Genomic DNA, 55,905 nt, shown 5'->3' on the forward strand with positions numbered 1-55,905 from the left:
GGAGGAGATCCCCATGATGTGGATGGCGAAGACGAACAGGGCCGTGCTGTTGCCACTGTATTGGGTGGACAGGGGGGCATAGAAGGTCCAGCCCGAGCTGGGTCCACCTCCCTCCATGAACAGACTCGACAGCAGGATCAGAAACGCAAACGGCAGGATCCAGAAACTCCAGTTGTTCATCCGGGGCAACGCCATGTCAGGCGCCCCGATCATGATGGGGATCAGCCAGTTGGCGAGGCCCGTGAAGGCGGGCATGACGGCACCAAAGACCATGATGAGGCCGTGCACCGTGGTCATCTGATTGAAGAACAGGGGCTCGACCAGTTGCAGACCGGGGTGAAACAGTTCGGCCCGGATCACCATGGCCATGGCGCCGCCGGTAAAGAACATGGTCAGGGCGAAGAGCAGATAGAGGGTGCCGATGTCTTTGTGGTTGGTGGTGTAGAGCCAGCGCCTCAGGCCCGATGCCGGTTGGTGGGCATGCTCGCTGTGCAGGGTATCCGTGATTCCATCGCTCATGCCGGCGCCTCACTTGTCCTTGATGGGTTCGACTGGGTTCAGAAGGGACTGCACCTCGGCAGCCTGGATGAGATCACCGGTCTTGTTGTCCCAGGCATTGCGTTCATAGGTGATGACGGCGGCAAGCTCCTGTGCCGTCAGTTGCTTGCCGAAGGGTTGCATCGCCGTGCCGCTCTTGCCGTGCAGGACGATGTCCAGATGCTGGGCCCGATTCTCCGCCAGCGTGGTCACCTTGCTGCCCTTGAGCGCTGGGAAGATGCCGGGCAGTCCGGTTCCGGCGGGTTGGTGGCAGGCAGCACAATGCCCCAGATAGATCTTCTCCCCCATCTCCATGGCCTGCGGCAGCGTCATGGTCTCTGCTGCCTGCGCCTGTTGCTCCGCCTGGGCGGCCGCCTGATCTGCCGCCGTCTTGGCGATCCACTCGTCGAACTCCCCGGCAGGTTTGGCCAGCACGACGATGGGCATGAAACCGTGGTCTTTGCCGCACAGCTCGGCACACTGCCCCCGATAGGTCCCGGCCTTGTCGATCCGGGTCCAGGATTCGTTGATGAACCCGGGGTTGGCGTCTTTCTTCACGGCAAAGGCGGGCACCCACCAGGAGTGGATGACGTCGTCCGAGGTCATCAGGAACCGGATCTTCTTGCCGACCGGCAACACCAGCGGTTTATCCACTTCCAGCAGATAGGTGTCGCTCTTGGGCGCTTCCCCAGAGATCTGCTGCTTGCTGGTCGCCAGCAGGGAGTAAAACGCCACAGGATGCTCGAGATATTTGTAATGCCACTTCCATTGCGACCCCGTGATGAGTACGGTCAGATCGGCCTTGGAGGTGTCTTCCATCTTCAGCAGCGTCGAGGTCGCCGGGGCCGCCATCGCGACCAGGATCAGCACGGGGATGGCCGTCCACAGCAGCTCGATGCGGGTACTTTCATGGAATTGGGCGGCCTTGGCACCGCGGGACTTTCGATGGTGCACTATGGACCAGAGCATGACCCCGAAGACGAGCAGGCCGATGACGCAGCAGATATAGAAGATCGTCATGTGCAGGTCATAGACCTGCTGACTGATGGCGGTCGCCCCGCGCGTCATGTTGAAGGTGAGATCGCTGGCGAAGGCGCTGCTGCTGGCAAACCACATCAGCCATGCGCCATGGTTAACTGCATTTTTTCCCACACTGCACTCCCTGTGCACGTTAGAAAAGATGGACGGCATTGACTACCAATAAAGCTAACCACATGAAAAACAATGCATTTATTAAAATGCTATTTACATTCAAGTATTAGTCCATATTCGGAAAAAACCAAAATGCTGGCAGTCGGGGTGGCGCTCGTCAGAGCCGTCGATTGCCAGATAGCCCCGAACGAGGAGCGATTGACGATCGCTCACTTCCTCCGACACTGACTTGGAGAGGCTGTTCAGCAAGCCAGAATGAACAAGGAGCCACCAGGGCTCCTCGTTCGTGTCACGGCTATTCGCCTCGTCTTGTATCGCCCAGGCGGTCAGCCAGCGATCTCCTTTGGCTCCAGCAGCCGGGCCAGCAGACTGCGCAAGGCCTTGATCAGGGCAGGCTTGCCGGCCATCCCCTGTTTCGTCGCCAGAGCGTCCCAGGGGGCATACTGCCAGATGGTGGCGATCAGCAGCCGGCGCTCGTCGGGGCTCAGTGCATCCAGCACCCTCAGCCGGCTGGCCAGCCAGCGTTGCAGCGTGGCCTGGCACAGCTCGAATGGCTTGTGATGGTGGGCAAAGCAGTCGAGCTCCTGCTGCTCGAACTCCCCCAGCCCAGCGGCCTGTCCCCCCTGCGCCCCTCTCAGGCATAGCCAGACCAGCTCAGGATCCAGCTGCTTTAACTCTCCCGCAAGCAGGGTCGGCAACTGGCTCACGAAACGCTGGCGCCATTGTGCCAGCTCGGCGTCGCAGCCGGTGTGCAGCGGCTTCAGCAGCAAGGCCGCATGACTGCCGCTGGCCGCATCCCGCTGCAGACCGATACGCAGCACCAGCATCCCCCCCTTGAGCCAGAAGGGCAGCAGGTCGGCGCTGGCGGAGAAGGCGGATCCCAGATAGTCGACGCCCTCTGCGCGATAGTGTGTCTCCAGCCTCTCCAGCAACAGGGAACCCAATCCCAGGCGATGCAGGCTGGGATGAATGGCGATGCGCATCACCCTGGCGTAAGTGCGATCCCCCGCCGTGGTGAAGCCGGCGTGGGCCAGCAGCGACTGGGGCAGCAGATGACCGCGGGGACGCCGCCGCCCCGCCCAGATATCGCGGGCCAGTGCAGGGGAAATATTGCCCTCCCGCACCACCAGCGCCACGCCGAGCAATGCCTCTTCCTGCTCCAGCAGGTGGATGTCGAGATCCGGCCCTTCCAGCAAATGCCTGAGGTCGTTGGGGCTGGTCTGGTAGTGGGCCAGCACCAGCAGACCGAATACCCGGTTGAGCAGGGCCTCATCGTCAGCCAGCTCGGCCTGCGCCACCCGACGCCAGCCGGGTGCCTTCGGCAACGACGGCGCCACTGTGTCGGCATCGAGGCCGAGCAGGCGGAAGATCAGGGGCTCCAGGGGGTCATGCCGGCTCCAGCGAATGGGCTCGACCAGGCGCAGTTCCTGCCAATCCGGGGTTTCCCGATCCAGCACCCGCTTGAAACGCAGATGAAAACCACGCCCGGTCCCCTCGTAGCCGTGCTCCGTGGTGGCGAAGACGATGCGGCTGTGGTGCGCCAGCATGGCCTCCAGCAGCGGCGTCGGTATGGCGGCAGCCTCATCGACCAGCAGCAGATCCGCCTCTACCTCCCCCTGCGCCACCCGATCCGGCGAGACATACTTCAGCCCCGCCAGCCTCTCTGGCGTACCCGCCAGCACCGCCTCTGCATGGGCAAAAAGCTTCGCCACGGTCGCCTGGGAGGGGGCCGTCACCGCTATCGTCAGGGCGGGATCCCGGCTCAGCAAGTCGGCACTGGCCAGACCCAGCAAAGCGCTCTTGCCACGACCGCGATCCGCACTCAGCACCAGGGGTCGTCGGCGATGGCCGTGCAGCACCTTGTGGATGGCGGGCAGCCCCCGGGCCTGATCCACACTCAGTGGCCGGCTCGCATCGAGGGGATGCCAGGGCTCGCCACTGGACGCAGGATCCAGAGAGAGCGCCGGGTCTCCCGCCAGCAGTCGCACCAGGCGGGAGATGAACCCCTGACCGGCCCGTCCGGCATCCTCCGGCTGGGCAACCAGCCTCTGACGATCCGGATCCGGGTAGGCCGGCCACGCCTCCCGGGGCGGAGTCAGCAGCAGCAAGAGGCCTCCCGCCCGCAGCGTACCCGCCAAGGCACCGAACGCATCGGGATGAAAACCGCTGAAGGCGTTGAAGACCAGGGTGTCGCACTCCTGGCCCAGCCGCTGCAACGCCTTGGCGGCAGGCAGCGGAGCATGGTGATCCGGCCCATTGCCCAGCCAGAACACAGCCCCCCCCAGCAAGGGTTCGGTACGGGCGATGCAATCTACCTCCCGGCCTTCCAGCCAGATCAGGCGCCGCTCACCGGCACGGGCAAGAGATTGGCGCAGGGTGGCCAGCTCGGCTGGATTCATGGCGCGGGGTTGGGTTCCGGTTTCACCCGGGGTTCAAACATGCGCTCCCCCATCTGGTCGATGAAGGTATGGGCCTTCTGCACCATGAAACGCTCTGCATCGGCCGGGTTGGCAAAGAGATCGGAACGGATGAAGCGATGGGTCTGCAACACCCCGTCCAGCTCCTTGGTGATGCGACCGGCCAGCCGGAACTGCCCCCCTTCCGGCATGGGCTCGGGATAGATGAGATAACCGGCGTATTCGGTAGGCGTGACCTCGGCGTGCTGTGCAGCTTGTCCCTTGAACAGGGCATTGAGTAGTTTCTTAAGCATGTGCGCCTCCTCTCTGGTGATGGCATTCTCCCCAAGGGGAGAATCAGTGGCAAGCACGGGATCTTATTACCATTTGTTCTTTGCACTACGAACCATTCTCATTTAGATTTCCCTCATTCCAGCATAGAGGTCCATATTATGTACGTGTGTTTGTGCCGCGGCATCACAGATACCCAGATCCGCAAGGCGGTGCAGGCAGGCAAGACCGAGTTTCGACAGTTGAAACAGTCGCTGGAAGTCGGGGCCCAATGCGGCAAGTGCGTGCGCATGACCATGGAGATCATCGCCACCGAGCTGGACAAGATGGAGTCAGAGCAGGCGCCGCTCTATTACGAAGTGGCCTGATACGGCGTTTATCGGCCCATCACCTCTTTTAAAGCGAATGCTCCCCGTCTCGGGAGTGTCGATTCGCCGTCCTTTTTTGGTCATGTTTCTGGACTAAGCTCTAGTGATCGTTGCCCTAGGCTCGAACACGAGGAGTAATGTCGATGAAAGGAGATCCCAAAATCATTGCCCACCTCAACAAGGTGCTGGCCAATGAACTGGTTGCCATCAACCAATACTTCCTGCATGCCCGCATCTATGATGACTGGGGCCTCAAGGGGCTCGGGCACAAGGAGTATCACGAGTCCATCGATGAGATGAAGCATGCCGACGAGCTGGTCAAGCGAGTGCTGTTTCTGGAAGGACTGCCCAACCTGCAGGATCTGGGCAAGCTGCGCATCGGTGAGACGGTCGAAGAGATGCTGCGTTGCGATCTCTCTCTGGAGATGGATGCCATCCCCGATCTGAAGCTGGCCATCACCTATGCCGAGTCCGTGCAGGACTACGTCAGCCGCGATCTGTTCCAGGACATCCTGGAGGATGAGGAAGAACATGTGGACTGGCTGGAAACCCAGCTCGATCTCATCGAACGCATCGGCCTGGAAAACTATCAGCAATCCCAGCTGCACTCGGAATCATCCTGAATAGTTATGGCATGAAATCCCCGCTTTCCAACCCGCTCCGGCGGGTTTTTTCATCTTTGTTCGCATAGCTTTTCACCACCATTATCCATATGAAATATAACGTTATTTTTGTTAAGTGAGTCGCAAAAGGCGGCGGTCTGAAGGTGCACTATTGGAACCCCTTTGTGGGACTCAAAATAACAAGGCATTAAAGGACTAAACCATGTACTTCTCACTCGACAAGGTGGCGCTGGGTTGCGCCATCGCCCTCTCCCTCACCGCCTGCAACGACAACAGCTCCAAGGCGCCGGCGGATCCCGTCGCCACCAAGGCAGCCCTGATGCAAACCATGGACGATGCCCTGCGCGAGAGCCAGGCGCTGGATCCCTACGGCTTTGCCATCGATGCCGCGAGCATCGCCAAACGCAAGGCGCTCGATGAAGCCCTGCTCAAGCGGCTGGCTGCTCTGGATCCCGCCGTCCTGAGCGAACGGGATCGGCTGTTCTACGACATGATCCGCTGGGATCTGCAGATCAACCTGGAGGGTTATGGGCTGCCCCAATCCCAGATCCCCATCCATCACTTCCGCAACCGGGTGGTGGACCTGGCCGACGAGGTCGGGGCCGCCCCTGCCAGCGGCAGGGCGGCGCGCACCGTCGATGGGCGTTTCGACTACTTCACCGAGAGCTCGGCCGAGCGGGTGGCACCGGGGGATGCCAGCTGGCGCCGGGATCTCGACCGCACGGCCGCGGCCCCGGTGCAGACCAGGGCGCGAGTGGCGACGGCGCCGCTGGCCTGGTATCAGGAACACCTCATCTGGCTCAAGGCTTATGACGCCTATCTGGCCGAGGTGAAGCACCAGTTCGAGCAGGGCAGCGCCCGCGGCAACACCTTGCCGGATGAGCTGGTGGACCGGCTGCTGGCCCAGCTCAACGGCAAGCTGGATGGCGAGGCGATCGCCGGCTCCTACCTCGGCTGGCAGCAACTGCCCGGTGAGGCCGACGAGACGCTGCGTACCGACTACAAGGCCGTGCTGGACAGCATCAACGCCCGCTATCTGGCGCTGCGGGACTACCTGGATTATCAGCATGGCGGCGCCTACGCGGTGCGCCTGGGCAACGGCGAGTGCGACGACGGCTTCTGCGGCATGACGGATGGCCGCGACTGGTATCGCTGGCTGCTGAAGAAGCACACCACCACCGAGATGACGCCGGAGGCGGTACACGAGCTGGGGCTGACCGAGGTGAGCCGGATCTTCGGCGCCATGGTCAAGGTGTGCCACACCGTCGGCAAGTGCGACAGCGATGACGTGGCCCAGAGCAAGCAGAGCGGCCAGATCTACGCCTTCTTCCGCTACCTCAACGAACCGGGCTTCTTCTACCAGAACCCGCTGGCGGCCTGGTCCGCCGGCCTGAATCCGGACAACGCGGCCGGAGCGACCTTGAGCGAGCCCCAGCAGCAGGCGCTGGCGGAGCATGAGCGGGCGCTGCGGGAGTACAACGCCTTCAAGAGCAAGGCGGCGCAGGTGCTGCCCGACTTCTTCGATGCCGAGCACACCATTCCCAAGCTGGATTACGAGGTGGTGCCGGTCGCCTACGAGGATGCGCCTTACGGCGGCGTCGCCTGGTATCAGGATGGCAACCCCCAGACCGGCCGCAAGGGGCAGTTCTTCCTCAACACCTATTACCCCTATGGCCTGCAGAGCTGGAACATCAGCACCCTGCTGGCCCACGAGGGGGCCCCCGGCCACCACTTCCAGATCACCATAGCCCAGGAGCTGGCGGCCAAGGATCCCGACTTCCCGCAGTACGTGGCGAACGCCTCCTACACCGCCTATGCGGAGGGTTGGGCGCTCTACACCGAATACCTGGCGGATCACGACATGGGGCTCTATCAGGGGCGTGGCCTCTATGATCCGGCGGTGGGGGATGTGAAGGTCGAGGGCTCGCCTGCCTTCAACAACCAGTTGCAGTACTTCGGCCGCCTCAACGAGGAGATGCTGAGGGCCATGCGACTGGTGGTGGACACCGGCATCCACTGGTATGGCTGGAGTCACGACAGGGCCGTCGGCTACATGCAGGAGAACTCGGCGCTGGGGGCCGGCGACATCAGCTCCGAGGTGCCGCGCTACATGGCCTATACCGGCCAGGCCACCTCCTACAAGGCGGGTCAGCTGGCCCTGATCCGGATGCGGGAGTCCGCCGAACAGGCGCTGGGCGGAGGCTTTGACCTCAAGGCCTTCCACCACCAGGTGCTGGAATACGGCATGCTGCCCATCTCGGTGCTGGAGCAGAAGAACCGGCAGTGGATAGAAGCGTCGAAGTGATCACAGTTACGGCGCCCGGCAAGGCAGCGGGCGCCGCTTTCGAGTAGGATACGCCCCTACTCCTGTCACTTTGCTACGGATGATCCCCATGGAACTGATTGCACGTGAGATGGCGCCCCACAAACGGGTCGCCCTGGTGGCTCACGACAACATGAAAGCCCCCCTGCTGAACTGGGTACTGCGCCGCAAGGAGGAGCTCAAGCTCCACCATCTCTATGCGACCGGCACCACGGGCACCCTGCTCGGCAAGCAGGCACAGCTGCCCATCACCTGTCTGTTCTCCGGCCCCATGGGCGGCGACCAGCAGCTCGGCGCCCTGATCGCCGAGGGCAAGATCGACGTGATGATCTTCTTCTGGGATCCTCTCAATCCCGCCGCCCACGATCCTGACGTCAAGGCGCTGCTGCGTCTGGCGGCGGTGTGGAACATCCCAGTCGCCACCAACGAGGCGACCGCGGACTTCATCATGGACAGCCCGCACATGCAGCAGGCCTTCAGCGTGCAGGTGCCCGACTACGCCGGGTATCTCAAGGCCAGAACCGAGTAGCAGGCCCCAGACAGCAAAGAGCCGGACATGGTCCGGCTCTTTTTATGGGTGAGGGGCGATCAGCGCTGGAGGCTCTTCTGGGCGAACTTGGGCCTGGCGTTCATGATCTGCTCCACCTGCTCGTCGCTCATCTTGCCCCGCGACAGCCCCAGCACCTTGTAGGTCAGCAGGGGGCGGGCCGGCAGCGCTATCATCAGGGCGCGGATCTGGTTCTCGTCCTCCTTCTCCCGCACCGGCTTGCCATAGGCATAGGTGAGCACACCGGCATCCATCAGGTTTTTGACGGCAGGCTCGGTGATCGGCAGGTTTATGACGCTCTTGCGCTGCAGCACGAACTCGCGCAGCACCGCCTTCTCGTTGAAGTCGAGGAAGCCGATCATCTGGGCCAGCTGATCCTGCTGACGGCGGGACTGCCACTCGTCGCAGGCCCACTCCCAGGCGATCAGGAAGCCCTGGCTGCAGAAGTAGGAGATGGCGATCAGCATGCCGACCCCGAGCCAGGCGGCGTGGGCCGTGGCCCACTGGCTGACGGCCCCCTTCATCAGACCGGCCGGGAACAGCAGTATGATGCTGCAGCAGAGCAGCAGCCAGACCATGAGCCAGTTGAGGCGGTTCAGCTGATAGAAATGTTGGATCCACCGTTTCATCGTTCACCCTTCCCAAGTCAATGTGGACAGTAGCCAACTCATAGCAATCGCTGTGCCAGCACCAAGATCCCGGGAGAAAGATCAGGATCCTGGCGGGCAGGCGTTACATCCCCTTACAACTTGGCGGGCGTGATCCCAGGGTTTTGCCTTGTGGGGCGGCGGTCGACTTGGTAAAAATCCCGCACTGTCATAGGGGAGTAGCAACCCGCCCGTGATCCGGGCAGGGCTCATGTCAACATTCTTGGATCCGCAGATCCATGGCATGGGCGGCGATGGCATCCATCGCCCTGCAAGACCTTTGGCCTCGATATGCACGCCAGCCGGGCGAGCCATGTCGGGTCCATCGGTTGTCCTGCTCGCCCGGCGGTTACTCATCATGCTGATCACTCTGCTGTTGTTTCTGCTCTCCGCCGTCACCATCTACCTGGCCTGCGAATACTTCGTCAACGGCATCGAATGGACCGGCCACCACTTCAGATTTTCCCAGAGCGCCACCGGTTCCCTGCTGGCGGCCCTCGGCACGGCCCTGCCGGAATGCATCGTCACCCTGACCGCCTTGCTGATGGGGGATGCCCCCGCCCAGCAGCAGATCGGGATGGGCGCGGCCCTCGGCGGCCCCCTGGTGCTGGCCACCCTGGGTTATGGCGCCGTCGGCCTGCTTCTGCTGTTGTGCATGAGCCCAGAGCACAGGACCATCGCAGGCGAGGTTCAACGGGAAACGGCCAGGGACCAGGCCTGGTTCATCGGCATCTTTCTGCTGGCGACGCTGCTCGGCACGGCCGCCTTCACCGGCAAGTCCTGGCTGGCCCCCCTGTTCGTGCTGGCCTACCTCGCCTATGCGAGACGCGAGCTGACGCGGGCCGACAGCCACGAGGCCCAGCTGCCCGAGCCCCTCAGGCTGGATCCGGCCGCCGAGATCCCGGCGCTCGGCAAGGTGCTGGTGCAGACTCTAGTGGCGCTGGTGGTGGTGGCGCTGGCGGCCCAGCTGTTCGTCCATCAACTGGAGGACATGGGCGAGCTGCTCGGTCTTTCACCTGTGCTGGCGGCCCTGTTGCTGAGCCCGGTGGCGACCGAGATGCCCGAGCTGATGAACGTGCTGATCTGGGTGCGACAGGGCAAGCACCGGCTGGCGCTGGCCAATATCTCGGGGGCCATGATGATCCAGGGCACCATTCCCAAGGCGTTCTGCCTGTTGTTCACCCCCTGGCTGCTGGACGGCACCATGATGGTCTCCTCGCTGGTGACGCTGCTGGCAGTCGTGCTGTTGTGGTGGGGGTTCAGTCGGGAGCGGATGACGGCGGGCAGGCTCGCCTGGGTGGGGCTGATCTATCTTGGCTTCTGCGGCTGGCTGATAGCGAGCTGAGGCAGCAGCCACACCACATGCAAAAGGGCGGGACCTTGTCCCGCCCTTTTTGTTGTCATCATCCCATGCCGGCCGATGCCGGCAAGGAGGTCAGAACTGCTGGAACCAGCGCTGGATCTGGGCCGGATCCTTGCTCTGGGTGAGCGAGAGCATCAACAGGATGCGCGCCTTCTGCGGGTTCAGGGTGCCGGCGGCCACGAAGCCGTATTTGGCGTCGTCGATCTCCGCATCCAGGGTGGTGGAACCGGTCGGCACGCGGGCGGAGCGCACGACGCGGATACCGTCCTTGCTCGCCTTGGCCAGGGTATCGAACAGGGTGTGGTAGAGGTTGCCGTTGCCCACCCCGGCGCTGACGATGCCGTCAAACTTGGCGTCCACCATGGCCTTGGCCGGCAGATCGCTGGCGTTGGCATAGCTGTAGACGATGCCGACCTGGGGCAGCTTGTCGAACTTGCTCACGTCGAACGGAGTCTTGCTGGTGTGCTGGCGGGCCGGGCTGCGCTGGTAGTCTATCTTGCCGTTGTGGATGTAGCCGAGCGGGCCGAAGTTCGGGGCGGCGAAGGTCTGCACGCCGGTGGTGTTGGTCTTGGTGACGTCGCGGGCGTCCAGCACGGTGTCATTCATGGCGACCATGACGCCCCGACCCTTGGAGGCGGGATCGGAGGCGGTCACCACGGCGTTGTAGAGGTTCATGGGGCCGTCGGCGCTCATGGCGGTGGAGGGGCGCATGGCACCGACCAGCACCACCGGCTTGTCGCTCTTGACGGTCAGGTTCAGGAAGTAGGCGGTCTCCTCCATGGTGTCGGTGCCGTGGGTGATGACGATGCCGTCCACGTCATCCTTGGCCAGCAGCTCGTTGACCCGCTTGGCGAGCTTGAGCCACACCTCGTCATTCATGTCCTGGGAGCCGATCTTGACCACCTGCTCTCCCTGCACCTCGGCCACGTTCTTCATCTCGGGCACGGCGGCGATCAGGGTCTCGATGGCCACCTTGCCGGCCTCGTAGTTGGACTGGGTAGCGGACTGGCCAGCCCCGGCGATGGTGCCGCCGGTCGCCAGTATGTGCACGCTCGGCAGCGCCATGGCCATGGGGGAAAGGGTCAGGCCGAGTACGGCCGCGATCAGGGTCTTGCGGATAGGAAGGGTCATGCTGCAATCCTTTTTGATGAGGGTGTTGCAGCATTTTTATCCTTTTTAAACGGAATTTAAGTGATCACTCTCACCAATAAAAAGAGGTAATCAGAATATCAGTCTGATTTTTACCACTTAGGTGATAAGTCACTCCGCGGTGAACCCCCTGGCTTCGATCAGGGCGATCAGCTCTTCCCTGCTCAGCTCGCTCTCGACGACGGCCTGGCGGCTGGCGAAATCGACGCTGGCTTCGCTGACGGCTGGCTGGGCCAGCAGGGCTTTTTGCAGGCTGGCGGCACAGCCACCACAGGACATGCCGGAAACGGTCAGTTGAATGATCATGGAATACCTCCTCTGTTGATGTGCAATCAGCCTAAAGCTGCCGCCCGCGGCAAGGTCAAGCCCCTGTGCTGTGCAAAGATCCCGGCGTGGTCATGATGACGACGATGCAGACGCTCAACATGTTCCCCTCAGCCCATCAACCCCAGGTAGTTCATCAGGGCGGCCCCCAGGCTGGTGGTGACGAGCGAACCCAGGGTGGTGGTGGCGATGATGTTCGCCGCCAGGGCACTGTCCCCCCCCATGGCGCGGGTCATCACATAGCTGGCGGCGGCGGTGGGGGTGGAGCTGATGAGAAACAGGATGCCGAGGGCCTGGGGGCTGAAGCCCAGCCCCCAGGCCCCCGTCACCAGCAGCACCGGAATGCAGCACAGCCGGTTGACCGTGGCCCAGCCGGTCAGCAGGGCGCCGCCACGCAGGGCCTTGAGGTTGAGGCTGGCCCCGGTGCAGAGCAGGGCCAGCGGCAGGGTCATGTTGGCGAAGTAGTTGCCCGTGGAGATCACCAGCTGTGGCAGCTCGATGCCGAGCAGGCCGAAGGGCAGGGCCGCCAGGATGGCGATGATCAGGGGATTCTTGCCGATCCCCCTGAGGATGGGCCCTATCCCCTTGCCGCCCCCCAGGCTGCGGGTCAGGGTGATCACCGCGAGCACGTTGTAGAGCACGGTGACCGCCCCCACAAGCAGGGCCGCGGCCCCTATCCCCTCGGGGCCGTAGGCGTTCTGCACATAGGCCAGCCCCATGATCCCCATGTTGCCGCGAAAGCTGCCCTGCACGAAGATGCCGCGCAGCCTTTGCTCGCTGATGAAACGGGCCGCCAGCAGCTCCAGCACCAGGAAACCGGCCAGGGTGCCGAGCAGGCCGTAAAGGATGAGCCAGGGGCTCGGCATGGTGGAAAAATCGGTGCGCACCATGCTGAGAAACAAGAGGGCTGGCAGGGTGACCTGGAACACCAGGCGGGAGGCGGACTCGACGAAGCTGTCGGGCAGCAGCCCCAGCCGCTTGAGCCAGATGCCGAGTACCAGTACCAGGCAGATGGGGCCCGTGATGGAGAGGGAGAAGTGCAGACTTGCCAACAGATCCATGATGCGCGTCCTGTGCAATGGCGGAAGATCCGCCTCGGCAAAAGGGCATTCTAACGCCATGGGCTTGTATTCACAGGACTTAATCACAACAATGTCTGCATCCCGGTTGTCCCCCTCCCCTGTCACGGATCCCACATGGAAAAGAAACTGACCATCCTCGATATCGCCAGCCTCAGCGGGGTCGGCAAGTCGACCGTCTCCCGGGTGCTCAATCAGGATCCCAGGGTCAATGCCCAGACCAGGGCCAGGGTCGAGGCGGTGATCGCCCAGCACGGCTTCGTGCCGAGCAAGTCGGCCCGGGCCATGCGCAGCCAGAGCCAGCAGGTGGTCGGCATAGTGGTGTCGCGCCTGGATTCCAGCTCGGAGAACCAGGCGGTGCGCGGCATGCTGGAGACCCTCTACGCCCGCGGCTACGACGCCGTGCTGATGGAGAGCAAGTTCTCCCCCGCCAAGGTGAGCGAACACCTGGCCGTGCTGGAGCGGCGTGGGGTGGACGGCATCATACTGTTCGCCTTCAACGATCTGGACTATGCCGCCATGGCGCCGCTGAAGGAGAAGCTGGTGCTGATGGCGCGCGAGCGCCCCGGTTTCTCGTCGGTCTGCTTCGACGACGACGGTGCGGTGCGATCCGTGCTCACACACCTCAGGGGGCGCGGCCTGAAAGAGGTGGCCTATCTCGGGGTCGAGCGCAGCGACCTCACCACCGGGTTGCGCCGGCATCAGGCCTATCTGGATTACTGCCGGGAACAGGGGCTCACGCCCCGCAGCGCCCTCGGGGATCTCGGCCTGCAGAGCGGCTACCGGCTGGCAGCCGAGCTGCTCACCCCCAGTACCCAGGCCATGGTCTGTGCCAGCGATACCCTGGCCATCGGCGCCGCCAAGTACCTGCAGGAGCAGGGGCGCACCGACATCCTGGTGAGCGGCCTCGGCAGCAACCCCATGCTCACCTTCCTGTTTGCCAACGCCCTCAGCCTGGACTTCGGCTACAAGGACGCCGGCATCCTGGCCGCCAGGCAGTTGCTCGCCCAGATTGAAGAGGGGCAAGCCCCCAGGGCCACCATAGCCCCCTGTCAGCCCCTGTAGTCTATCTTTCCTCTCATTCCCGGCGTTTTGCACTTTTTGTGACCAGCGCCACGAATTGGGAACGTTCCCATTGCCGCTGACGGCCACTGGCTTCATGCTGATTGGGAACGATACCAAGAAGCGGGCGGTCATTGGCCAGCCGGTAAAGAAGCGACCATCATTCATGGAGTCACAGAGGGAAGGCTCATGTCAAAAGTCAACACACAACATCTGGCGCAGTTGATCGAGCGGATCGGCGGCAAGGAGAATATCACCACCGTCAGCCACTGCCTGACCCGGCTCAGGTTCGTGCTGGCCGATCCGGCCAAGGCCGACCCCAAGGCCATCGAGACCATACCGTCGGTGAAGGGCAGCTTCACCCAGGGCGGCCAGTTCCAGGTGGTGATCGGCAACGAGGTGGATCAGTGGTACAAGGCGCTGACCCAGGAGATCGGCGTCAGCGGCGCCAGCAAGGATGCCGCCAAGCAGGCCGCCCGTCACAACATGAACCCGCTGGAGCGCGGCATCTCCCACCTGGCGGAGATCTTCGTGCCCCTGCTGCCCGCCATCATCACCGGCGGTCTGATCCTGGGTTTTCGCAACGTCATCGGCGACATCAAGATGTTCGACGACGGGACTCATACCCTGGTGGAGATCAGCCAGTTCTGGGCCCAGGTGCACGCCTTCCTCTGGCTGCTGGGTGAGGCCATCTTCCACTTCCTGCCGGTGGGCGTCTGCTGGTCTGCGGTGAAGAAGATGGGCGGCTCCGAGATCCTCGGCATCGTACTGGGGGTGACGCTCGTCTCGCCGCAGCTGATGAACGCCTACGGCATCGGCCAGCAGACCCCAGAAGTGTGGGACTTCGGCCTCTTCGTCATCCAGAAGGTGGGCTATCAGGCCCAGGTGATCCCGGCCCTGCTGGCGGGGGTCTTCCTCGCCTGGGTGGAGACCAACCTCAAGCGCATCATCCCGGCCTATCTCTACCTGGTGATCGTGCCCTTCGTCTCCCTGCTGCTGGCGGTGATCGTGGCCCACGCCTTCATCGGCCCGTTCGGCCGCTGGATCGGTGACGGCGTCGGCTTCGCCGCCAAGGCCGCCATGACAGGGTCGTTTGCCCCCATCGGCGCGGCCCTGTTCGGCTTCCTCTATGCGCCGCTGGTCATCACCGGCATCCACCACACCACCAACGCGGTGGACTTGCAGCTGATGCAGAGCATGGGAGGCACCCCCATCTGGCCGCTGATCGCGCTCTCCAACATCGCCCAGGCCTCTGCGGTCGTCGGCATCATACTGATCAGCCGCAAGGAGAACGAGCGGGAGATCTCGGTCCCGGCCGCCATCTCTGCCTACCTCGGGGTGACCGAGCCGGCCATGTACGGCATCAACCTCAAGTACAAGTTCCCCATGCTGTGCGCCATGGTGGGTTCCAGCCTCGCGGCCCTCATCTGCGGCTTCGCCGGGGTGATGGCCAACGGCATCGGGGTGGGCGGCCTGCCGGGCATCCTCTCCATCCAGCCACAATACTGGGGCATCTATGCCGTCGCCATGCTGGTGGCCATAGTGGTACCGGCCCTGCTGACCCTGCTGGTCTACAAGCGCCAGCAGGCGGCCGGCAAGCTGGATCTGGCCACGGCCTGATCCACACCACATCGGCGGAGCCCCGGCTCCGCCCTTTTTCTTTGCCCTGTTCCAACCAACCCGGTTTCAACCAATGAGCGAACCAACCATGACACAGACCCCCTGGTGGCAGAGCGCCGTGATTTACCAGATCTACCCCAAGAGTTTTCAGGACAGTGGCGCGCGCGGCACTGGCGATCTCAAGGGGATCATGGCCCGCCTCGATTACCTCAAGACCCTGGGAGTAGATGCCCTCTGGCTGACCCCGGTCTACGTCTCCCCCCAGGTCGACAACGGCTACGACATCGCCGACTACCTCAACATAGATCCCGCCTACGGCACCATGGCCGACTTCGAGGCCCTGCTGGCGGCGGCCCATGAGCGCGACATCCGCATCGTGATGGATATCGTCGTCAACCACACCTCCACCGAACACGCCTGGTTCAAGTCGGCGCTGGGGGACAAGCACAGCCCCTACCGCGACTACTACATCTGGCGCGATCCGGTGGACGGCGGCGTGCCGAACAACTGGCAATCCAAGTTTGGCGGCAGCGCCTGGGAGCTGGACAGCGCCACCGGCCAGTACTATCTGCACCTGTTTGCCCGCGAGCAGGCGGACTTGAACTGGGAGAACCCGGCAGTGCGTGCCGAGGTGAAGAAGGTCATCCACTTCTGGGCGAAGAAGGGGGTCGACGGTTTTCGTCTAGACGTCATCAACCTCATCTCCAAGGATCAGTCCTTCCCGAACGATGACAGCGGCGACGGCCGTCGCTTCTACACCGACGGGCCGCGCATCCACGAATTCCTGCAGGACATCAGCCGCGACGTGTTCGCCCCGGTGGGCGCCATGACGGTGGGGGAGATGTCCTCCACCAGCCTGGAGCACTGCCAGCGCTACGGCGCGCTGGACGGCTCCGAGCTCTCCATGGTGTTCAACTTCCACCATCTCAAGGTGGATTACCCCAATGGCGACAAGTGGACCAGGGCGCCGTTCGATTTCCTCAAGCTCAAGCGCATTTTCAACCACTGGCAGAGCGGCATGCATGGCAAGGGCTGGTCGGCGCTGTTCTGGTGCAACCACGATCAGCCGCGCATCGTCTCCCGCTTCGGCGACGAGGGGCAGCACAGAGTGGTGGCCGCCAAGATGCTGGCCAGCACCTTGCACGGTCTGCAGGGCACGCCCTACATCTATCAGGGGGAGGAGATCGGCATGACCAACCCCGGCTATCAGCACATCGACGACTATCAGGATGTGGAGAGCCGCAACATCTTCGCCATCAAGCGATCGGAAGGGATGAGCGAGGCCGAGATCCTCGCCATTCTGGCGGCCAAGTCCCGGGACAACTCCCGCACGCCCATGCAGTGGAGCGCGGCCCCCAATGCGGGCTTCACGACCGGCACTCCCTGGCTCAAGCCCGCCGCCAACTACCCCGGGATCAATGCCGAGGCGGCGCTCGCCGACCAGTACTCGGTGTTCTGGCACTACCGGGATCTCATCGCCCTTCGCAAGGCGCACCCCGTCTTCACCCAGGGGGATTATCAGGAGCTGCTGACGGGGCACGCCCGGATCTGGGCCTATGCCCGACGCTCCGACGGCCAGACCCTGGTGGTGGTGAACAACTTCTACGGTGAGCCGGTGGCCTTCGACCTGCCTGCCGAGCTGGCCAATGGCGAGGGGCGCCTGCTGCTTGGCAACTACCAAGACAGCCCGGCCCGCCCGCAATCCTGCGAGCTGCGCCCTTACGAATCCCTGATCTGGCTGGTGGAGTAGGCGATGAGCGAGCTGATGACGAAGGCGGCGGTGCGCGGCCCCGAGTGGCGGAAGATGGTGGCGGGAGAGCCCTATGATGCGGGGGACCCCGAACTCAGGGCGGCGCGGGAACAGTGCCGCGCCCTGCTGGGAGAACTGAACCGGGAGCGAACCGATGCCCCGGGCTGGGATGAGCGCCTCACCCGCCTGCTGGGCGGCCGCGCAGAGCGCTGTTTCATCACGCCCCCCTTCTACTGCGACTATGGCGCCAACATCTTTGTCGGCCAGAATTTCTACGCCAATTTCAACTGCACCATCCTGGATGTGTGCGAGGTGCACATCGGTGACAACGTGCTGCTGGCCCCCGGGGTGCAGATCTACACCGCCACCCACCCGGTGGCGGTGGCACCACGCATCCAGGGGGTGGAGTTCGGCAAGCCGGTGCGCATCGGCAACAACGTCTGGCTTGGGGGCAGCGTCGTCATCTGCCCGGGCGTCACCATAGGGGACAACAGCGTCATCGGGGCGGGGTCAGTTGTCACCAAAGACATTCCGGCAGGCGTGGTGGCGGTCGGCAACCCCTGCCAGGTGCTGCGCCCCATGACGGCAGAAGAGCTGGTGGCCGGCTAACCCGGCCGACAGGGAGGGGCAGGCATCGCACCTGCCCTTTTTTTGCCCCCTTACCTGCACGCCCCCTGTTCGGGATGGCGTTGCACTCTCCCTGCAGGGCCCAGGCCTGGGCCACTCCGGCCTACGCTGGCAGCAGGGCGCCACAGCGCTTGTGCTGCCCCATGACCACCAGGGTCTTGAAGCTGCGCACCTGATCCCTGGCGTGCAGCACCCGCCGGGTGAACTGCTCGTAGCTCGCCATGTCCCGGGCGGCCACCTGCAACACGAAGTCCTGCTCACCGGTGACGTACCAGAGATCCATCACCTCAGGCTCCCCCTTCAGGCAGGCGATCATCTCATCGACGATGCGGCCGTGATCCCGCTCCAGGGTCACCAGCACCAGCATGGTGATCGGCCAGCCCATGGTGGCCGGTGCCACCAGCGCAGCTTCCCGCTCGATGAGACCCGACTCCCGCAAGGCGCGGGCGCGGCGGTAGCAGGCAGGGGCGGAGAGACCGACCCTGTGGGCCAGCTCCGGCGTGGGCAGACGGGCATCCTGTTGCAGTTCGGCGAGGATGAGCAGGTCGAATTTGTCGGTCATGGGGCTCATTAGATAAAAATTATCGCGCAAGGCCAGTATTAGACCGAAATTACGGCGAGCTCCAGATATATTTTCTTGCTCCTACCCTACTCAGGTTTGAACAAGATGCAGCCAACCAGCCCCGCCCTCTCCTCCCTGCTGGCCGTCATCCTCGCTATGCTGTCGATCACCCTCGGCGCCTCGCTGGCCAAGACGCTGTTTCCCCTGCTGGGAGCCGCCGGCACTACCTTGTTCCGGCTGGGGTGCGCTGCCCTGCTCCTCTCCCTGGTGTTCAGAGTCTGGCAAGCCCCCCTCGACCGGCGCACCCTGCTGGGTGCCCTCCCCTACGGGCTCTCGCTGGGGGCCATGAACCTGCTCTTCTATCTCGCCATCGAGCGCATCCCCCTCGGGGTGGCCCTGGCCATCGAGTTCATCGGCCCGCTGACGGTGGCCCTGCTCGGCTCACGCCACCGGGAAGACTTCCTCTGGCTGGCGCTGGCCATCGTCGGCCTGCTGCTGCTCTTGCCGCTGCGGGCGGCCGAGCAGGCCATCGACCCCCTGGGGGTCGCGCTGGCCCTGGGGGCCGGCGTGTTCTGGGGGCTCTATATGCTGACCGGCAAGCGGGCCGGGGCCCTGCTGGGGGCACAGGCACCGGCACTCGGCATGTGGTTTGGTGCCTTGCTGGTGCTCCCCTTCGGTCTGGGCGGTGCGAGCGAGGCCTCCTTCACCCTGCCCGTGGTGCTGACCATCGCCGGGGTGGGGCTGCTCTCCAGCGCCATCCCCTACTCCCTCGAGATGTTTGCCCTGCGCCGACTGCCGCTCAAGAGCTACGGCATTCTCACCAGCGGCGAACCCGCCATGGGCGCTCTGATGGGGCTGATGCTGCTGGGAGAGCGGCTGCCCCTCTCCCAGTGGCTCGGGATCGCCGCCATCATCGCCGCTTCCATGGGTACCACCTGGCATGGGGGACGGCGGCGCGCCGATCCAGCCTGACCCGCAAAAAAACAGGGCGCCGTGGCAAGCGGCCAAGGCGGTGACGGGACGCCCGCGGGATCAGGATCTCGGCACATGCGCACATTCGGCGCACAAAAAAAGGTTCATATTTTTTGAATGTGTAGACCAGTTTATCTCGCTAACAATGATGGATGAGGCTGTTTAATATTCACCCATCGCTTGGACAGGAGCGCCAAGCCGCGACATGACTGGTCATTCATGACAATGACACCCCAAAACAAGGTGCCTGATGTCAGTGAAAGAACGACACACTATTTGAATGACCTCTTGCAAGGATGCATTGATACGGGCCTGTCCGGCCCTGCCAATGACATAAAAACCAAGAGAGTGAATGAACATGAAAAACGTGATCAAGATGCTGGCCGTCGCAGGCCTGATGAGTGCCGGTGTTGCCCAGGCTGCCGTCCCCGCCGATTTCAGCGCCACCCCGGGTGTGCTGTTCGTGAACTGGCATGCCAGTGCGGCCATGGCCGGCAAGAGCAACCCCATGCTGGAGGTGCGTGACGAGTCCGGCGACCTGATGGCCTCCGTCCACGCCAACCTGACGGGCTCCCAGCAGGTACAGATTCCGAGCCGAGCCCAGGGCAACCTGACCGTCAGCCTCGGGGAGCAGAGCAGCGATTACCGCCTCCCGTTCGGCATCGGCAGCGGCAACCCGCGCTGATAACCACAGGGCGATCGGTTGCGCCCAGCCAGACACGACAAGGGCGCCATCAAGGCGCCCTTGTCGTCGTTGCAGACTGACTGGAACACTACTGGGTAAACACGGGGCCAAAGCCGGATCCCCACAGAATGGCCGTGGCGGCCAGCACGCACACCAGCAGCACCAGACCGACCGTCACCACGGAGCTGGCATAGATGAACCCCTGCTCCTTGGGGATGTGCATCAGGATGGGCACCCCCACATAGAGCAGGTAGACGGAATAGGTGAGCCCGATGAGGCCGATAAGCATGACGAACCAGAGATGCGGGAAGAAGGCGGAGAAGCCGACCATGAACAGCGGCGTGGAGGTGTAGGCCGCCAGCTCCAGCGAGGTCGTGTAGCTGGGATCCGAGCCGAAGGTATGACCCATCCAGTGCACCAGATAGGAGAGCGCGAGGACGCCGATGATGAGGGTCACGTACATGGCGATGGAGAGCATGAGCGCACTGTCGGCTGTCAGGGTGATGGGCTCACCGACGCCTATGCTCCAGCCGATGTGCACGGCGGAGTAGTAGGCGCAGATGGGAGGGATAAGGGCCACGATCAGGATATGGGTCAGACTGTTTCTGAAACTGTCGTGCCGCTCGTCTATGTTATGCCATTCGGTGTGAGGGTGGGCATACAATCCCCATAAGTGATTCAATATCATAGCGTTATTCCTTCTCTGCTTCGATGGTGGGTCGATCGATACCTTGCCGGCTCCTCTGTTTGTTTCTTGTCGTGCCATCGACCGCCGCGGCGATCGATGACTTTAAATAAAGTCGCTCCACACCCAGAACGTCAAGCAAGCATCCTCCCACAACAGAAGAGCCCGGCACTCTGGCCAAGCCCCTGAATAGCCCCAGCTCAGCTGGGCCACAAGCCACAAATATGCAAAAGGGGATGCCATGGCATCCCCTCTCCGTGTTCTCCGACAGGGTCAGATTACTGCTGCACTTCCTGTACACCGGAAACGCGGATTTCGACTCGACGGTCCGGAGAAAGACAGGCAATCAACTCGCTCTTGCCCTTGACGCCGTCACACTGGGTGCCGGTCACCGGGTCGGCTTCGCCGCGGCCTTCGATGGCAATCTTGCTGGTGGCCAGCCCCTTGCTGACCAGGAAGTCGGCAACGGTCCGGGCACGAGTTTCGGACAACTTCTGGTTATAAGCATCGGAACCGATGCGGTCGGTATAGCCAATCACGACGGCGCTGCCATCCTTCGGCTGGAACTCGACGAGTTGCTGGTACAGACCGTTCAGAGCATCAACCCCTTCCGGCTTCAGGTCAGCCTTGCCAAAGGCAAACAGCACGTCTGAGTTCAGGGAGAAGTTTCTCTCGACGGTAACGGGAGCCGGGGCCTCCTCAACGACCGGAGCGGCAACCGGGGCTACGTAGGAAGTGCGGAACGGGTGGTAGACTGCTTCCAGAGTCGCGACGCTCTGATCGTTCTCGTACTGGACTCCGGCATCGCTGGTCAGATCGGCCACATCCCACATATAACGGTAACGCGCTTGCAGATCCCAGCCATCGCTCAGCTTGTAGGTCAGGCCGACACCCGCCATCGGGGAAACCTTGCTGTCGCTCACACCCAGGCCATGGGTATGACCCCAGTAGGCACCCGCTTCACCGAACAGGGTGAAATCCTCGCCCAGAGGCAGACGGGCAATACCAGACAGAGTGCCGCCTTGGGTCTCATAGGTATTGTTATTGATTCCACCATTGGTACTGCCACGACCGGCATACTGGTAACCCAGTTCGGCACCGAAAGTTTCGTTGAAGTTGTAACCCATGAAGAGATTGCCGGCAAAGGCGTCTTCGGTAGCACTTTCTACTCCTTCAACATTGTTTAGACCATTGAAGTGGGCCGCCCCCACACCGGCGCCGAAATAAATGTCATCAGTGGCTTGAGCGGTCGTGGTGGCCAATGCCAGTGCAATCCAAATAGGTTTCAGTCTTAAGTTCATCGTTATAGCCTCGTCGATGCTAATAGTGGGCAAGCGCAGCCCTTGTTATGCTTGAGGCCATTGTACGGGTTAAATCATGTACAGGAGCTTAAGGAGAAAGATCATTTACTGACTGTTTTTATTCTACTTTTTTACTCAATCTCCGTTGCCGTTCCAATGATGTGCATCGCTACCATGGCAGCCTGGATGTAACATCTAACGAATAAAAAAAGACCCCTGTCTTACGACAGGGGTCTCTCAGATTGGCTCCTCCGACTGGACTCGAACCAGTGACATACGGATTAACAGTCCGCCGTTCTACCGACTGAACTACGGAGGAACAATGTGGTGCCCAGAGACGGAATCGAACCGCCGACACGGGGATTTTCAATCCCCTGCTCTACCGACTGAGCTATCTGGGCAAATGGTGCCGGCTACCGGAATCGAACTGGTGACCTACTGATTACAAGTCAGTTGCTCTACCTACTGAGCTAAGCCGGCACACTTCAAACCATTGTGCATGAACAAATTTTTATTTCATGGCACCAAAATGTGGTGCCCAGAGACGGAATCGAACCGCCGACACGGGGATTTTCAATCCCCTGCTCTACCGACTGAGCTATCTGGGCGTGGGCGCTATTAAACGGATTTTAAGGCAGGTGGTCAACGGGAAATTTTACTTTTCGTCTCGTTCGTCTCTTTTTTGCTCAGCATCACCCATTTTCACCACTTCTGCGGGGGAATCCCCTCCCCGGCGGCGCCAGAGGCGGGATTCCTCCCCCTTGAGCAGCCGGGTGATGTTCTCGTGATGGCGGATCAGAATGAGGCAGGAGAGCAGGGAGACCGGCAGGGTGTATTCGGGTTTGAGCAGATAGGTGAAGAGCGGCGTCAGCAGCACGGTGACGATGGAGGCCAGCGACGAATAGCCGCTCACCAGCAGCACCAGCAACCAGGTGGCGATGACGGCACCCCCCATGGCAAAGCCGATGGGCAGCATGGTACCGAGCGCGGTGGCGACCCCCTTGCCGCCCCGGAAGTGGAAGAAGAGGGGGTACATGTGGCCCAGGCAGGCGGCGACGCCGATGAAGCCGAGATAGATGGGTTTGATCTCCAGATACCAGGCGAGATAGACGGGGGCCATCCCCTTGAGCATGTCGAGCAGCAGGACGATCAGCGCGGCCATCCGGCCGCCGAGGCGCAGCACATTGGTCGCCCCCGGGTTGTGGGAGCCATGGTCGCGGGGATCCGGCAGACCGGTGAAGCGGGATACCAGCACGGCACTGGACAGTGAACCACCCAGGTAGGCCAGAATAATCATCAAAATCGTCAGGGCCGTCATCTTGGTCGTTTTTACCACGATATGAATGGGGTATGATGCGGGCCACATTCTCTGGTCTGGATTTGCCCGAAAGCGCGTCGCCCAAACCGGCCGCCAGCGGCAATCTGCTTGCCAGGCCTGCATCCCTGCGCTGTTTTCACAGCCCATCAAGAGTAAAGAAGAAGTACTGTCATGGACAAGGTGTTTATTCGCGGACTCGAGGTTTTGACCACCATAGGGGTCTATGAGTGGGAGAAGGGCATTCGCCAGAAGCTCTGTTTCGATCTCGAGATGGGGTTTGACAACCGCCCCGCCGCCGCAACCGACGATATCGCGCTGGCGCTGGATTACGCCACCCTCTCACGCAAGATCTGTGATCACGCCGCCAACACCATAGTCGAGCTGGTCGAGACCATGGCCGAGCAGGTCGCCGCCCTGGTGCTGGCCGACGAGCGGGTGCAGTGGGTCAGAGTCACCCTGACCAAGCCCGGCGCCGTGCCCAATGCGGCCGGGGTCGGCGTCGAGATCCTGCGCCATCGCACCCCGGCCGCGAGCGCCCAGTGAGCGCCCTCTGCCGGGAGGAGACGCCCATGATCCGCATCTATATCAGCCTGGGCTCCAACATCGAGCGGGAGCGCCATATTCGCGCCGGACTCGACGCCCTGCAGGCCCAGTTCGGCGAGCTGGCGGTGTCACGGGTGTTCGAGAGCGAGGCGGTCGGCTTCAATGGCCGTCCCTTCTACAACCTGGTGGTGGGAGCCGATACGGATCTGCCGCTGGCGACCCTGTGCCAGCGCCTGCGCGCCATGGAGTTCGCCCACGGCCGTGAGCCGGATGCCAAGAAGTTCGCGCCGCGCACCCTGGACCTGGATCTGCTGCTCTATGGGGATCTCGTCTGCGAGGCCCCGGTGGCCCTGCCTCGCGGCGAGATCCTCACCAACGCCTTCGTGCTCTGGCCGCTGGCGGAGCTGGCACCAAGCCTGCGCCACCCCGTCGATGGCCGTCCCCTGGGCGAGCTGTGGGAGCGCTACGACAAGGCCTCCCAGCGCCTCAGCCCCATCCCCTTCCACTGGGACGCGCGCGAGTTACAGCACCACTGATCGACGAGGGCACCCCAGGGTGCCCTCGTCGCTTATCCCCCATAAGAAAGCCTCATTGGGCCGGCCCATCTCTGGCTGGCAGGATAGGCCCGACACAGGAGACCTCCATGCCACTCGACACCATCCACGACTTCAACTGCCAGTTGCTGGCCGAGCTGCCCCACCAGCGCTTCGAACACGAACCCATCCTGGATTACGCCACCGACGAGCGGGTCAAGGCCCGTCTCGGCTGGCAGGCCGAATTCAGCAAGACCCTGTTTCTCAAGTTCAAGGACGGCCGCTTCGCCCTGCTGCTGACTCACAGGGATGGGCGGCTCGACAGCAAGGCGGTCAAGGCCGCCTTGGGCGCCAAGCCCTCCATCTGCAGCGCCGAGGAGATGCAGGCCGAGATCGGCTGCCTGCCGGGCGCCGTCGGCCCCTTCCTGCCCAGGGCCGACGTGCCCTTGCTGGTGGACCCGCAGCTGCTGGCCCATCACGCCTTCACCTGGACCCCGGGCCACCCCGAGCTCACCTTCCTGCTGGAAACCGCTCACCTGGCCCGGCTGCTGGCACGACTGCCCGGCCCGGTCAGCTACCTGCCGGCGCCCCAGCCCTGAGGCTCCGGTGCGGGGCTCAGATCCTCATCCCCTGCGCTCCTGCCTGGCCAGCTGGGCAAAGATCAGGGCAGCCAGCATGGACATCAGCCCGATGCACAGATAGGTGAGGTGGAAGCCATCGAGCCAGCGCCCGCTCTCCTGGACCGCCTGCCCGGCGGAGAAGAGCCCCAGCAGGCTGGCGGCGATGGCCACCCCCAGGCTCATGGAGAGCTGCATCACCACCGACAGCAGGCCGTTGCCGCTGCTGGCATGCTCGGCGCTCAGATCTTGCAGCGTGAGCGTGTTCATGGCGGAGAACTGCAGGGAGTTGATGGCGCCAAACACCGCCAGCCACACCAGCAGCACGCCGTGGGGCACCTGGTTGTCGATGAAGTAGAAGCTCGCGATCATGGCCCCGAGCGCCAGGGTGTTGCCGATCAGGATGCGGCGATAGCCGATGCGCGGGATCAGCTTGTTTACCAGCGTCTTGGTCAGCATGGCGCCGATCACGGTCGGGATCATGGTCATCCCCGCCTTGCTCGGCGAGAAGCCGAGCCCCAGTTGCAGGAAGAGCGGGGTCAGGAAGGGCATGGCACCGCTGCCGAGGCGGGCGAACAGGTTGCCCCAGATGCCGATGGCGAAGGTGGAGGTCTTGAATAGCGCCAGGCTGAAGAGCGGCTGCTCCACGGTGGCGGCATAGAGCCAGTAGCTCGCCATGGCGGCCAGCCCGAACAGCAGGGCGAACAGGGCCCAACCGGTGGAGAGGCTGTGTTCCCCCAGCCCCTGCAAACCGACGGATACCAGCACCATGCCGGCGCTGAACAGCGCGAACCCCTGCCAGTCGAACCTGGCGGTGTGCTGGCGCAGTTCGGGCATGAAGTGCCAGCTCGCCACAAAACCTATCACCCCCACCGGCAGATTGATGAGGAAGACCCAGTGCCAGCTCGCCACCTCCACCAGCCAGCCCCCCAGGGCCGGGCCGATGAGGGGCCCGAGCAGGCCGGGGATGGTGACGAAGGACATGACCCTCAGCAGCTCGTGCTTGCTGTAGACCCGCAGCACCGCCAGGCGCCCTATGGGCATCAGCAGGGCGCCCCCCACCCCTTGCAGCACCCGGGCAACGACCAGCACGGGCAGGGTGTTCGCGACCGCACAGGCCAAGGAGCCCAGGGTAAACAGCAGGATGGCGGCCAGATAGACGCGGCGGGTGCCGAATCTGTCCGCCAGCCAGCCGGAAGCCGGGATGAGCAGCGCCACCGTCAGCATGTAGGCGATGACCACGGACTGCATCTGCAGCGGGCTCTCCCCCAGGGCCTCGGCCATGCTGGGCAGGGCGGTGTTGAGAATGGTGCCATCCAGCGTCTGCATGAAGAAGCCGACCGCCGTCAGCCAGGGCAGCCAGGTACGTTGGGCTGGGGTCACCATGTGAGTGCTGTCAGGCATGAGCTGCCACCTCCTCGTCAGGTAAGAAAAGACCCGCACGGATGCGGGTCATATCAGCATATCAGGCATCCGGCTGGCCGAGCATGGCCCTGAGCTGCGCTTCCAGGCTGGGCTCGGGGGCCCTCAGGGCGTCGAGGAACAGACGCTCTATCCCTTCCCTGTCCTGGCTCTTCACGATGAACACCAGGCGGGACTGGGCCTTGCCTTCGGGCCACTCCCCCAGGGTCTGCAGCGGATAGAGCTGGCCGTGCACGCCGTGGATCACCACGGGTTGGCTCTCCCCCTCCAGCTGCAGTATGCCCTTGAGCCGCAGCAGGGCGTCGCCGTACTGCGCCTGCACCGCATCGATGGCGGCCAGCAGACGGGCGGGTCTGAGGGGCTCGCCGATGCGCAGGGAGAAACTTTCGATATTGCCGTGCTCGAAGTGAGTCGGCGCGGCCGTGCCCACCCTGGCGGCAAAGGGCGTCATCTTCGGCTGCATGGGAGAAGCCAGCCCCTGCTTCGGGGATTCGGTGCGCAACCAGGCCAGCAGCTGGCGCACGTCGCGCCCCGCCGCCTCGTTGTAGGCGCCGAGCTTCTCAAGCACGGCGGGGGAGAGCACGCCGTTGCTGACCCGCTGGATGGGGGCCGCCGGATTGAGGGCCGCCAGTTGGGCTTCCACCCGAGCCAGCGTCTCTTCGTCCACCAGATCGCCCTTGCTCACCACCAGCAGATCCGCCAGGGCCACCTGTTTCACCGCCTCATATTGAGCCGCAAGCTGCTGCTCGATATGGCCGGCATCCACCACGGTGACGGTGCCGTCGAAGCGGTAGCGCTGGGCGATAAAGCCCTCCTCCCTCAGCGTAAAGAGCACGGGAGCGGGATCCGCCAGGCCTGTGGTCTCTATGATAAGTCGCTTGAAGGGTTTTATCTTGCGCTGAATGGCCTTCATAAACAGCCCCTGCAGCGCCTCCACCAGGGAGCCCTGCACCGAGCAGCAGATGCAGCCGGAATCGAGCAGCACCACCTGCTCGTCCACCTGCTGCACCAGGTGGTGGTCCAGCCCCACGGAGCCGAACTCGTTGATGAGCACGGCGCACTCGCCGAGCTCCGGCTGCTTCACCCAGTGGTTGAGCAAGGTGGTCTTGCCGCTGCCGAGAAAACCGGTCAGCAGGGTCACGGGGATACGGGTGTCTTGCGGGTCAGTCATGTCAAATCCTTAGAGCCTGTCGTCATGGGGCTTGAAGAGGCTATCTCCTTCCCCTCCTCCCCCTGCTCCCAGCCGGGGGGAAGGGAGCAAAAAATGCCTGCCCTCTCGAAGGGGCCGGCCTCACCGGTCGGCAAACAGCTCGCCAAGCCAGCGGTTCTCGAAGCGGCCATGGGGGTCAAGCTCGCGCTTCAGGGCCAGGAAGTCGTGCCAGCGCGGCAACAGGGCCGGGAAGTCGTAGAGGTCCATCGCCAGATGCTTGCCAAAGTGCGGGGTGCCACCCAGGGGCACCAGCAGCTGTTGCAGCTCGCGCATCTGCTCCATGGAGCCCCCGACAAAGGTGCCGTCCGCCGCCAGATAGACCAGGAACCCAATCCAGCACACCGACTTGCCATAGGCGGCGCTGAGCCAGGCCTCGGAGGGACCGGTGCAGCGCAAAATAAAGGGATAGTGCAGCACGCCGGGGTTGGCCTGCTGCCACGCTTGCAGGCGCTCGAGCGCTTCCCCCATGCGTTCGAGGGGCACGGCCACCTCGCAGTTGATCTGGGGCGCCGGAATCCCCTTGCAGAGGATCTGGTAGACGTTGCCCACCAGATCGGAGGCATCCTTGAAGCGGCGCACCGTCTCGAAGTGTTCGCCGGCCCGCGCCTCGTCCTTGGTGTCTCTGGCCATCTTCTGCAGGGTCGCGTCTATGGTGGCATTGAGCGCCAGGTTCATGCGCTCGTCCATGTCTCCCTCCAGCACCAGCGGCTCGCTGCCGCCGGCACGATAGCGGGCCACCTCCTCGTCGCTCGCCGGATCCACCAGCCAGATGTGGCTCTCGCCGGTCCAGGCGAACCACCAGCTCTTCACGAAGGCGTGCTCCCGGTTGAGGCGCTCGTTGTGTGCCAGCAGGAAGGGGTCGTCGGTGGTGAACTTGGTGCAGCGCATGATGCGGTTCGGCACTGTGTTGAGGGTCACATCCAGCAGCACCCCGAGCATCCCCATGCCCATCACGAAGGCGCCGAAGCGGGGGTCCGTGCGATCCACGCCTATGATGTCGCCACTCGCCAGCATCACCGTCATGGCCTCTACCGCGTCGCACAGGGCGGACTGGTGCAGCCCCTGGCCATGGGTGCCGGTGCTGAGCGCCCCCCCTAGCGTTTGAATGCCGATCACCCCGGGAGACGCCGGCAGCATGCGATCCATGGCGATGAGGTCGGCATAGACGGTATCGAGGGGCGTGCCCGCCTGATAGGTCACGGTATCGGCGGTCTTGGCCAGCTGGCCGCGCAGGTGGTGCAAGTCCACCAGCAGCGCCTGGCTGCCCTCGGCATAGACGCTGTGGATGGGTTCGAAGGAGAGGCCGGAGCCGATGAGCCGCAGCTTGCGCTCGGGGTATTCGCGCAGCAGCTGCTGCAGCTCGTCGCGGGTCGTCGGGCGCCACACCTGATCCAGGGCGCCGAGGGGGTTGGTCCTGGACCAGTTGAACAGCACCTCCCGATTGCCAATCGCCTTGATGCTGTGAAATGCCTGGAACCTGACCGTCATACCGCGCCTCATCTGACTTCAAAATGAGCGGCAATTCTACCGAAAAGTGACACCCAAGGCATGAAAAACAAGCCCCTGCAATTCTCGGGTGGATTGCGGGGCCTGCAGGTTGCGCCCTCAGCGGGAGGGTTGGGTCAGCGCCAGCAGCATGCCGAATCCCACCAGCAGAGCGCCAAACACCCTATCGATCCAGTGACGCACCGCCAGGAGACCGGCCCGCACCGATGCGTTGGAGAAGAAGATCGCCACCGCGCTAAACCAGAGGGCATGGGCCAGCACGATGAAGGCGCCGTAACCGAGCTGGACCGCCAGCGGCGTCTGCGGCTGCACCACCTGCATGAAGAGGCTGACGATGAAGATGGTGGTCTTGGGGTTGAGCACATTGGTCAGGAAACCGGTGCGCAGCGCCCCCAGGCTCGAGAGGGCGGGCTGGTCGGCCATCACCTCATCGACCGCCGGTCGGGCCCGCAGCATCCTGATGCCGAGGAAGACGAGGTAGGCCGCCCCCGCCAGCTTGATGAGGTTGAACAGCCAGAGGGACTGCTGGATCAGCACCCCCACCCCCAGCAGGGTGTAGCTCACGTGCACGCAGACCCCGGCCGCTATGCCAAGCGCCGTCAGCACCCCGCTGCGGCGCGAGAGCAGCAGGCCGTTGCGCGACACCATGGCGAAGTCGGGTCCAGGGCTGATGACGGCAAGGAGGGTAATGGCGACGACGGCGAGCAGTTCGGTCATGAAAATAGTCCTGACAAGAAGTGATATCGGCTATTTTATTTGGCAATAACACCAATAACGAACGATGATTTCTGACATGAATGGTGAAAATAACTCACAGAACCCCCTCTCGCTCCCCTCCCTCACCGCCCTGCGCTGTTTCGAGGTGGCGGCCCGCACCGAGCACTTCGGCCGCGCCGCCGACGAGCTGCACCTGACCCACGGGGCCATCAGCCGGGCGGTGCGCCTGCTGGAGGAGGATCTGGGGGTCATGCTGTTCGAGCGGCGCCAGCGCCGGGTCTTCCTGACCGAGGCGGGCGAGCGGCTCTATGAGTCGGTCAGGGAGGGGCTTGGCCAGATCCGCCGGACGGCCCAGGCGCTGCGCCAGCAGGGCCGCCCCCAGTCACTGGTGCTCTCCTGCGAGCCCACCCTGCTGATGCGCTGGCTGATCCCGCGCTGGCCCGACTTTCAGGCGCTGCACCCGGAGCTGGACGTGCACCTGATGGCGGGGGGTGGCGCCCTCAGCTTCGACAGCGGCATCGATCTCGCCATCCGGCGCAACGACTTCCACTGGCCGGCCGAGCTCCACAACCAGTTGCTGTTCGAGGAGCGAACCGGGCCTGTCTGCCAGCCGGCCAGGGTGGCGCAGTTCTTCGAGCGACGGGAGGAGGGCTGGGCCCTGAGTGCGGCGGCGCCCCGCCTGCACACCCGAACCCGTCCCGGCGCCTGGCAGGAGTGGCGGCAGCATGCCGGCCTGCAAGCCGGTGACGAGGGATCGGGACAGACCTTCGAGCACTTCTACTTCAGCCTGCAGGCGGCGGTGGCCGGCCTTGGCGTCGCCATCGGCCCCTACCGCCAGGTGTGCGACGACCTCGAGGCCGGCCTGCTGGTGGCGCCGCTCGGCTTCATCCCGGACGGCACCGGCTATCACCTGCTTGCCCCCACGAGACCCGAGCCAGGTAGTGCCCACGAGACCCTGGTGAACTGGCTTCACGGCCTGGTGCGCTGAGCCCCATCAGGCCTGGGCGGCGCGCTCGACGAGGGGCCTGCACCTCTCCCCTGCCGCCAGCTCCCGGCAGAACTGGCGCAGCGGCATAGGGCGGGCGAACAGATAGCCCTGCAGATACTGGACCCCCTTGCCCCTGAGGTAGGCGGCCTGCTGCTCCGTCTCCACCCCTTCGGCCACCAGGGAGAGCCCCAGCCGGCGGCCGAGGTCGATGACGTTGTCGACGATGTGCTCGGAGAGGGACTCGGTGCCGATGCGGCCGATGAAGGAGCGATCGATCTTGAGATAGTCCACGTGGAACTGTTGCAGGTAGTGAAGGCTGGAGTGGCCGGTGCCGAAGTCATCGATGGCGAGCCTCACCCCCATCTCGTCGAGCTGGCGGAACAGGGAGAGGGTCTGCGGGTTGGTCACCAGCAGCTCCCGCTCGGTGAGTTCCAGCACCAGCACCACCCGCCCCGGCACGAAGTGGGCGAGGAAGGCACGGCACTCCGCCAGCAGGGAGAGATCGCGACAGTGCGTGGCGCTGATGTTGAAACTGATGTGAAAAGCCTCTGGCAACTGTCCCTGTACCGGCTGGAGCTTCTGGGCCACCGTCTTCATCAGGTTGACCGTCATGGGTACGATCAGGCCCGACTCTTCCGCCTGGGGGATGAAGAGATCGGGGCGGATCAGCCCCTCGGTGGCATGCTGCCAGCGCATCAGCACCTCGGCCCCCACCGTGTTGCCGCCCTCGCTGGCAATGAGCGGCTGCAGATAGGGGACAAACTCCCTGGCCCGCAGTCCCCGCCTCAGCTCATCCGTGAGGGCCCCGGGCCGCCCGAGCACCCACCACACCAGCAGCGCCAGCAGCAGCGAACTGCCCCCCAGCCAGATCAGGGGCAGATGGCGCGCCTCCCACAGGGCGCGCCAGTAGAACGGCATGGCGTACCCGGCGTGGATGGTGAAGGGGTAGCGCTGGGAGGTGAGGGTCAGCGCGAACTTGCTGTTCAACTGCGGTGGGGCGCTCTGGAAGTGGCCTGACTCATCGAGCCAGGCGGACCCGACCTGCAAGAACAGCTCGCTGGGATCGCTGCTCAGGGTGAGCATGAAGCTGAGCTGGCTGCTGTCGATGGCGCTGAGCACCGCATCGCGCCCCCGCTCGTGGCGCACCACCAACAGGGGGTGATTCTTGCGCACCCGATTGCCGCTCATCAGCAGCAGCTTGTGATCCGTGTAGATGGCACCATCATCCACCTCCCGGGCCGGCCCGAACAGCGAGGTACAGTGGATCACCCCGTCACGCACCAGGTTGACCGAGCGCAGGAAGGGTTCGAGCGCCACCCGCTTGCGCAGCAGCAGCAGGTTGTCGGCACAGGGGCGGTCGATCAGCGGCAACATGTCGAGATTGGCCTGCTCGGCCTGATCCAGCATGCGCTCCAGCAGGGCTTTGGCCTTGTCGGCGGAGGCGCTGGCGTCGCGTTTCAACTCCTGCTCGTAGCTGTCTCGCACCAGCCATCCACCCGCCAGCAGCGGCAGGGTCAATACCAGCAGGGCGCAGCCAAGACGCCACTTCGTACGGGCCAGATCAATCCGGAACAGAAACATAGAGAACCACGCCACAATTCGCAGGCCTGCCTCGCAAGCACTGCAGTGAAAACATACCCGCCGGGAGGGAGACATCATGACCAGACAACGAGAGTGAAGCGAGCGGGCAAGGCGGATCGACAAGGCCGTCACTGGGCATGGGGCCCCATTATCGCGCAGCCCCCTGAAATGGAAAATGCCGCGTCAAGACGCGGCATTGTTATTTTCAGTGGTCAGACCGGCAGGCCTTATACCGCCTGTTGCAGGATCACCGCATCGGCCTTCCTGGTGTAGGAGGCGATCTCGTTGAAGTTGAGGTAGCGATAGGTGTCGGCCGCAGTGGCGTCCAGGGTCTTGGCGTACTGCAGGTACTCGGCCACGGTCGGGATCTTGCCGATGATGGCGGCAACCGCAGCCAGCTCGGCAGAGGCCAGGTAGACGTTGGCACCCTTGCCCAGACGGTTCGGGAAGTTGCGGGTGGAGGTGGAGACCACGGAGGCCCCTTCCGCTACCCGCGCCTGGTTGCCCATGCAGAGGGAACAGCCGGGTATTTCGATGCGGGCACCGACCCGACCGAAGATGCCGTAATAGCCCTCTTCGGTCAGCTGATCCTTGTCCATCTTGGTGGGCGGGGCTATCCACATGCGGGTCGGCAGCTCGCCCTGATACTTCTCGAGCAGTTTGCCGGCGGCGCGGAAGTGGCCGATGTTGGTCATGCAGGAACCGATGAACACCTCGTCGATCTGATCGCCGGCCACATCGCTCAGCAGACGGGCGTCGTCCGGATCGTTCGGCGCGCACAGGATCGGCTCCTTGATGGTGGCCAGATCGATCTCGATGATCTCGGCGTACTCGGCATCCTTGTCCGCCTCCATCAGCACCGGGTTCGCCAGCCACTCTTCCATCCCCTTGATGCGGCGGGTGATGGTGCGCACGTCGCCGTAGCCTTCGGAGAGCATCCACTTCAGCATGACGATGTTGGACTTCAGATACTCGATGATCGGCTCTTTATCCAGCTTGATGGTGCAACCGGCGGCGGAACGCTCGGCGCTGGCGTCTGCCAGTTCGAACGCCTGCTCCACCTTCAGGGTCGGCAGACCCTCGATCTCGAGGATGCGGCCGGAGAAGATGTTCTTCTTGCCCGCCTTCTCGACGGTCAGCAGCCCTTTCTGGATGGCGGCGTAGGGGATGGCATGGACCAGGTCACGCAAGGTGATGCCCGGCTGCAGCTCGCCCTTGAAGCGCACCAGCACGGATTCCGGCATGTCCAGCGGCATGACGCCGGTAGCGGCAGCGAAGGCCACCAGACCGGAGCCCGCCGGGAAGGAGATGCCGATGGGGAAACGGGTGTGGGAGTCACCACCTGTCCCCACGGTATCCGGCAGCAGCATGCGGTTCAGCCAGGAGTGGATGACGCCGTCGCCCGGACGCAAGCTTACGCCGCCGCGGTTCATGATGAAGTCCGGCAGGGTGTGGTGGGTCTGTACGTCGATGGGCTTGGGATAGGCCGCGGTGTGGCAGAAGGACTGCATGGTCAGATCGGCGGAGAAGCCGAGGCAGGCGAGATCCTTCAGCTCGTCGCGGGTCATGGGGCCCGTGGTGTCCTGGGAGCCGACCGTGGTCATCCGAGGTTCGCAGTAGGTGCCCGGGCGCACGCCCTTCACGCCGCACGCCTTGCCCACCATCTTCTGGGCCAGGGTGAAGCCCTTGCCGGTGTCGGCGACGGGCTGCGGACGACGGAACACGGTGGAGAACGGCAGACCCAGCGACTCGCGGGCCTTGTCGGTCAGGCCGCGGCCGATGATCAGCGGAATGCGGCCACCGGCGCGCACCTCGTCGATCAGCACCTCGGTTTTCAGTTCGAACTGCGCCAGCACTTCGCCCGTGCCGTGGCGGGTGATCTTGCCTTCATAGGGGAAGATGTCGATCACGTCGCCCATCGCAAGTGCAGAGACGTCCACCTCGATGGGCAGGGCGCCGGCATCTTCCATGGTGTTGAAGAAGATGGGGGCAATCTTGCCGCCGAGGCAGACGCCGCCGGCGCGCTTGTTCGGTACGAACGGAATGTCGTCGCCCATGAACCAGAGCACGGAGTTGGTGGCGGATTTACGGGAAGAGCCGGTACCGACCACATCGCCCACGTAGGCCAGCGGGAAGCCCTTCTCTTTCAGCGCGTCTATGGTCTTGATGGGGCCGATGACGCCGTCCTTGTCCGGTGTGATGCCGGGACGAGCGTTCTTCAGCATCGCCAGGGCGTGCAGCGGAATATCGGGACGGGACCAGGCGTCCGGGGCCGGCGACAGATCGTCGGTGTTGGTTTCGCCGGGCACCTTGAATACGGTGACGGTGATCTTCTCGGCCAGGGCCGGGCGGGAGAGGAACCACTCGGCATCGGCCCAGGATTGCAGCACCCGCTTGGCATGGGCGTTGCCCGCCTTGGCCTTCTCTTCCACGTCGTGGAAGGAGTCGAACATCAGCAGGGTGTGGGAGAGGCCCTTGGCGGCAAGAGGAGCCAGGGTCGCATCGTCCAGCAGGTCGATGAGCGGCTGGATGTTGTAGCCACCCTGCATGGTGCCGAGCAGTTCGACGGCCTCGGCGGCAGTCAGGATGGGGGAGTGGGCCTCGCCCTTGGCGACGGCGGTGAGGAAGCCGGCTTTGACATAGGCCGCTTCATCGACACCCGGGGGAATGCGGGAGGACAACAGTTCTTTCAGAAAGTCCTGTTCGCCGGCGGGCGGATTCTTGATCAGCTCAACCAGGGCGGCGACCTGCTCTGCGTCCAGAGGTTTGGCAACCACGCCTTCGGCGGCACGTTCTGCGACGTGTTTACGGTATGTTTCAAGCACGACTAATTCCTCTTTGGTCTTTTTTTGGGGGTTCGCCCAAGCTCGCGGCGATCGTCCTTGCGGGACACCCGTAGGGTGCCCCCCACTATATAAGTTTTAACGACTAATTAAAATCCAAACCCTGTACAGTTATTCAACAAACCAGCATAACAATATAAAAACATTGATCTTTTTAAAAATGACAAGACTCTCACCAATGACGAATTAACAAAAAGGCATCATTTCATCCTTATTGGAACGTAGTGCCCAATTGCAGATAGAACATGTCATGCCCCCCCTCCGCCACGCCATAGCCGAGGAAGATGGGGCCGAGGAAGCTCTCCACCCCCACGTAGACGGACCCCGAGGTATAGGAAGACTCCAGGCTGATGTCCCTCCCCTTGTCCCAGACGCCCCCCTGCTCCAGGGAGCCCCCGAGGAACAGGGGCGCCTTGATGGCCCCGAAGTCGTTGTCCGCCACCCGGTAGATGTAGCGCAGGCCGCTGAACAGGCTGTAACGGCCGCTCAACTGGTAGTGCTGGAAGCCGGACATGCGGAACAGGCCACCGAGATCCTGCACGAACAGCGGCACCGTCTCCTCAGAAGTCGAGCCGCCCCCCTCCAGCATCAGGTTGAGACTGTGCCTGTCCCAGGACCAGGGCTTGATCATCACCAGCCGGTAGTTCATCCCCTCGGTCTGCTCGGACGGCCCGTCTGACGGGTCCAGCTCGATGTGGGAATACCCCCCCTTGATGTCCCAGTAGACGCCCTGATAGGGGAAGTAGCGGCTGTCGAGGGTGTCGTGCTCGAAGCGCATATAGGGCCCCCAGGCGGAGGCATCGGCATCCGCATTGGCGAGGTTCTGGATCTCGACATTGCCGACCTTGCCCTCCAACCCCAGGGAGAGTCGGCTCCAGGGCTGGCGGTTCCAGCCAACGGCGAGATCCACGCTGGTGAAGCTGTACTCCGAGTCCAGGTAGCTCACCCCGGACGACGCCGCATCCTCCTCCGGGAAGAAGACACGGCGCTGAGTCTTGTCATAGGCCAGGCTCGCCTCGCCGTAGTAGGTCTGAGACGGCTCCAGCGGCGTGTAGAAGTCGGTCTTGAGATGCTTGGCCGTGCCGAGCGACGCCTCGGTCAGCCACTCGGCCCCCCACTCGTTGACGTTGGTGAGGGTGTAGGACATGCCGACGTTGTAGTTGGAGCTGCTCTCGAAGTCGTCGGAGAAGCCGAGCTGGAAGTTCAGGTAACCAGGCCCCCAGTTCTTCTCGCTGGCATCCACCACCAGCACGTTCTCGCCGCCCCGCTCCTCCACCTCGTAGGTGATGCGATCGAACGACTCCAGGGCGTAGAGGCGGCGGATCCCCGCCTCCAGGCTCTCATAGGTCTGCACCTTGTCCGGCCGCACATTGAGCATGGCACGCACGGTGTCGTCCGAGAGGCGCGACTTGTTGATGATCTCCACCTTGTCGATGTAGTAGGCCGGCTGGCCGCTGCGCTCGGCACGGCGGCTCAGCTTCTGGTTGCGATACTCGGCGTAGGCATCGGGAGAGAGGGAGAGGGCGTCAAGCTGGATGGCCGCACGGCTGGCTACCGCCTCCCCCTGCTTGATCCCCTCCGGCATCAGGGCGAAGTCGGCGATGCCCATGTTGCCGAATTCCGGCGTCAGCAGTATGTCGTTGGGACCGAGCAGCGCCTTCTGCTTCTCGGTCCCCACCTGGGTCATGTAGGTGGTGAGCTGGTCGATCATGGCCAGCCCCGACTTCAAGGATTCCCGGGTGCGCAGCTTGGCGCCGATGTCCACCGCGATCACCACGTCGGCCCCCATGGCCTTGGCCACGTCCACCGGCATGTTGTTGACGGTGCCGCCGTCGGCCAGGATGCGCCCCTCCCAGTCCACCGGCTTGAGGGCACCCGGGATGGACATGGAGGCCTGCATCGCCTTGGCGAGGCTGCCGTGATCCAGCACGAAGGGGGTGACCGTCTCCATGTCGGTCGCCACGGCGCGATAGGGGATGGGCAGATCGTCGAAACTCTTCTGCGCCGGCAGGTTGGAGGTGGCGTGGCGCAGCAGGCTGGCCATGGACTGCCCCTGGAAGAAGCCGTCAGGCAGCTGGGTCTGATCGCCGTTGACCCCGATGTCGGTGCGCAGCTGGTACTTCTCGCTCTGCTGCTTCTTGCGCAGGGAGAGCTCGTCCCGGCCTACCTTGTCCTGATACCCCTTGTTCCAGTCGATGGCGAGCGTGGTGCGCTCCACCTCCTCGGCACTGAGCCCCATGGCGTACATGCCCGCCACGTAGGAGCCCATGCTGGTCCCGACGATGATGTCCACCGGGATGCGCTTCTCCTCCAGCACCTTGAGCACCCCGATGTGGGCAGAGCCCTTGGCACCGCCGCCGCTCAACACCAGGGCAATTCTGGGCCGCTCCCCCTTGACCGCGCCCTGAGCCTGGGGCACAGGTAGGGGATCGTTCGCCTCGGCCGCCGCCATGAAGGGCAGGGTCGCCAGCAGGAGCATAATCAGGTGGGTCCATCCCCGATGAAAGATGCGCATATGAGTGTCCATTGATCCGGTAAGAGTCGAGGCCGGTCTGCCGACCAGGTGCTGCCTACTATAAGTGGAAGCACTTTAACCGCAACCCGGGGTGCTGGCGAGATGCCCCGGGGCGGTGACGGCCAATGCGGGGATAAAACGGCGCCAATCCAGTCCTGGCCTGATGTGAGCGCAAACGTTAATCGGCAATAAACGCCCCACCCGCTCAAGAAAGCGCCCGTTCGGCCGCTAATATGGGTTCAAATTCCAGGTCCACACCCGAGTCACGCCCATGTTCGCAAACCTGACACTCAAACAGAAAATTCTGGCCACCGTCATCCTGGCCGTGGCGCTCTCCTGCCTGCTGGTGGGTTATTTCAGCCAGCGCTCGGCCCAGCAGTTGATCGAGACCCGCATGTTCGAGCAGGAGCTGCCGAACCTGACCCAGCGCATCGGCAAGGAGATCGAGAAGGATCTCACCTCGGTCGCCGGCGCCGCCAGACAGCTGGCCAACGATCGCTTCGTGCTGGACTGGGTCGCCCGTGGCATGCCCAAGGAGCAGGAGTCCATCCTCATCGATCAGCTCAAGGACATGACGGCCCAGTACGGCCTGGTCACCGCCTCCTTCGCCGATCGGCAGAGTGCCGCCTACTACAACCAGGACGGCTTCCTGCGCATCCTGAACCACGACCAGGACGGCTGGTTCTACGACTACACCAAGAGCCGCCAGGAGCTGATGCTCAGCATCTTTCGCGAGACCAACGGCGAGGTGAAGCTGTTCGTCAACTTCCAGCAGCTCGACGGCCGCGGCCTCGCCGGCCTCGCCAAGTCCCTCGACAGCATGGTCAGCATGCTGGCCGACTTCCGCATCGGCGACAGCGGCTTCGTCTTCATGACGGATGGCAGCGGCCGGGTGAAGCTGCACCCCGACGCCGCCCGCATCGATCGGGACAACCTGACCCAGCTGGCCAGCGGCAGCAGCACCAACCTGCTCAACAAGCAGCCGTTCGCCGCCACCCGTGCCGAGATCGACGGCCAGCCGGTGATCCTGGCCACCAGCTATATCCCCCTGCTCGACTGGTATCTGGTGGCCCAGGTGCCTGAGGCCGAGATCTATGCGGAACTGGATCGGGCTCGGCTGCACATCCTGCTGGTCAGCCTGGCCATCGCCGTCGGCATGGGGCTGCTCGGCGTGCTGCTGGCCGGTTCGGTCAGCCGCCCGCTCAACGAGCTGGCCCGCCTGTTCCGGGAACTCGGCAGCGGTGACGGCGATCTGACCCAGCGCCTCAGGGTCGATGGCCGTGACGAGCTGGCCCAGGTGGCCACCGGCTTCAACAACTTCGTCACCAAGATCCACGGCTCCATCGAGCAGGTGGCGAACAACTCCCGCCAGCTCGCCGCCACCGCCAACGAGGTGGCCGCCAAGGCCCAGCTCACCCAGCACAACTGCACCGCCCAGCGGGATCGCACCGTCCAGGTCGCCACCGCCATCCACGAGATGGGGGCCACAGTGAGCGAGATCGCCGGCAATGCGTCGCTCGCCGCCGACGTTGCCAAACAGGCCAACGAGCAGGCCGATGCGGGGGCCCAGGTGGTGGCCCAGGCCCGCCACGGCATCGTCGGCCTCTCCGGCGAGATCGAGCAGGTCGCCGGGGTCATCGAGTCCCTGGCCAGCCAGACCGACTCCATCGGCAGCATCCTCGACACCATCCGCAGCATCTCCGAGCAGACCAACCTGCTGGCCCTCAACGCCGCCATCGAGGCCGCCCGCGCCGGCGAGCAGGGCCGCGGCTTCGCCGTGGTGGCCGACGAGGTGCGCAACCTCGCCAGCCGCTCCGCCGCCTCCACCGCCGAGATCCAGGTGATGATCAACAGCCTCCAGGAGCAGAGCGCCCGCGCGGTCAGCGCCATGGCACAGGGCCGCAACCAGAGCCAGCTGGTGGTGGCCCAGGCCGACGAGGCCAACGGTGCCCTCGACCAGATCACCGGCCACATCACCCAGATCAGCGACATGAACATCCAGGTCGCCACCGCCACCGAGGAGCAGTCCAGCGTGGTGGGCGAGATCAACCGCAATGTGGAGGACATCAACCAGCTCACCATGGAGACGGCCGACATCGCCCACCAGCTCACCGAGTCCAGCCGCAGCCTGCAGCAGCTCTCCGGCGAGCTCGACAAGCTGGTCGGCAACTTCCGGCTATGAGCCACCCCTTCCACCTGCAAACAGGGCGTGCCGTGACGCGCCCTGATTGCACTACGGCAGGCCGTGACGCAGGTCCGCCCGCCCCCTCAAGCTTCCTCATGCCAAGCTGCGCCATAATAGAGGGAAATAACGGGAGGTATCATGAGTAAACTGGTTGTGATCACATTGCTGGCGGGCTTGCTCAGCGCCTGCAGCAGCGGCCCGACGCGGGTGCACAGCGCCGATGTGAGCGTGGGGGATGCCAGGATCCGGGTCAGCGACGGGGATCGAGGGGGTTACGGTACCTTCTGCCCGCCGGGGCAGGCCAAGAAGGGGCGCTGCTAGCGCCCTTTTTTACACCCTGCTGGAACTCGTCAGGCCGCAGAAACGACGCCCTCGTCTCGGACGGCAACTCAGGTGCACGGTTCCACGACCGCGCCAGCACAGGCTGCTTCCCGTGCTGGCAACCCCTCTGCATGCTCCCCCCACCGACGGCCGCCCCATTCGGCCCGTCATGCCAGCGGCAAGTCATGACGCAGCACCCTCAATGCCTCCCTGTGTTCTTGGCAAAGGGCAGCATAATCAGGGAAACCCTAGGAGGTTGTTATGGACAAGCGGATTCTGATGGTACTGCTTGGCATCTTGCTCAGCGGTTGCGCCAGCGGCCCGGTACGGGTACACGGCGCAGACTTCAGCGTGGATGACGCCCATATCCGGGTCACTGACGGCTACCATCGTCATTACTATCGCCATTACGATGATCATTATTACCGTGATGGGTATTACCGCCGTGACTACTATGACCACCACCATGGCGGCTATCGCACCTTCTGCCCGCCCGGGCAGGCCAAGAAGGGGCGCTGCTAACGCCCTCTCTTGTGGTCGTACATCTGCCGGTCGGCCTGCATCAAGAGGAGTTCCAGCTCGGGGGGCATGGCCGGATCATAATGCGCGACCCCGGTGGAACAGGCCAGCCGATAGGGTTTTCCCGCCTCCAGGTTGAATCGCGCCAACGCCTCGTCGAAACGGGCAAGTACCCGTGGCACCAGCCCGGGTCCTATGCCCGGCAGCAACACAACGAACTCATCGCCCCCCAGGCGGGCGAAGATGTCGGCATTGCGAAACACCTTGCACAGCAAGCGCGCCATCTGGCGCAGGGCATCGTCCCCCACCTCGTGGCCAAGGCTGTCGTTGATCTCCTTGAAGCGGTTGAGATCGAGGAACAGCAGGCTCGCCTCCCGTCCCTGCCGATGGGAGAGTTGCAGGCACTTCTGTCCCAGCATGACGAAGCCGCGGCGATTGGTGATGCCGGTCAGCTCGTCCAGGATCGCCAACTGGATGGCGGCCAGCTCGTGCTCCACCATGCCCGCCAGATCCGTCAACAGGGACTGCTGACGTTCATCCAGATGGCGCGGCTTGTGGTCGATGAGGCAGAGGGTACCCACCTTGTAACCCCCGGCGATATGCAGGGGGCAGCCGGCATAGAAACGGATATGGGGAGCCCCCAGCACCAGCGGATTGTCGGCGAAGCGCGGATCCCGGGTCGCATCCTCCACCACGAAGATCCCCTCGCCGAGGATGGCGTGACCGCAGAAGGAGATGTCCCGCGGGGTCTCTTGCGCATCCAGACCGCAGCGTGACTTGAACCACTGCCGCTCCTCATCCACCAGGGAGATGAGGGAGATGGGCACCTCGAACATGTTGCGCGCCATCCGGGTAATGCGGTCGAAGCGCTCCTCCGCCGTGGTATCCAGGATGGCGAGGCGGCGAAGGCCATCGAGGCGCTGCTGTTCGTATTCGGAAATAGGGGGTGCTTGCATGGCAGGAAGGGCGGTGAACAGGATTGTTCCCAGCATAGCAAACAGCCTCGAACAAATCTCTTTCATCGTCAAAAAACAAAAAAAGCCGCTCCTGGGAGCGGCTTTTCATGGGCGGGAAGAAGGGACTTATTTCTTCTTCTTGGCCTTGGCGTTCGGCAGGTCGGTGATGGAGCCTTCGAACACTTCGGCAGCCAGGCCCACGGACTCGTGCAGAGTCGGGTGAGCGTGGATGGTCAGCGCGATGTCTTCGGCGTCTGCACCCATCTCGATGGCCAGACCGATTTCACCCAGCAGCTCACCGCCGTTGGTACCCACGATGGCACCACCGATGACGCGGCCGCTCTCCTTGTCGAAGATCAGCTTGGTCATGCCGTCGGCACAGTCGGAGGCGATGGCGCGACCGGAAGCTGCCCAGGGGAAGGTGGCGACTTCGAAGTTCAGGCCCTGTTGCTTGGCTTCCTTCTCGGTCAGACCCACCCAGGCCATCTCCGGCTCGGTGTAGGCGATGGACGGGATCACTTTCGGGTCGAAGTAGTGCTTCTTGCCGGCGATGACTTCGGCCGCCACGTGACCTTCGTGCACACCCTTGTGGGCCAGCATGGGCTGACCGACGATGTCGCCGATGGCGTGGATGTGGGCCACGTTGGTACGCAGTTGCTTGTCCACCTCGATGAAACCGCGCTCGTTGACGGCAACGCCCGCCTTCTCGGCATCCAGCATCTTGCCGTTCGGCACACGGCCAACGGCAACCAGCACGTTGTCGTAGCGAACCGGCTCGGCCGGGGCGTGCTTGCCTTCGTAGGAGACGTACAGGCCGTCTTCACGGGCCTCAACGGCGGTGACCTTGGTCTCCAGCATGATGTTGAATTTCTTGGCAACGCGCTTGGTGTAGATCTTGACGATGTCTTTGTCGGCAGCCGGTACCAGCTGGTCGGCAAATTCCACCACGTCGATCTCGGAACCCAGGGAGGAGTACACTGTCCCCATCTCCAGACCGATGATGCCGCCACCGATGACCAGCAGCTTGCCAGGTACGGTCGTCAGTTCCAGCGCATCGGTAGAGTCCCATACGCGGGGGTCGTCATGGGGGATGAACGGCAGCTTCACCGGACGGGAACCGGCGGCGATGATGGCGTTGTCGAAGGTGACTGTGGTCTTGCCGTCGGCGCCTTCCACTTCCAGCGTGTTCGGGCCGGTGAACTTGCCGAAGCCGTTCACGACCTGGACTTTACGCATCTTGGCCATGCCGGCCAGACCGCCGGTCAGCTGGTTGATGACCTTCTCTTTCCACAGACGCACCTTGTCGATGTCGGTCTGCGGGGCACCGAAGACGATGCCGTGCTCGGCCAGCGCCTTGGCTTCTTCAATGACTTTGGCGACGTGCAGCAGCGCCTTGGACGGGATGCAACCCACGTTCAGGCAGACGCCACCCAGGGTGGAGTAACGCTCGACGATAATGGTATCCAGACCCAAGTCAGCCGCACGGAAGGCAGCGGAATAACCGGCAGGGCCAGCACCCAGTACTACGACCTGGGTTTTGATTTCTTTACTCATCATGACCTCTTTGTCGTTCTTATATCCCCGGACAGCACAGTCTTATGCCAAGCAAGGCGGCTGCAGCCGTGAAAAAAACGGGGCAAGTTTACAATCCTGTTAACGAAATGAGAAGCAAAAAGGGCGGGCTCTGGGCCCGCCCTCTCACTTACAGGACCAGTCGACGAATGTCGGACAACACACCACTCAGGGTGGTGATGAAGCGGGCACCGTCGGCGCCATCGATGACGCGGTGGTCGTAGCTCAGAGCCAGCGGCAGCATCAGACGCGGCACGAACTCTTTACCGTTCCACTTCGGCTTCATCTCGGACTTGGAGACGCCCAGGATGGCCACTTCCGGCGCGTTGACGATCGGGGTAAAGCTGGTACCGCCGATGCCACCCAGGCTGGAGATGGTGAAGCAACCGCCCTGCATGTCGGCAGCGGTCAGCTTGCCGGCACGGGCCTTCTTGGAGATCTCGGCCAGATCGCGGGACAGCTCGTGGATGCCCTTCTTGTTGACGTCGCGAACCACCGGAACCACCAGACCGTTGGGGGTATCCACCGCCACACCGATGTGGATGTACTTCTTCATGATCAGCTTGCTGCCGTCTTCGGACAGGGCGCTGCAGAAGCGCGGATGGGCTTCCAGGGCCTTGGCGGCCGCCTTCAGGATGAACACCAGCGGGGTGATCTTCACGTCCAGCTTCTGCTTCTCGGCCAGGATGTTCTGCTCTTTGCGGAACGCTTCCAGATCCGTGGTATCGGCTTCGTCGAACTGGGTGACGTGGGGGATCATGGCCCAGTTGCGGTGCAGGGCAGGACCGGAGATCTTCTGGATACGGGTCAGTTCCAGCTCTTCGACAGGGCCGAACTTGCTGAAATCAACCTTGGGCCAGGCCACGACGCTCATGCCGTTGCCAGTGCCGGTGCCAGCAGCCGGAGCGGACTCGGCGCGCTTGACCGCATCCTTCACGTAGGCCTGCACGTCTTCTTTGACGATGCGACCCTTGCGACCGGAGGCTTTCACCTTGGCCAGGTTGACACCGAACTCGCGCGCCAGACGGCGTACAGCCGGGGAGGCGTGGACATAGGCGTCGTTGGCGACGAAATCGGAGGCGGCAGCAGCCTGGGCAACCGGCGCAGGAGCGGCGGCAGCCGGAGCGGCAGCAACAGGCGCTGCGGCAGGAGCCGGAGCAGCCACGGCAGCCGGAGCGGCACCCGCAACTTCGAATACCATGATCAGGGAACCGGTGGAGACCTTGTCACCCGCCTTCACCTTGATCTCCTTGACCACGCCGGCGAACGGCGCAGGCACTTCCATGGAGGCCTTGTCGCCTTCCACGGTGATCAGGGACTGGTCGGCTTCAACCTTGTCACCCACGGCGACCATGATCTCGGTCACTTCCACTTCGTCACCGCCGATGTCCGGCACCTTGACGTCTTTGGCACCGGCGGCAACCGGAGCAGCGGCAGCCACAGGGGCGGCAGCAGGAGCCGGCGCGGCAACGGCGGCCGGGGCAGCGCCCGCCACTTCGAAGACCATCACCAGGGAGCCGGTAGAAACCTTGGCGCCGGCGGCAACCTTGATCTCGACCACGCGACCGGCGAACGGTGCCGGCACTTCCATGGAGGCTTTGTCACCTTCCACGGCGATGATGGACTGGTCGGCTTCAACCATGTCGCCCACGGCCACCATGATTTCAGTCACTTCGACTTCGTCACCACCGATGTCCGGCACGTTGACGTCCTGGCGAGCGGCGGCGGCAGGAGCGGCGGCCGGCGCGGCAGCGGCAGGAGCGGCGGCCGGCGCGGCAGCGGCAGGAGCGGCGGCCGGCGCGGCAGCAACCGGGGCAGCAGCCTGGGCCGGAGCCGGTGCGACAGCACCCTCGGCTTCGAAGACCATGATCTGGGAACCGGTGGCAACCTTGTCGCCCACCTTGATCAGGATCTCTTTGACGATACCGGCGGCGGGGGCCGGGACTTCCATGGAGGCCTTGTCACCTTCCACGGCGATCAGGGACTGGTCCAGCTCGACCTTGTCACCCACGGCCACCATGATCTCGGTGACTTCAACTTCATCGGCACCGATATCCGGCACCATAATCTGTTTGGACATTGCGCTTTATCCTCTTGCGTGCATCCACGTGGCAGCCTGAGCATCGCCACGCGCATCCCGCGTTATCCGTTTAAACCCAGGCAAGGTCGCGCCGGATACCCGGCGCGACACTCAATCCTCTTACGCGTACAGCGGGTTGACCTTGTCGGCATCGATGCCGTACTTGGCGATGGCGTCGGCCACCACCTGCTTGTCTACCTCGCCGCGCTTGGCCAGTTCGGTCAGGGCAGCAACCACCACGTAGAACTCGTTCACTTCGAAGTGACGACGCAGGTTGGCACGGCTGTCGGAACGGCCGTAACCGTCTGTACCCAGCACACGGTAGTTCTCGGTCGGCACGAAGGCACGCACCTGATCGGCGAAGGACTTCATGTAGTCGGTCGCGGCGATGGTGGCTTCGGTACCCAGTACCTGAGCGATGTAGGGAACGCGAGCCTCTGCAGTCGGGTGCAGCATGTTCCAGCGATCCGCGTCCTGACCGTCGCGAGCCAGTTCGTTGAAGGAGGTGACGCTGAACACGTCGGAACCCACGCCGTACTCGCTGGCCAGGATCTGGGCGGCAGTGCGCACGTGACCCAGGATGGAACCACAACCCAGCAGCTGTACCTTGGCCTTGGTGCCGGCCACGGTTTCCAGCTTGTAGATACCCTTGCGGATGCCTTCCTCGGCGCCTTCCGGCATGGCCGGCATGGCGTAGTTCTCGTTCAGGGTGGTGATGTAGTAGAACACGTTCTCCGGGTTCTCACCGTACATGCGGCGCAGGCCGTCCTGTACGATCACCGCCACTTCGTAGGCGTAGGAGGGGTCGTAGGAGATGCAGTTCGGGATGGTGTTGGCCAGGATGTGGCTGTGACCATCTTCGTGCTGCAAGCCCTCTCCGTTAAGAGTGGTACGACCGGAGGTCGCGCCCAGCAGGAAGCCACGGGCTTGCTGGTCACCGGCTGCCCACGCCATGTCGCCGATCCGCTGGAAGCCGAACATGGAGTAGTAGATGTAGAACGGGATCATCGGGCAATCGTTGGTGCTGTAAGAGGTGGCAGCAGCCAGCCAGGAGGACATGGCGCCCAGCTCGTTGATACCGTCTTGCAGAACCTGACCCTGCTTGTCTTCCTTGTAGTAGGAGACGATGTCGCGGTCTTGCGGGGTGTACTGCTGGCCGTGCGGGCTGTAGATACCGATCTGGCGGAACAGGCCTTCCATACCGAAGGTGCGGGCTTCGTCAGCCAGGATCGGCACGATGCGCTTGCCGATGGACTTGTCTTTCAGCATCACGTTCAGGGAACGCACGAACGCCATGGTGGTGGAAATTTCGCGCGCCTGTTCGCCCAGCAGCGGACCGAAGGCATCCAGCGCCGGGATTTCCAGCTTGGTGGTGCTCTCGCGCAGACGGGTCGGTACATAGCCCTTCAGCGCGGCACGGCGGGCGTGCAGGTACTTGTGCTCTTCGGTACCCTCTTCGATCTTCAGGTACGGCAGGTTTTCCAGCTGCTCGTCGGTGACCGGCAGGTTGAAACGATCGCGCAGGTGACGCACCGAGCCCAGATCCATCTTCTTGACCTGGTGAGCGATGTTCTTGCCTTCGGCCGCTTCGCCCATGCCATAGCCCTTGATGGTCTTGGCCAGGATCACGGTCGGCTTGCCCTTGGTCTGTGCAGCCTTGGAGAAGGCGGCGAACAGTTTGCGGGGGTCGTGACCACCGCGGTTCAGGGCGAAGATCTCCTCGTCGGTCATGTCTTTGACCAGCGCGGCGGTTTCCGGGTAACGGTTGAAGAAGTGCTCGCGCACGTAGGCACCGTCGCGGGACTTCATGGTCTGGTAGTCGCCGTCCACGGTCTCGTTCATCAGCTGGATCAGCTTGCCGGAAGTGTCTTTCTTCAGCAGCTCATCCCACTTGCGACCCCAGATGACCTTGGTGACATCCCAGCCGGCGCCGGAGAACAGGCCTTCCAGCTCGTTGATGACCTTGCCGTTGCCGACAACCGGGCCGTCCAGACGCTGCAGGTTGCAGTTGACCACGAATACCAGGTTGTCGAGCTTCTCGCGTACGGCAACGGTCAGGGCACCCTTGGCTTCCGGCTCGTCCATCTCGCCGTCACCCAGGAAGGCGTAAACGGTCTGCTCGGAGCAATCCTTGATGCCACGGTCGGTCAGGTACTTCAGGAAGCGGGCCTGATAGATGGCGGCGATGGGGCCCAGACCCATGGAGACGGTCGGGAACTGCCAGAATTCCGGCATCAGTTTCGGGTGCGGGTAGGAAGGAATACCCTTGCCATCCACTTCCTGACGGAAGTTGTCCAGCTGCTCTTCGGTCAGGCGACCTTCGGCGAAGGCGCGGGCGTAGATGCCCGGGGAGATGTGACCCTGGAAGTAGACCAGATCGCCACCGTCCTTCTCGTTGCGGGCACGGAAGAAGTGGTTGTAGCAGACTTCGTAGATGGTCGCGGAAGAAGCGAAGGAAGACATGTGACCACCCAGGTCCAGGTCTTTCTTGGAAGCGCGCAGCACTATCATCATGGCGTTCCAGCGGATGATGGCGCGAATGCGGCGTTCCATCTCCAGGTCGCCCGGGTAAGCCGGCTCGTCGCTGGCAGGGATGGTGTTGATGTAGTCGCGGTTTGCCTTGGCAGCCACGTCCACACCGCTTGCGCGGGCTTTCTCGGCCAACTGTTCAAGGATGAACTGAGCGCGTTGCGGACCCTCTTCACGCAGCAGGGATTCCAGAGAGGCAAGCCACTCCAGCGTTTCTATCGGGTCCACATCGTTCTTCAGGATATCAGACATGGCTGGTTCCTATGTTGTTGTGATTGCACGGCATTGCACGGCGAAGGGCGCAAGCATTCGACAATTAAGAAAGCCTTGTGGGATTAGTTTTCCTGCTGACGGATCCGACGCATGGATCGCTGGATCCGGCTGTCTTCCCTCTGCATATCCAACAAGGTGTCCTCGATAAAGGCCAGGTGCTCATGACAAGCAGCCCTGGCCCGCTCCGGAGCCCCCGACAGGATAGCCTCGATCAGGCTCGCACGATGGCGACGGATCTTGGCGACCACTCCCGGACGGCGATTCAAAATTTCATTGTTTCGTAAAATGTTCTGCTCGAGCATGGGGCCCATGGCCCGCAGCAGATGCAGCAGCACCACGTTGTGGGAGGCCTCGGCCACGGCCAGATAGAACTGGGTCACGGCGGCCGACTCGACCACCAGCGACCCTTGCTGACCGGCTTCCTCGATGGCGGCCTGCGCCAGGCGGATCCGCTCGAAATCAGCCTCTGTGCCCCGCAGCGCCGCGTAGTAGGCACAGATGCCTTCCAGCGCATGACGAAACTCCAGCAGGTCGTACTGGGCTTCCGGGTGAGTGCTGAGCAGTTCGAACAGGGGATCGGCGATCCCCTTGCTCAAGGCATTCTGCACATAGGTGCCGCCGCCCTGACGACGATACAAGAGTCCTCTCGCTTCCAGGCGCTGGATGGCTTCGCGCAGGGAGGGGCGCGACACCTGAAACTGGATGGCGAGTTCCCGCTCGGGCGGCAACTTCTGGCCCGGCTGCAGGCTGCCTTCCAGAATCATGCTTTCCAGCTCGGCGACGATGGCGTCGGCCAGCTTGGGCTGAGTAATCTTGATATAGGGCATGAGGCTACTTTGTTAAATTGGTATTACCAATTTTATGGTTGGGGCGAAAATTAGCAGAGGGCTTGGAAAAAGTCCACCCAAAATATGATCTGAATCAAGAAGCTGACTTGCCACTTTGGGGGTAAAAACGCGGAATCATGATGTAGCTCATAGAAAATGGTCTGACCAATATTTGTGAGCTCGCTCACCGGCAACATTTACTCAACAGCATGAAAAATGGCCCGCCCCATAGGGCAAGCCATTGATTCTAAAAACACTAACTAATTTTGCACTTTTCACTAAAAGTGGAGTTTTTCTCGATATCGAAGCCATTCGAAACTGTTGCCAGGATCCGTCTTGCGGCCCGGCGCGATGTCGCAGTGCCCGACGATCCGCTCCGCCGTGATGGCGGGATAACGGCGAGCGATCGCCCGGCTGAGGTCCGACAGCACCTCGTATTGCACGTCGCAGTAGGGAAGCTCGTCGGTCCCTTCCAGTTCGATGCCGATGGAGTAGTCGTTGCACGCCTCCCGCCCCGCCCAGCTCGACACCCCCGCATGCCAGGCTCTGGCACCGAATGGCACGTATTGCACCAGCTCGCCGTCCCGGCGGATCAGGCAGTGGGCCGACACCCTCAGCTGATGGATACCGGCAAAATAGGGGTGCACCTCGGGATCGAGCCGGCCGAGAAACAGATCGTCGATGAAGGGGCCGCCGAACTCCCCCGGGGGCAGGCTGATGCCGTGTATCACCAGCAGGGAGACATCGTCCGGGCTGGTACGCTCGTTGTGATGGGGCGACGGCACCTTGCGGGCCTGCTCGCACCAGCCTTCACTATCGATGGAAAACGGGGTTCTGGGTTGTGTCATCGTCTGCTCGACTCACAATGGGAAGGGGGTGATAAACAGGAAACAAGTCCCTGAATCCACGGGTAAAGCTGTGTTAGGCTTGGCCATTCACTCGCGCGATGTGGGACATACTATGCACCCGATGGCACGCCGTCTCTGGCTGCTGGCCTGGCTCTCGCTGCTGGGTCTGCTGACCCTCTACTTTCATGGTCGCGAACAACCGTCGGTGACCGCCAGCGGCGATCTGCTGCTCAAGGCGGATGCCAGCGGTCATTATCGTCTGGAGGGTGCCATCAACGACCAGCCGGTGCAACTGCTGCTGGACACGGGGGCGACCAGGGTGACCATACCGAGCCAGGTGGCCTCCCGGCTCGGCCTCGTCGCCACCGGCCGCAGCCGGGTCAACACGGCGGCCGGGGAGATCCTGGTCGATACCGGCCGTATCGAAAGTCTGGCGATGGGTCCGCTGACCCTGTACGATTTGTCCGTCTTTATCAATCCGGCTGCCGACGGGGAGGAGATCCTGGTGGGCATGAATGCCCTGGGCAGGCTGGAATTGCGCCAGAAAGACAGGCAGTTGCTTCTCAGACCCTTGCAGGAATAAGGCATGTTACAACAGGACATCCGCCGCGCCGTGCGCGCCGCACTTCTCGAAGACTTGGGCGATGCCCTCACCGCACTGGACCAACCGGATGCCAGCGCCGATATCACCGCCCAGCTGATCCCGGCGGATCGCATCTCGACTGCGCGAGTCATCACCCGCGAGGTGGGCGTCTTCTGCGGCCAGCCCTGGGTAGACGAGGTATTTGCCCAGCTCGGCGGCGACGTCAGGGTGGAGTGGAAGGTGCAGGATGGCGAGCGCCTCTCCCCCAATCAGGAGCTGTTCCGCCTGCACGGCCCCGCCCGTGTGCTGCTCACCGGCGAACGCAATGCCCTCAACTTCGTGCAGACTCTCTCCGGCGTCGCCACCCTGACCGCCCGTTATGTGGCCGAGCTGGAGGGAACGGACTGCCGATTGCTCGACACCCGCAAGACCCTGCCCGGTCTTCGCACCGCCCAGAAATATGCGGTCACCTGTGGCGGCGGCAAGAACCACCGCATCGGTCTCTACGACGCCTATCTCATCAAGGAGAATCATATCCTCGCCTGCGGCGGTATAGCGCCGGCGATAGCACAGGCACGCCACCTCAATCCGGGCAAGCCGGTGGAAGTGGAGGTCGAATCCCTGGCCGAGCTGGAGCAAGCGCTGGCAGCCCGTGCAGACATCGTGATGCTGGACAACTTCGACATCCCCATGATGAAGGAGGCCGTCCACCTGAACCAGGGGCGCGCCAAGCTGGAGGTCTCTGGCAACGTGACGCTCGACACCCTTGCCAGCTATGCCGCGACCGGCGTCGACTTTATCTCGGTGGGGGCGCTGACCAAACACGTGCGGGCACTGGATCTCTCGATGCGCTTTATGGAAGACGTGGCCGAGGGCTGAGCGAGCCATACCCGCCGTTTGGCCCAAAAATATTACAGGGCTCGAAACTTGCAAAAGGCGCCATCGGCGCCTTTTCTTTATGCAGGATCCCGCGACATAAGGAGTGTGAAGATGGGCCCTCCCCAACCTTGAGCAGTGCCAAGAGAAACCATTTAATCTTTGATTTTTCTACAACTTTCACTAAATGACACAAAAGTGGTTAACAAGGGCTCCGCCTCTGTTGCCAACCCGAAGCGCTCGGATAAGATACCAACGTGGATAGCATTCCACCTGTGCTTATCAGGAACCATGGAAAAAAGGATATTTGACATGAAAAGACAGTCAGGGTTTACGCTAATCGAATTGATGATCGTCGTTGCGATCGTCGCCATCCTCGCCGCCATCGCCTTGCCGGCGTATCAGACCTATACACTTCGAGCGAAGTTTTCAGAGGTAATAGCCGCTGCAGGGCCAGCAAAAACAGCTATCGAAGTGTGCCTGCAAAGTACAGATACTGATGGAGCCAGTATTAATTTCGGCACAACTGAAGCTAAATGTATTGATGCTGGAAACAGTGCCCTTGCATCAGGTATTACAGGTTCTGACATAAAGAGAATTGATACAAACGCCGCTAACACACTAGTTGCTGCTTCTGGTGCGACAGGTGTGACAATAACCGTCACGAGCGGTACTGACTTCGATAATGTTTCACCTGCTAATCCAACCTTCGTTATGTCTGGCACAGCTGAACCGTCCAAACAGATCAACTGGACACGAGATAGTGGTACATGCACGGCAGCAAGCCTCTGCTAATTTATGACCTCTAGCCTTAATAGCGGCCTGGCCACCAGCCTGGCCGCTTCCTCCCTCCTCAGTGAGCCGGACTCACAGCGCTATCTGAGCCAGGCCAGGGCGCAGCGCAAGCCCTTTGTCACCTTCCTGATTGAAAACGACATCCTCGACAGCAAGGCCCTCGCCGACTTTTGCGAGCTTGAGTATGGGGTACCTCTGCTGGATCTGGCCGCCTTCGACCTGGCCGAGATCCCGCAGAAATACCTCAATCAAAAGCTGATTGAAAAACATCACGTCCTGCCCATCTATACCCAGGGCCACACCCTCTATATCGCCATGTCGGATCCGACCAATGTGTCGGCCCTGGAGGATTTCGGCTTCAGCTTCGGTCTGCACACGGAAGCCTTGCTGGTCGAGGAGAGCAAGCTGACCGCCGCCATCGGCAAATTGATGGAAAGCGAGCAGGATACCCTCGGCATGGATCACATCGACGAGGCCGAGATCTCCGAGCTCGAGGTGTCCGACGAGAACTCTCGTCTCGATGAGAGCGTCAATACGGCCGACGATGACGCCCCCATCGTCAAGTACATCCACAAGATCATGATGGACGCCATCAAGCGCGGCGCATCGGACCTGCATTTCGAACCTTACGAGACCAAGTACCGGATCCGCTTCCGGATCGACGGCATACTGCACGAGATCGCCACCCCGCCGGTGAACCTGGCAAACCGTTTCGCGGCGCGCTTAAAAGTCATGGCGCGGCTCGACATCGCCGAGCGGCGTCTGCCCCAGGATGGCCGGATCAAGCTCAAGATTTCGCGCAACAGATCCATGGATATGCGGGTCAACACCCTGCCCACCATGTGGGGTGAGAAGATCGTCATCCGGCTACTAGATTCATCTGCAGCCAGGCTCAATATCGATCAACTCGGCTTTGACGACCGCCAGAAGGGGCAATACCTGCATGCCCTCTCCAAACCCCAGGGGATGATACTGGTCACCGGCCCCACGGGGTCGGGCAAGACGGTGTCACTCTATACCGGTCTCAACATCCTCAATACCAACGAGGTCAACATCTCTACCGCCGAGGATCCGGTGGAGATCAACCTGCCCGGCGTGAACCAGGTGCAGATCAACCCCAAGGCGGGGCTCACCTTCGCCAGCGCCCTGCGCTCCTTCCTGCGCCAGGATCCCGACATCGTCATGGTGGGGGAGATCCGGGATCTGGAAACCGCCGAGATCGCCATCAAGGCCGCCCAGACCGGCCACCTGGTGCTCTCCACCCTGCACACCAATTCGGCGGCCGAGACGCTCACCCGGATGATGAACATGGGTGTCCCCGCCTTCAACATCGCCTCCTCGGTCACCCTCATCATGGCCCAGCGCCTCGCCCGCAAGCTGTGCGATCACTGCAAGGCGCCCGAGGTGGTGCCGGAAGCCGAGCTGCTGGAGCTGGGCTTTACCCAGCAGCAACTGGCCGCCGGCTTGCGACTGTTCAAGCCCGTGGGGTGCAAGGAGTGCTCGGGAGGCTACCGAGGACGGGTCGGGATCTATGAGATCATGCTGATGTCCGACAACATCGCCAAGCTCATCATGCAAGGAGCCAACTCGCTGCAAATCGCGGCCATCGCCCAGAAGGAAGGGATGCGCACCCTGCGCACCTCCGGCCTTGAAAAAGCCCGCCTGGGAGTCACCAGCCTGGCCGAAATAAACAGGATCACTACCAACTGAGTACGCTGTGTTCGAGTCATCTCACCGGGTGAAGCCGCTGCCATAACCCCGATGATGTTCTTCAAGCCAAGATGAGCCGGATGGGCAGCAGCACCCGGCCACCGTCGCCCAATTGCAGGATGCAGTGATGGCTACATTAGCTCAAAAACAGAACGCACCAAAAAAGGTCTTCTCCTTCCGCTGGCACGGGTTCAATCGCAAGGGACAGAAGGTGTCCGGCGAGTTGCAGGCCGACAGCATCAATACCGTCAAGGCGGAACTGCGCAAGCAGGGCGTCAATGTCACCAAGGTCAGCAAGCAGGGACAGGGGCTGTTCTCCAAGGGCGGCGCCCGGATCAAGCCGATGGACATCGCCGTCATCTCCCGCCAGATCACCACCATGCTCTCCGCCGGCGTACCCCTGGTACAGAGCCTGCAGATCATCGCACGCGGCCATGAAAAGGCGGCGGTGCGCGAACTGATCGGCCAGATCGCCGCCGACGTGGAGACAGGTACCCCGCTGTCCGAGGCGTTGCACCGTCACCCCCGTTACTTCGACGATCTCTATTGCGACCTGGTCGAGGCCGGAGAGCAGTCCGGCGCACTGGAAACCATCTACGACCGGATTGCCACCTATCGCGAGAAGAACGAGGCCCTCAAATCCAAGATCAAGAAGGCCATGTTCTATCCGGCCATGGTCATCCTGGTGGCCATCGTCGTCACCTCCATCCTGCTGCTGTTCGTCATCCCCCAGTTCGAGGAGATCTTCCGGAGCTTCGGGGCCGAGCTGCCCGCCTTCACCCGGTTCGTCATCGGCATCTCCCGCTTCATGCAGTCGTGGTGGTATGTCATCTTTGGCGGCCTCGCCCTCGCCATCTTCCTCTACGTGCGCGCCTGGCGAAAGTCCCAGAAGGTCAGGGACAGCACAGACAGGTTCATCCTCACCATTCCCGTGGTGGGCAACATACTGCACAAGGCCGCCATGGCCCGCTTCGCCCGCACCCTCTCCACCACCTTCTCCGCCGGTATCCCCCTGGTGGATGCGCTGGTCTCGGCGGCCGGGGCGTCGGGCAACTATGTCTATCGCACCGCCATCATGGCCATCCGCAACGAGGTGGTGGCCGGCATGCAGATCAACGTCGCCATGCGCACCGTGGATCTCTTCCCCGACATGGTGACCCAGATGGTGATGATCGGCGAGGAGTCCGGCGCCATCGATGACATGCTTTCCAAGGTCGCGGCCATCTTCGAACAGGAGGTGGACGACATGGTCGACGGCCTCACCAGCCTGCTGGAACCCATCATCATGGTGGTGCTCGGGGTGCTGGTCGGCGGCATGGTCGTGGCCATGTACCTCCCCATCTTCAAGCTCGGCTCTGTGATACACTGAGCCCCTTCGGCAAGAGGGCCAGCCAGTTCGGCCTGGCCCCTTCTCTCTCAACGCAAGCGGTTGACTTATGGCGCCCCTGATCGAACTGGCCCAGGCCCTGCCCTGGTTTTATCTCTCCCTGGTGTTTCTCTTCTCCCTGATGGTGGGCAGCTTCCTCAACGTGGTGATCCATCGCCTGCCCATCATGATGGAGCGGGACTGGCACGCCGAATACACCGACTATTTCGGTGACCATACGTCCCCCATCCCGGCCACTGGACGCTACAACCTGATGGTGCCCCGCTCCCGCTGCCCCCATTGCGACCACCCCATAGGTGCGCTGGAGAACATCCCCCTGCTGAGCTGGCTCTGGCTCAGGGGGCGCTGTCGCAACTGCCGAGCCCCCATCTCCGCCCGCTATCCCCTGGTCGAATTGCTCACTGCCCTGCTGTCGGTCGCCGTGGCCGCCACCCTCACTCCCGGCTGGGGAACCTTGGCGGCCCTCGTGCTGACCTGGGTACTGGTGGCGCTCACCTTCATCGATCTGGACAAGATGCTGCTGCCGGACCAGCTCACCCTGCCACTGCTGTGGGGCGGTCTGCTGTTCAACCTGTTGGGAGGCTTCGT

49 protein-coding genes, 4 tRNA genes and 1 riboswitch (2 of these 54 running past the window's edge) are annotated in these 55,905 nt (G+C 62.8%); of the genes, 24 read left to right on the forward strand and 29 right to left on the reverse strand.

Annotated elements, in window-relative coordinates; translation table 11 throughout:
• The 4 genes from ctaD to I6L39_RS03720 all read right to left on the reverse strand — a co-directional run.
• Nucleotides 1-519, reverse strand: the beginning of a protein-coding gene (gene ctaD, locus I6L39_RS03705) for a cytochrome c oxidase subunit I (protein WP_216991066.1). 1,080 nt of this gene lie to the left of the window's left edge; 519 of the gene's 1,599 nt are visible here — the first part of the coding sequence; the start codon lies at nucleotides 517-519; the stop codon falls past the left edge of the window.
• A 9-nt stretch (nucleotides 520-528) separates the two neighbouring features.
• Nucleotides 529-1,653, reverse strand: coding sequence for a cytochrome c oxidase subunit II (gene coxB / locus I6L39_RS03710; RefSeq protein WP_254203729.1), 1,125 nt, complete (start codon nucleotides 1,651-1,653; stop codon nucleotides 529-531).
• Nucleotides 1,654-2,015: 362 nt separating this feature from the next.
• Entirely contained in the window at nucleotides 2,016-4,088 is a 2,073-nt protein-coding gene (locus I6L39_RS03715; protein ID WP_216991067.1) for a tRNA(Met) cytidine acetyltransferase TmcA, read from the reverse strand.
• Nucleotides 4,085-4,399 carry an HlyU family transcriptional regulator gene (locus I6L39_RS03720; protein WP_216991068.1) on the reverse strand — a complete coding sequence of 105 codons (315 nt, stop codon included), beginning with the start codon at nucleotides 4,397-4,399 and terminating at the stop codon, nucleotides 4,085-4,087. Before I6L39_RS03720 ends, I6L39_RS03715 begins: the two co-directional genes overlap by 4 nt.
• A gap of 138 nt (nucleotides 4,400-4,537) precedes the next feature.
• Here I6L39_RS03720 and I6L39_RS03725 point away from each other — a divergent pair, with 138 nt between their 5' ends.
• The 4 genes from I6L39_RS03725 to I6L39_RS03740 all read left to right on the forward strand — a co-directional run bounded on the left by I6L39_RS03725 (nucleotide 4,538) and on the right by I6L39_RS03740 (nucleotide 8,219).
• The gene (locus tag I6L39_RS03725; RefSeq protein WP_216991069.1) at nucleotides 4,538-4,744 is read left to right on the forward strand and encodes a bacterioferritin-associated ferredoxin; all 207 of its coding nucleotides are present in this window, start codon (nucleotides 4,538-4,540) and stop codon (nucleotides 4,742-4,744) included.
• Between the two features lie 143 nt (nucleotides 4,745-4,887).
• Nucleotides 4,888-5,367 (forward strand): bacterioferritin, encoded by a 480-nt coding sequence (bfr, locus tag I6L39_RS03730; protein ID WP_042077684.1) that lies wholly within the window; start codon nucleotides 4,888-4,890, stop codon nucleotides 5,365-5,367.
• 202 nt (nucleotides 5,368-5,569) lie between these two features.
• Entirely contained in the window at nucleotides 5,570-7,672 is a 2,103-nt protein-coding gene (locus I6L39_RS03735; RefSeq protein WP_216991070.1) for a DUF885 family protein, read from the forward strand.
• An 88-nt stretch (nucleotides 7,673-7,760) separates the two neighbouring features.
• On the forward strand, nucleotides 7,761-8,219 hold the full coding sequence (locus I6L39_RS03740) for a methylglyoxal synthase (protein WP_216991071.1): 459 nt from the start codon (nucleotides 7,761-7,763) through the stop codon (nucleotides 8,217-8,219).
• Nucleotides 8,220-8,278: 59 nt separating this feature from the next.
• On the opposite strand, the gene I6L39_RS03745 is transcribed toward I6L39_RS03740, so the two are convergent.
• The gene (locus tag I6L39_RS03745) at nucleotides 8,279-8,866 is read right to left on the reverse strand and encodes a superinfection exclusion B family protein (protein ID WP_209794140.1); all 588 of its coding nucleotides are present in this window, start codon (nucleotides 8,864-8,866) and stop codon (nucleotides 8,279-8,281) included.
• A 180-nt stretch (nucleotides 8,867-9,046) separates the two neighbouring features.
• Nucleotides 9,047-9,153, forward strand: a riboswitch (yybP-ykoY riboswitch).
• A gap of 89 nt (nucleotides 9,154-9,242) precedes the next feature.
• Between I6L39_RS03745 and I6L39_RS03750 the strand changes: the two genes are divergently transcribed.
• Nucleotides 9,243-10,229: a sodium:calcium antiporter gene (locus I6L39_RS03750; protein ID WP_254203731.1), complete on the forward strand. Its 987-nt coding sequence runs from the start codon at nucleotides 9,243-9,245 to the stop codon at nucleotides 10,227-10,229.
• Nucleotides 10,230-10,319: 90 nt separating this feature from the next.
• Here I6L39_RS03750 and ansB read toward each other — a convergent pair whose 3' ends face one another.
• The 3 genes from ansB to I6L39_RS03765 form a co-directional block, all read right to left on the reverse strand.
• A complete protein-coding gene (gene ansB / locus I6L39_RS03755) occupies nucleotides 10,320-11,378 on the reverse strand; it encodes an L-asparaginase 2 (protein WP_216991073.1) in 1,059 nt (352 codons plus the stop codon).
• Nucleotides 11,379-11,507: 129 nt separating this feature from the next.
• Entirely contained in the window at nucleotides 11,508-11,702 is a 195-nt protein-coding gene (locus I6L39_RS03760; protein WP_216991074.1) for a heavy-metal-associated domain-containing protein, read from the reverse strand.
• A 128-nt stretch (nucleotides 11,703-11,830) separates the two neighbouring features.
• Nucleotides 11,831-12,781, reverse strand: a complete 951-nt coding sequence (locus tag I6L39_RS03765; protein WP_042077676.1) for an AEC family transporter — start codon at nucleotides 12,779-12,781, stop codon at nucleotides 11,831-11,833.
• 135 nt (nucleotides 12,782-12,916) lie between these two features.
• On the opposite strand from I6L39_RS03765, the gene treR reads away from it, so the two are divergent.
• The 4 genes from treR to I6L39_RS03785 all read left to right on the forward strand — a co-directional run bounded on the left by treR (nucleotide 12,917) and on the right by I6L39_RS03785 (nucleotide 17,840).
• Nucleotides 12,917-13,864 (forward strand): trehalose operon repressor TreR, encoded by a 948-nt coding sequence (treR, locus tag I6L39_RS03770; RefSeq protein WP_209794143.1) that lies wholly within the window; start codon nucleotides 12,917-12,919, stop codon nucleotides 13,862-13,864.
• A 186-nt stretch (nucleotides 13,865-14,050) separates the two neighbouring features.
• A complete protein-coding gene (gene treB / locus I6L39_RS03775) occupies nucleotides 14,051-15,481 on the forward strand; it encodes a PTS trehalose transporter subunit IIBC (RefSeq protein WP_216991075.1) in 1,431 nt (476 codons plus the stop codon).
• Nucleotides 15,482-15,569: 88 nt separating this feature from the next.
• Nucleotides 15,570-17,231: an alpha,alpha-phosphotrehalase gene (treC, locus tag I6L39_RS03780; protein WP_216991076.1), complete on the forward strand. Its 1,662-nt coding sequence runs from the start codon at nucleotides 15,570-15,572 to the stop codon at nucleotides 17,229-17,231.
• Nucleotides 17,232-17,234: 3 nt separating this feature from the next.
• The gene (locus I6L39_RS03785; RefSeq protein ID WP_216991077.1) at nucleotides 17,235-17,840 is read left to right on the forward strand and encodes a sugar O-acetyltransferase; all 606 of its coding nucleotides are present in this window, start codon (nucleotides 17,235-17,237) and stop codon (nucleotides 17,838-17,840) included.
• A 121-nt stretch (nucleotides 17,841-17,961) separates the two neighbouring features.
• Here I6L39_RS03785 and I6L39_RS03790 read toward each other — a convergent pair whose 3' ends face one another.
• Complete coding sequence (locus tag I6L39_RS03790) at nucleotides 17,962-18,420, reverse strand: Lrp/AsnC family transcriptional regulator (RefSeq protein ID WP_216991078.1); 459 nt, start codon at nucleotides 18,418-18,420, stop codon at nucleotides 17,962-17,964.
• Nucleotides 18,421-18,525: 105 nt separating this feature from the next.
• Here I6L39_RS03790 and I6L39_RS03795 point away from each other — a divergent pair, with 105 nt between their 5' ends.
• Both I6L39_RS03795 and I6L39_RS03800 read left to right on the forward strand, forming a co-directional pair.
• Nucleotides 18,526-19,392 carry a DMT family transporter gene (locus I6L39_RS03795; RefSeq protein ID WP_216991079.1) on the forward strand — a complete coding sequence of 289 codons (867 nt, stop codon included), beginning with the start codon at nucleotides 18,526-18,528 and terminating at the stop codon, nucleotides 19,390-19,392.
• Between the two features lie 352 nt (nucleotides 19,393-19,744).
• Complete coding sequence (locus I6L39_RS03800; RefSeq protein ID WP_042077666.1) at nucleotides 19,745-20,077, forward strand: hypothetical protein; 333 nt, start codon at nucleotides 19,745-19,747, stop codon at nucleotides 20,075-20,077.
• Between the two features lie 88 nt (nucleotides 20,078-20,165).
• Here I6L39_RS03800 and I6L39_RS03805 read toward each other — a convergent pair whose 3' ends face one another.
• The 7 genes from I6L39_RS03805 to plsY form a co-directional block, all read right to left on the reverse strand.
• Nucleotides 20,166-20,765, reverse strand: coding sequence for a Yip1 family protein (locus I6L39_RS03805; protein ID WP_042077665.1), 600 nt, complete (start codon nucleotides 20,763-20,765; stop codon nucleotides 20,166-20,168).
• Between the two features lie 275 nt (nucleotides 20,766-21,040).
• A complete protein-coding gene (gene ompA / locus I6L39_RS03810) occupies nucleotides 21,041-22,063 on the reverse strand; it encodes a porin OmpA (protein ID WP_216991080.1) in 1,023 nt (340 codons plus the stop codon).
• A gap of 243 nt (nucleotides 22,064-22,306) precedes the next feature.
• A tRNA-Asn gene (locus tag I6L39_RS03815) sits at nucleotides 22,307-22,382 on the reverse strand.
• A 6-nt stretch (nucleotides 22,383-22,388) separates the two neighbouring features.
• Nucleotides 22,389-22,464, reverse strand: a tRNA-Phe gene (locus I6L39_RS03820).
• A 3-nt stretch (nucleotides 22,465-22,467) separates the two neighbouring features.
• A tRNA-Thr gene (locus I6L39_RS03825) sits at nucleotides 22,468-22,543 on the reverse strand.
• Between the two features lie 52 nt (nucleotides 22,544-22,595).
• Nucleotides 22,596-22,671 (reverse strand) — tRNA-Phe (locus I6L39_RS03830).
• Between the two features lie 47 nt (nucleotides 22,672-22,718).
• The gene (plsY, locus tag I6L39_RS03835; RefSeq protein WP_216991081.1) at nucleotides 22,719-23,381 is read right to left on the reverse strand and encodes a glycerol-3-phosphate 1-O-acyltransferase PlsY; all 663 of its coding nucleotides are present in this window, start codon (nucleotides 23,379-23,381) and stop codon (nucleotides 22,719-22,721) included.
• A 171-nt stretch (nucleotides 23,382-23,552) separates the two neighbouring features.
• On the opposite strand from plsY, the gene folB reads away from it, so the two are divergent.
• The 3 genes from folB (at nucleotide 23,553) to I6L39_RS03850 (ending at nucleotide 25,056) form a co-directional block, all read left to right on the forward strand.
• Entirely contained in the window at nucleotides 23,553-23,924 is a 372-nt protein-coding gene (folB, locus tag I6L39_RS03840) for a dihydroneopterin aldolase (RefSeq protein ID WP_216991082.1), read from the forward strand.
• Nucleotides 23,925-23,950: 26 nt separating this feature from the next.
• The gene (folK, locus tag I6L39_RS03845; protein WP_216991083.1) at nucleotides 23,951-24,460 is read left to right on the forward strand and encodes a 2-amino-4-hydroxy-6-hydroxymethyldihydropteridine diphosphokinase; all 510 of its coding nucleotides are present in this window, start codon (nucleotides 23,951-23,953) and stop codon (nucleotides 24,458-24,460) included.
• Nucleotides 24,461-24,567: 107 nt separating this feature from the next.
• The gene (locus tag I6L39_RS03850; protein WP_216991084.1) at nucleotides 24,568-25,056 is read left to right on the forward strand and encodes a YbaK/EbsC family protein; all 489 of its coding nucleotides are present in this window, start codon (nucleotides 24,568-24,570) and stop codon (nucleotides 25,054-25,056) included.
• Nucleotides 25,057-25,080: 24 nt separating this feature from the next.
• Here I6L39_RS03850 and mdtD read toward each other — a convergent pair whose 3' ends face one another.
• From mdtD to I6L39_RS03870, 4 genes are all read right to left on the reverse strand, one after another.
• Nucleotides 25,081-26,478, reverse strand: a complete 1,398-nt coding sequence (mdtD, locus tag I6L39_RS03855) for a multidrug transporter subunit MdtD (protein ID WP_216991085.1) — start codon at nucleotides 26,476-26,478, stop codon at nucleotides 25,081-25,083.
• Between the two features lie 61 nt (nucleotides 26,479-26,539).
• The gene (locus tag I6L39_RS03860) at nucleotides 26,540-27,667 is read right to left on the reverse strand and encodes a GTP-binding protein (RefSeq protein ID WP_216991086.1); all 1,128 of its coding nucleotides are present in this window, start codon (nucleotides 27,665-27,667) and stop codon (nucleotides 26,540-26,542) included.
• Nucleotides 27,668-27,787: 120 nt separating this feature from the next.
• A complete protein-coding gene (locus I6L39_RS03865) occupies nucleotides 27,788-29,194 on the reverse strand; it encodes a D-arabinono-1,4-lactone oxidase (protein ID WP_216991087.1) in 1,407 nt (468 codons plus the stop codon).
• A gap of 117 nt (nucleotides 29,195-29,311) precedes the next feature.
• Nucleotides 29,312-29,929: a LysE family transporter gene (locus tag I6L39_RS03870; RefSeq protein ID WP_216991088.1), complete on the reverse strand. Its 618-nt coding sequence runs from the start codon at nucleotides 29,927-29,929 to the stop codon at nucleotides 29,312-29,314.
• 76 nt (nucleotides 29,930-30,005) lie between these two features.
• On the opposite strand from I6L39_RS03870, the gene I6L39_RS03875 reads away from it, so the two are divergent.
• Nucleotides 30,006-30,917, forward strand: coding sequence for a LysR family transcriptional regulator (locus I6L39_RS03875; RefSeq protein ID WP_216991089.1), 912 nt, complete (start codon nucleotides 30,006-30,008; stop codon nucleotides 30,915-30,917).
• A 6-nt stretch (nucleotides 30,918-30,923) separates the two neighbouring features.
• Here I6L39_RS03875 and I6L39_RS03880 read toward each other — a convergent pair whose 3' ends face one another.
• The 3 genes from I6L39_RS03880 to I6L39_RS03890 all read right to left on the reverse strand — a co-directional run bounded on the left by I6L39_RS03880 (nucleotide 30,924) and on the right by I6L39_RS03890 (nucleotide 37,856).
• Nucleotides 30,924-32,498 (reverse strand): cyclic diguanylate phosphodiesterase, encoded by a 1,575-nt coding sequence (locus tag I6L39_RS03880; RefSeq protein ID WP_216991090.1) that lies wholly within the window; start codon nucleotides 32,496-32,498, stop codon nucleotides 30,924-30,926.
• A 227-nt stretch (nucleotides 32,499-32,725) separates the two neighbouring features.
• On the reverse strand, nucleotides 32,726-35,323 hold the full coding sequence (gene acnB / locus I6L39_RS03885; RefSeq protein WP_042077646.1) for a bifunctional aconitate hydratase 2/2-methylisocitrate dehydratase: 2,598 nt from the start codon (nucleotides 35,321-35,323) through the stop codon (nucleotides 32,726-32,728).
• A 229-nt stretch (nucleotides 35,324-35,552) separates the two neighbouring features.
• Nucleotides 35,553-37,856 (reverse strand): patatin-like phospholipase family protein, encoded by a 2,304-nt coding sequence (locus I6L39_RS03890; protein WP_216991091.1) that lies wholly within the window; start codon nucleotides 37,854-37,856, stop codon nucleotides 35,553-35,555.
• A 271-nt stretch (nucleotides 37,857-38,127) separates the two neighbouring features.
• Between I6L39_RS03890 and I6L39_RS03895 the strand changes: the two genes are divergently transcribed.
• From I6L39_RS03895 to I6L39_RS03905, 3 genes are all read left to right on the forward strand, one after another.
• On the forward strand, nucleotides 38,128-40,038 hold the full coding sequence (locus tag I6L39_RS03895) for a methyl-accepting chemotaxis protein (protein WP_209794181.1): 1,911 nt from the start codon (nucleotides 38,128-38,130) through the stop codon (nucleotides 40,036-40,038).
• A gap of 141 nt (nucleotides 40,039-40,179) precedes the next feature.
• Nucleotides 40,180-40,362 carry a hypothetical protein gene (locus tag I6L39_RS03900; protein ID WP_042077642.1) on the forward strand — a complete coding sequence of 61 codons (183 nt, stop codon included), beginning with the start codon at nucleotides 40,180-40,182 and terminating at the stop codon, nucleotides 40,360-40,362.
• A 261-nt stretch (nucleotides 40,363-40,623) separates the two neighbouring features.
• On the forward strand, nucleotides 40,624-40,884 hold the full coding sequence (locus I6L39_RS03905; RefSeq protein WP_084202841.1) for a hypothetical protein: 261 nt from the start codon (nucleotides 40,624-40,626) through the stop codon (nucleotides 40,882-40,884).
• On the opposite strand, the gene I6L39_RS03910 is transcribed toward I6L39_RS03905, so the two are convergent.
• The 6 genes from I6L39_RS03910 to ampD all read right to left on the reverse strand — a co-directional run bounded on the left by I6L39_RS03910 (nucleotide 40,881) and on the right by ampD (nucleotide 49,966).
• The gene (locus tag I6L39_RS03910; RefSeq protein ID WP_042077698.1) at nucleotides 40,881-41,837 is read right to left on the reverse strand and encodes a diguanylate cyclase; all 957 of its coding nucleotides are present in this window, start codon (nucleotides 41,835-41,837) and stop codon (nucleotides 40,881-40,883) included. The two genes, I6L39_RS03905 and I6L39_RS03910, sit on opposite strands and share 4 nt — an antisense overlap.
• Before the next feature lie 126 nt (nucleotides 41,838-41,963).
• On the reverse strand, nucleotides 41,964-43,391 hold the full coding sequence (gene lpdA, locus I6L39_RS03915) for a dihydrolipoyl dehydrogenase (protein ID WP_042077639.1): 1,428 nt from the start codon (nucleotides 43,389-43,391) through the stop codon (nucleotides 41,964-41,966).
• A 148-nt stretch (nucleotides 43,392-43,539) separates the two neighbouring features.
• Entirely contained in the window at nucleotides 43,540-45,489 is a 1,950-nt protein-coding gene (gene aceF / locus I6L39_RS03920) for a pyruvate dehydrogenase complex dihydrolipoyllysine-residue acetyltransferase (protein WP_216991092.1), read from the reverse strand.
• 120 nt (nucleotides 45,490-45,609) lie between these two features.
• The gene (gene aceE / locus I6L39_RS03925) at nucleotides 45,610-48,270 is read right to left on the reverse strand and encodes a pyruvate dehydrogenase (acetyl-transferring), homodimeric type (RefSeq protein ID WP_042077637.1); all 2,661 of its coding nucleotides are present in this window, start codon (nucleotides 48,268-48,270) and stop codon (nucleotides 45,610-45,612) included.
• A gap of 83 nt (nucleotides 48,271-48,353) precedes the next feature.
• Nucleotides 48,354-49,118 (reverse strand): pyruvate dehydrogenase complex transcriptional repressor PdhR, encoded by a 765-nt coding sequence (gene pdhR / locus I6L39_RS03930; RefSeq protein WP_010675815.1) that lies wholly within the window; start codon nucleotides 49,116-49,118, stop codon nucleotides 48,354-48,356.
• Between the two features lie 278 nt (nucleotides 49,119-49,396).
• Nucleotides 49,397-49,966 (reverse strand): 1,6-anhydro-N-acetylmuramyl-L-alanine amidase AmpD, encoded by a 570-nt coding sequence (gene ampD, locus I6L39_RS03935; RefSeq protein WP_216991093.1) that lies wholly within the window; start codon nucleotides 49,964-49,966, stop codon nucleotides 49,397-49,399.
• Nucleotides 49,967-50,078: 112 nt separating this feature from the next.
• Between ampD and I6L39_RS03940 the strand changes: the two genes are divergently transcribed.
• The 6 genes from I6L39_RS03940 to I6L39_RS03965 all read left to right on the forward strand — a co-directional run.
• Nucleotides 50,079-50,549, forward strand: coding sequence for a TIGR02281 family clan AA aspartic protease (locus I6L39_RS03940; protein ID WP_042077632.1), 471 nt, complete (start codon nucleotides 50,079-50,081; stop codon nucleotides 50,547-50,549).
• A gap of 3 nt (nucleotides 50,550-50,552) precedes the next feature.
• Nucleotides 50,553-51,428, forward strand: a complete 876-nt coding sequence (gene nadC, locus I6L39_RS03945) for a carboxylating nicotinate-nucleotide diphosphorylase (RefSeq protein ID WP_216991094.1) — start codon at nucleotides 50,553-50,555, stop codon at nucleotides 51,426-51,428.
• A 309-nt stretch (nucleotides 51,429-51,737) separates the two neighbouring features.
• Nucleotides 51,738-52,220 carry a type IVa pilus major pilin TapA gene (gene tapA / locus I6L39_RS03950; protein WP_216991095.1) on the forward strand — a complete coding sequence of 161 codons (483 nt, stop codon included), beginning with the start codon at nucleotides 51,738-51,740 and terminating at the stop codon, nucleotides 52,218-52,220.
• A 3-nt stretch (nucleotides 52,221-52,223) separates the two neighbouring features.
• Nucleotides 52,224-53,930, forward strand: a complete 1,707-nt coding sequence (tapB, locus tag I6L39_RS03955; protein WP_042077628.1) for a PilB family type IVa pilus assembly ATPase TapB — start codon at nucleotides 52,224-52,226, stop codon at nucleotides 53,928-53,930.
• A 127-nt stretch (nucleotides 53,931-54,057) separates the two neighbouring features.
• The gene (locus I6L39_RS03960) at nucleotides 54,058-55,299 is read left to right on the forward strand and encodes a type II secretion system F family protein (RefSeq protein WP_209794187.1); all 1,242 of its coding nucleotides are present in this window, start codon (nucleotides 54,058-54,060) and stop codon (nucleotides 55,297-55,299) included.
• Nucleotides 55,300-55,366: 67 nt separating this feature from the next.
• Nucleotides 55,367-55,905, forward strand: partial view of an A24 family peptidase gene (locus tag I6L39_RS03965; RefSeq protein WP_042077625.1) — the 5' portion only. Its footprint extends 337 nt past the window's final position; only the first 539 of its 876 coding nucleotides appear in the window; its start codon is at nucleotides 55,367-55,369; its stop codon lies off the right edge, out of view.

It is taken from the genome of Aeromonas sp. FDAARGOS 1409, from assembly GCF_019048705.1.
In the GTDB taxonomy this organism is placed as follows: Bacteria; Pseudomonadota; Gammaproteobacteria; order Enterobacterales; family Aeromonadaceae; genus Aeromonas; species Aeromonas sanarellii.

Excerpts from the sequence above, each read along its gene's own strand:
- bfr (WP_042077684.1), top strand. The coding sequence starts at position 4,888 with ATGAAAGGAGATCCCAAAATCATTGCCCACCTCAACAAGGTGCTGGCC.
- plsY (WP_216991081.1), bottom strand. The coding sequence starts at position 23,381 with ATGACGGCCCTGACGATTTTGATGATTATTCTGGCCTACCTGGGTGGT.
- I6L39_RS03905 (WP_084202841.1), top strand. The coding sequence starts at position 40,624 with ATGGACAAGCGGATTCTGATGGTACTGCTTGGCATCTTGCTCAGCGGT.
- ansB (WP_216991073.1), bottom strand. The coding sequence starts at position 11,378 with ATGACCCTTCCTATCCGCAAGACCCTGATCGCGGCCGTACTCGGCCTG.
- I6L39_RS03940 (WP_042077632.1), top strand. The coding sequence starts at position 50,079 with ATGCACCCGATGGCACGCCGTCTCTGGCTGCTGGCCTGGCTCTCGCTG.
- treB (WP_216991075.1), top strand. The coding sequence starts at position 14,051 with ATGTCAAAAGTCAACACACAACATCTGGCGCAGTTGATCGAGCGGATC.
- I6L39_RS03960 (WP_209794187.1), top strand. The coding sequence starts at position 54,058 with ATGGCTACATTAGCTCAAAAACAGAACGCACCAAAAAAGGTCTTCTCC.
- mdtD (WP_216991085.1), bottom strand. The coding sequence starts at position 26,478 with ATGCCTGACAGCACTCACATGGTGACCCCAGCCCAACGTACCTGGCTG.
- tapA (WP_216991095.1), top strand. The coding sequence starts at position 51,738 with ATGAAAAGACAGTCAGGGTTTACGCTAATCGAATTGATGATCGTCGTT.
- I6L39_RS03790 (WP_216991078.1), bottom strand. The coding sequence starts at position 18,420 with ATGACCGACAAATTCGACCTGCTCATCCTCGCCGAACTGCAACAGGAT.
- I6L39_RS03765 (WP_042077676.1), bottom strand. The coding sequence starts at position 12,781 with ATGGATCTGTTGGCAAGTCTGCACTTCTCCCTCTCCATCACGGGCCCC.
- I6L39_RS03910 (WP_042077698.1), bottom strand. The coding sequence starts at position 41,837 with ATGCAAGCACCCCCTATTTCCGAATACGAACAGCAGCGCCTCGATGGC.
- I6L39_RS03880 (WP_216991090.1), bottom strand. The coding sequence starts at position 32,498 with ATGTTTCTGTTCCGGATTGATCTGGCCCGTACGAAGTGGCGTCTTGGC.
- I6L39_RS03890 (WP_216991091.1), bottom strand. The coding sequence starts at position 37,856 with ATGCGCATCTTTCATCGGGGATGGACCCACCTGATTATGCTCCTGCTG.
- aceE (WP_042077637.1), bottom strand. The coding sequence starts at position 48,270 with ATGTCTGATATCCTGAAGAACGATGTGGACCCGATAGAAACGCTGGAG.
- coxB (WP_254203729.1), bottom strand. The coding sequence starts at position 1,653 with ATGTGGTTTGCCAGCAGCAGCGCCTTCGCCAGCGATCTCACCTTCAAC.
- I6L39_RS03750 (WP_254203731.1), top strand. The coding sequence starts at position 9,243 with ATGCTGATCACTCTGCTGTTGTTTCTGCTCTCCGCCGTCACCATCTAC.
- I6L39_RS03760 (WP_216991074.1), bottom strand. The coding sequence starts at position 11,702 with ATGATCATTCAACTGACCGTTTCCGGCATGTCCTGTGGTGGCTGTGCC.
- treR (WP_209794143.1), top strand. The coding sequence starts at position 12,917 with ATGGAAAAGAAACTGACCATCCTCGATATCGCCAGCCTCAGCGGGGTC.
- folB (WP_216991082.1), top strand. The coding sequence starts at position 23,553 with ATGGACAAGGTGTTTATTCGCGGACTCGAGGTTTTGACCACCATAGGG.
- I6L39_RS03715 (WP_216991067.1), bottom strand. The coding sequence starts at position 4,088 with ATGAATCCAGCCGAGCTGGCCACCCTGCGCCAATCTCTTGCCCGTGCC.
- ampD (WP_216991093.1), bottom strand. The coding sequence starts at position 49,966 with ATGACACAACCCAGAACCCCGTTTTCCATCGATAGTGAAGGCTGGTGC.
- I6L39_RS03870 (WP_216991088.1), bottom strand. The coding sequence starts at position 29,929 with ATGACCGAACTGCTCGCCGTCGTCGCCATTACCCTCCTTGCCGTCATC.
- I6L39_RS03865 (WP_216991087.1), bottom strand. The coding sequence starts at position 29,194 with ATGACGGTCAGGTTCCAGGCATTTCACAGCATCAAGGCGATTGGCAAT.
- I6L39_RS03735 (WP_216991070.1), top strand. The coding sequence starts at position 5,570 with ATGTACTTCTCACTCGACAAGGTGGCGCTGGGTTGCGCCATCGCCCTC.
- ompA (WP_216991080.1), bottom strand. The coding sequence starts at position 22,063 with ATGAACTTAAGACTGAAACCTATTTGGATTGCACTGGCATTGGCCACC.
- treC (WP_216991076.1), top strand. The coding sequence starts at position 15,570 with ATGACACAGACCCCCTGGTGGCAGAGCGCCGTGATTTACCAGATCTAC.
- I6L39_RS03900 (WP_042077642.1), top strand. The coding sequence starts at position 40,180 with ATGAGTAAACTGGTTGTGATCACATTGCTGGCGGGCTTGCTCAGCGCC.
- folK (WP_216991083.1), top strand. The coding sequence starts at position 23,951 with ATGATCCGCATCTATATCAGCCTGGGCTCCAACATCGAGCGGGAGCGC.
- I6L39_RS03875 (WP_216991089.1), top strand. The coding sequence starts at position 30,006 with ATGAATGGTGAAAATAACTCACAGAACCCCCTCTCGCTCCCCTCCCTC.
- nadC (WP_216991094.1), top strand. The coding sequence starts at position 50,553 with ATGTTACAACAGGACATCCGCCGCGCCGTGCGCGCCGCACTTCTCGAA.
- pdhR (WP_010675815.1), bottom strand. The coding sequence starts at position 49,118 with ATGCCCTATATCAAGATTACTCAGCCCAAGCTGGCCGACGCCATCGTC.
- I6L39_RS03725 (WP_216991069.1), top strand. The coding sequence starts at position 4,538 with ATGTACGTGTGTTTGTGCCGCGGCATCACAGATACCCAGATCCGCAAG.
- tapB (WP_042077628.1), top strand. The coding sequence starts at position 52,224 with ATGACCTCTAGCCTTAATAGCGGCCTGGCCACCAGCCTGGCCGCTTCC.
- I6L39_RS03720 (WP_216991068.1), bottom strand. The coding sequence starts at position 4,399 with ATGCTTAAGAAACTACTCAATGCCCTGTTCAAGGGACAAGCTGCACAG.
- I6L39_RS03785 (WP_216991077.1), top strand. The coding sequence starts at position 17,235 with ATGAGCGAGCTGATGACGAAGGCGGCGGTGCGCGGCCCCGAGTGGCGG.
- I6L39_RS03795 (WP_216991079.1), top strand. The coding sequence starts at position 18,526 with ATGCAGCCAACCAGCCCCGCCCTCTCCTCCCTGCTGGCCGTCATCCTC.
- I6L39_RS03740 (WP_216991071.1), top strand. The coding sequence starts at position 7,761 with ATGGAACTGATTGCACGTGAGATGGCGCCCCACAAACGGGTCGCCCTG.
- I6L39_RS03895 (WP_209794181.1), top strand. The coding sequence starts at position 38,128 with ATGTTCGCAAACCTGACACTCAAACAGAAAATTCTGGCCACCGTCATC.
- aceF (WP_216991092.1), bottom strand. The coding sequence starts at position 45,489 with ATGTCCAAACAGATTATGGTGCCGGATATCGGTGCCGATGAAGTTGAA.
- lpdA (WP_042077639.1), bottom strand. The coding sequence starts at position 43,391 with ATGAGTAAAGAAATCAAAACCCAGGTCGTAGTACTGGGTGCTGGCCCT.
- I6L39_RS03805 (WP_042077665.1), bottom strand. The coding sequence starts at position 20,765 with ATGATATTGAATCACTTATGGGGATTGTATGCCCACCCTCACACCGAA.
- I6L39_RS03745 (WP_209794140.1), bottom strand. The coding sequence starts at position 8,866 with ATGAAACGGTGGATCCAACATTTCTATCAGCTGAACCGCCTCAACTGG.
- I6L39_RS03850 (WP_216991084.1), top strand. The coding sequence starts at position 24,568 with ATGCCACTCGACACCATCCACGACTTCAACTGCCAGTTGCTGGCCGAG.
- I6L39_RS03800 (WP_042077666.1), top strand. The coding sequence starts at position 19,745 with ATGAACATGAAAAACGTGATCAAGATGCTGGCCGTCGCAGGCCTGATG.
- I6L39_RS03860 (WP_216991086.1), bottom strand. The coding sequence starts at position 27,667 with ATGACTGACCCGCAAGACACCCGTATCCCCGTGACCCTGCTGACCGGT.